The sequence below is a fragment of the Sphingomonas yunnanensis genome, from assembly GCF_019898765.1.
Taxonomy (GTDB): domain Bacteria; phylum Pseudomonadota; class Alphaproteobacteria; order Sphingomonadales; family Sphingomonadaceae; genus Sphingomonas; species Sphingomonas yunnanensis.
Genome location: NZ_JAIOKB010000003.1, coordinates 115,344 through 169,156, shown reverse-complemented (window position 1 = coordinate 169,156; position 53,813 = coordinate 115,344). Strand labels below are relative to the sequence as shown.

The window sequence follows — 53,813 nt, the reverse complement described above, 5'->3', positions numbered from 1 at the left end:
TGAAGGCGAGCGCAGCCTTCTTGTCGCGGGCCTTGGTGACGTAGCTCTCGAGCACCTCACCTTCGTGATCGACGGCGCGCCACAGGTAGACCATCCCGCCGTTCAGCTTCCCGTACATCTCGTCCAGGTGCCAGTGCCAGTGGCCAAAGCCGCGCATGCGGCTCACCCGCTGGCGCCGTACCTCGCCCGCGAACAGCGGACCGAACCTGTTCCACCACAGCCTCACCGTCTCGTGGCAGATGTCGATCCCGCGCTCGAACAGCAGGTCCTCCACGTTCCGCAGCGACGGAGGGAAGCGCACGTACATCAGCACCACCAGCCGGATCACCTCGGGCGACGAGTTGAAGTAGCGGAACGGACTGGCTGGCTTTCGCGGGCGGAGCATGCCCCTCCCTCCCCGTCGAGCCTCGTAGGTGCATTAGCTTTGACAGCACCAGTGGCCGGGTTCCGGCGCTTGCGGCTCCCATCCCCTTTTGTGCCGAGCACCCAGTACCGGTCATCAGAAGGTCTTCTGCCCCCTCCTGAAAGCGGTCGTTCGTTCAGCTCGGCAGAGCGGTCTCGACCCGCGCGCATCGCACGACTGCTCAGACCGTCGGGTGGCCGGTGGGATAGGGGCGACTGGCACTGACCTGCGGCCACAACGACGCATGCCGTGACATCACGGTGGGCGCAGACCTTCCGGCGAAGATCGGCGTGAGAGGTGCCATCCTGCCGTGGCACCTGAGATCGCGACGATTGCGAGATGGTCGCCGAACCTACCAGCACGACTCGAACCTTGGGGTTCGAGGACCAGAGATGCTGGCGGCGCAGACCGGATGGCCGGTGTTCGGGCCGCTTCGTCAGATGATAAGAAGCATGCTCTTGATAGTCGATCGCAATGTCGAAATCCGCTCTTGCCACCTAGCGGAGATGAGAACGTCTCGCACGTTCCACTTTTTACTTGATTGCCGGAAACCTTTATTGTTTCAGCGCGTCAATCCACCGACAGCCGAGCTAGCGGCTCTATCAGGAGCGAACCCAATGCCTTTCACAACCGAGAACGCCGCCTGCGCCAAGTGCACCTTCTTCGACGCCAATGGCTCGGCTGACCTGGGTCTCTGCCGCTACAATCCTCCGATCAGCCAGCCGTCCGGCGATACGGCCGGTGTGTGGCCGAAGGTCGAGGCCAGCGACTGGTGTGGTCATTTTGAGCCGGCGGTCGCCGCTTGAATTGATCGACGGTTCCCCTCCGAGGGGTAACGAGGCTGGCCGGGCAGAGCGCCCCGCCAGCCTTTTGTCATTCGAGCACGATTGACCACGGCCCGATCGCCAGATACATGCAATTCACTCGCAGTAGAGGGTGGGCGTGTACGACCTCATTGACCAACGCGTTCGCGATCTCCCCGCCTTTGAGCATCGTACACTGATGCGGCTCAGGCGCTGGGTGCATGCGGTCTCGCAGTCTTTGAAGCCGCCTGCCGCCTCATCTGATGATCCGTTTGGCCGTGCGATGCGACTGCTCGACGAAGGGTCGAGCGATGACCTTCTGATCCTACGTCCTTGTCATGATACCGTCGGCGAAAGCGAGGCGATCCTGGTGGCGCTCTGGCGCCTAACCCGCGTCGGCAGCGACGCGCTCGCCCGCGAGCTCGCAGCCAGACTGGTCGGCACAGTCCGAACCGATCGACTTGTGCTGGCCATTTCGGCGAGCCTGACGGAGTAGCCCGTACTTCGAAGCCGGGAGGGCGGCCACAGCAGCTACTCTGTAACGATTTGTATCAGTGCTAGTGACTCGCAAAAGCGATTAATCTACCTCCGGCGCAGTTCCGGGGGACTAAGACGTGAAAATCAGGCACTTCCTTCTGGCCGCGGGCGCATGGTCCGTTGTCGCAGCGACCGCGCAGGCAGCGGAGTACACCGACGAAGGAGCTTCAGCACCGGACGCGCAACGCCCCGAGGAGGTGCTGGTCGTTGGCAAGAGCTACGGCCGTGAGGTCGGCAAGACCGTCACGCCGCTCAAAGATACGCCTAACACTGTCAGCGTGATCGAGCGCGACCAGATCGAGGCGCAGAACCTCTTCACGCTCGAGGATGCGCTCACCGCCACCAACGGCATCACCGTGACGGGCATCGGTAGCGAGGATCCGGCGTTCAACTCGCGCGGCTTCGCGATCAACAACTATCTCATCGACGGCGTGCCGACGCAGTCGTTCGGCTTCCCGGGCGTTGTGCCCGACCTCTTCTTCTACGACCGGCTCGAGGTGCTTCGCGGTCCCGCCGGGCTGTTCACCGGCGCAGGCAATCCCGCCGGCAGCATCAACTTGATCCGCAAGCGCCCACTCGAGTTGACGCGACTGCAAGCGTCCGCGGGTTACGGAAGCTATGACAACCTGCGCCTCGAGGTGGACGCGTCGACCCGCCTGGGATCGTCAGTCGGTTTGCGTGTGGGCGCCATGGCGCAGGATCAGGATCAGTTCTTTGATACCGCGCACCGCAGCCGCTGGGGTGCATTTGCGGTCGGCGACGTCGCCGTCGGCGAGCGCACAACCCTAACCGCCGGCGTCTACTATGACCGCTTCAAGCCCGCGATCCAGTCTGGACTGCCAGGCTATGCTGGCGGTGCCGATGGTAGCGAGGGCCGCCTGCTCGACGTGCGCCGCTCCACCTATCTCGGTGCCGATTGGAACCGCTTCGACTCCGAGACCTGGACCGGCTTCGTCGAGCTCGCACACCGGATCGGCGACCGGTGGACGGTGCGCGCGACTGGGCTGGTGGCCAATGTCGACCGCGTCGACAAATACAGCTACGTCGGCAATGCGGCGATCACGCCCGCCAACGCCGGCTTGACGAACCATATCGCGTTTCTCGGCGACAATCGCCAGCGCACGCGCTCGTTCGACCTCAACGGCGTCGGCACCTTCCCCGCCTTAGGGCGCGAGCAGACGTTGATCCTGGGCGCTGACTATCAGGTGCAGGATTATACGTCCTATTTCGCGCGCATCTCCAACTATGCGCAGATCAACGTGTTCGATCCGGTCTACCCCGTCGAGCCGCCGCTTGACCCGCGCGCTGATCTGCCGCCCTATCCTGTTCAGGGTACACTCGGTCGGTGCGTCGAGGTGCCGCGCGAGTGCGTAGCCCAGTCGCCGGGAGCGACCCGCACCTACGTTGAGCAATATGGCCTCTATGGTCAGCTGCGCCTGTCACCGGTCGAGCGAGTGACGCTGGTAGGTGGCGGCCGCGCGACCTGGTGGTCGAGCGACGTGGACACGCTCAACCGCTTCACGGGCGGGCCGACCGCACGATCGCAATACGGCTACGAGGCCCGGCTGACGCCCTATGCCGCGGTGCTGTTCGACGCCACGTCGAACCTGAACCTCTACGCCAGCTACGCGGACAGCTTCACGCCGCAGGCCCCGCCCGCCAACCGCGCCCGCCCTGACGGCGGCCCAGTCGAGCCGTTGATTGGCGACCAGTATGAGGTGGGTAGCAAGCTGTCCCTGATGAACGATCGGCTGCTGCTATCCGTCGCCGGTTACCAGATCCGTCAGACAAACCGCCTGGTCAATCCGCCCGAGCTGCCGGACGTCGTGCTTCAGGCCGGCCGCGTCCGTGCGCGCGGGATCGAGGCCGAGGCGACCGGCGAGATCCTGCCGGGCTGGCGGATCAACGGCGGCTACAGCTACACCGACACCGAATATCTGGAGGACAACGAGCCGCAGTTCGAGGGCATCGCGCTTCTGCCGATCATTCCCAAGCACATGATCAAGGCGTTCACGAACTATGCGCCCGAGAGTGGCCCGTTGGCGGGCGTCAGCGTCGGCGGCTCGGTCACCTGGTTCTCCTCCACCTACGGCGGCAATCCGGCGCTCTACACCGCCGCCGGCGCCGTGCGGAACGTGTCGACGATCGTCCGGCAGGATGCCTATGCCGTGGTCGACCTTCGTGCCGGTTACAAGCTGAGCGAGCAGCTCTCGCTGTCGGTCAACGCGAGCAATCTGCTCGACAAGACCTATTATGCGCGAATCTCTAGCACCGGCCGGGGCAACTTCTACGGCACGCCCCGCACGGTGTTCGGCACCGTCCGGTACACCTTCGAGTGACCGCCGGCGACGCGCGCGCGCGCGCTGGGCGCGCCGCGGCGACCTGACACTGCGCGTCATCGCCGCGGTCCCGCTCGGCTACGCCGTTGCAAGTCTGTGGGCCACGGCGCTCGCGCGGCTGCTGCCGGGCACGCGGTCCGGGGCAACCGTCGCTGCCGCGCTCATCGCACGCGCGCCGTGGGCCGTCGCCGCCATGTGGGCCTTCGCTGCGCGGTCTGGCTGGCGGGCAATGTGGACCCTGCAGGCGTTCGGGGCTGTGGCAGGCGCGATCGCATGGTCGTCGATCCTGATGGGAGGGCGGGCATGAGCAAGAGCTTCCGTCAGTCGCAATCCTTCCCTCACACCTGGTCGGGTCTGCTGCTCGGCCGGATCCTGTTCCTCGTGTTCGCGGCCGGCACGATCGCCTTCTGGCGGGAGGGGCTTAACCGTTGGGCTCCGCCGGAGCTCGCTCGAGTCGAGGCCCCTGCACGTGTTCTCGCGGGCGCGCAGCGCTTTCTCGAGAAGCGCGCGCCTGATGCAAAGAGCTGGCTCATCACAATCGCGAGCGAGCAGTCGCCGGGAGCTCAGCTGTCTTGGGTTCCCCAGCCGAAGCCAGGAGAAGCCAAGGGCCGTGGCCGCCGCGGTGGACGTGGGCGCCGTGACAACCAAGCGCTGATCGGTGCCGACGGACGCACGAACACCATCGCCGCCACCTGCCCCCTCCTCTGACACCGGCTTCGCGGAGGCGTGCTCGCGTAGTTGGCTGGCTGTTGCTGGGCGCCGCTCTCCCACCAAGCGTGCTCGATCAAGGACTGATCTTCGGGCCGGTATTCTGGGTCGCGACGTGCATGTCAGGAGCCGGACTAGCGTTCGTCCTGCTCAATGTCTCACATGCTCCGAAAAGCAAACCCACGAGGCGCTGACCTGAGGCCTGATCTGTCCAAGAAGCCCGCCTTGTTGCAGCCACTCGAATCCTTTGATCCGCAACCAAGTGCGGCCCCTTGTACGAGGATTGTTTATTTTACAACTAATCGGCCAAAGTTCCAAGTTACGCACTTCTCTTGATGCGAGTTCGCGTCTCGTGCGCTGCCCACAGCTTCATCTAAATCGTAAGATTGTAAGAAAAATTGCTTCGGTAGCGGACACAATGAGGTTAACCGCGGATGAACACGGCCATGCATGAGCTCGGCTGGCGCTGGGGGTATGTCATGAACTGTTCCGCCGTCCTGATTACGGCTGCGGCATTGGCGGCTTTCGGCACCGGCGCGGCGTCCGCCGCCACTATCGTCCAGAACGATAACGAGGTCATCTTGCGCGGCTTCGATGGGTTCGACACCCGCCTGGGGCAGCTCGACAAGGTGACGCTTGATATCAGCGTGACCAAGTACCGGATGTGGGGAGTGCAAACCGCGACCGCGATGACCGCCCCGATCACGTGGAGCGCGACAGGCCAGTGGCAGTTGAGCAGCTACAATCCGGCGATCGCATCGGTGCTGGTGCCGATCTCGGGTTCGGGCACGACCACAGTCACCACCCAATCACTGGGCGGGCCGCTCTACACCGGCTTCATGGACGTGCAACTGTCAGGTACCGCGTCGCTCACATTCGACACTGCGTTGTTCGTCGGAAAACGCAATACCTTCACCGGGTTCGATCTCGGTTATTTTAGCTCGACGCCCGGCGACACGGTCTTCACAGGGATGCCAGACGCCACCTATCGCCAGGTTCCCGGCGGATGCTCGGTACTGTGGAATGCGGGCGCCGAGGATCTATGCGGGTGGCTGAACTTCAAGCTGACCTACGACTATACGTCGCCGGTGCCGGAACCTGCGACGTGGGCGATGATGCTAAGCGGTTTCTCCCTTACCGGCGCGGCGTTGCGGCGGCGCCGGCGCCAAATCGCGGTGGCCTGACGCTGGAGCGGTTCCCGATCAGTTCGGATCATCGCCGTGTAGCAACTTTGGATCGCCGCGCAGAAGTAGTCTGGAGCGCCATGACGATGGTTCAACATGGTCGAAACCTGCTCAACAGCGGCCACTCAGGTGGCTCCTGCCCGCTTCATAACTCCGGCCGCTCGTTCATATCAGCGCCCGGATCCTCAGCGAGCGCGGCAGACCGATTAGGCGGGCGATTTGCGGATCAACAGCTCTGACTACCGACCCTGTCCGCTCGCCGCCGCGGTCAGCCGTTCCCAGTTGGCAAAGGCCAAGCCACGTCGCCCGGCGTCGTCCAGCTCTACGGCGTCAAGGAACCGCCGCGGTTCGCCACCAGGGCGATATTGATAGGGGTAGTCGGTCGAAAAAAGCAGGCGATCAGGTCCGACGATGTCAAGGCAGCGCTGCAGGTAAGGTTGGCTCCACATGCCGCTTCCGGTGACGTAAAGATTGCTGCGCGCGTAATCGTGAAGTGAACGGTCTAGCTCGAGCGCGCGGCCCAAGACGGCCGCAGTGCGCTCGAGGTAGAACAGCATGACCTCGCCCCAGTGGCCGAGGATGATCTGGAGCTCCGGCAGCTCGTCGAAGACACCCGCTGCCGCAAGTCGCACCCACTCCAAGCCTGCCTCGTAATGCCAGCCTAGGCCAAAGGCTGCGAGTGCTAGGTCGGCTCGGTCGCTAATTCCCGAATAGTTGGCCTCGCGCACTGCGGGAGACGGTGTTTGGGGATGGATGAAGAGCGGGACTCCAAGCTCCGCTGCTTTGGCCAGCATGGGCCTTAGCGCAGGATGGTCGAGATGCCGCTCGCGCGTGCGCCCACACAGTAAGGCACCCTGGAGGCCGAGTTCGCGGACCGCGCGCTCCAGCTCGCGGGGGGCAGCGTCGGGGGCGGCGGTGGGAACGGCTGCAAAACCTTGAAAGCGGCTGGGGTGGCGGGCGCACGCATCAGCGATCAAATCGTTGACGCGTCGAGCTGCTTCGACCGCCGGATCGGGTTCCAGGTTGTGGAGGCCTGGCGTGGTCAAGGAGAGCACCTGCACGTCGACGCTCTGCTCGTCCATTAGCGCGAGACGACCCTCGCCTAAGTCGGCCAGACGCTCGCCAGTCTCGCCCCCATCTGCGATCGCTGACACCGGATCATGCGGCGGCGGCGCAGCAGCCCACGCCTCGCGGACGCTGTGAGGCAAAACGTGTTCTTCGATGGCGATCAGGCGCATAGACGTCTCCGTCTGGGTGGGCTCGCAACTGCCGAACAAGGTGCAAGGTTGCCGAACGGCGGCCTCGGAAGCGATCGCTGGCGCGAGTTAGCTTACGAGCCTGACGCTTGATCCGACAATCTGGTCGACCCATAAGCGGTCACTGCAGGCGCCCTTCCCAGTTCCCAACTTCCGTTAGTCGTCAATCTCGGCAGTTGATGCTCATGGCGCTCCTGGCAGCCATCTGTTCGACTGACTGGAGTCACCAGCCCATGTGACCGGCGGCGATTTCTCGATCGCGAACGGCGAGCTCCGCCTCGTCGGCCGGACACATCGTTGACATGCCTTCATCCGCCGCCCGCTGCTGGATCTGCTCGACGAAAGGCCTTAACTCGTCCTCGTAATGACGGAACGCTGAAGCATGATCGTCGGGATATCGCTCCAAAGCGGCTGCCAGGCGACCCGCGCCAATGATCGCCATCGAGCCGCCTAGACCAGCGAGCGGAGAGACGCAGTAGCCCGCGTCGCCTACCAGAACGACCCGCCCACGAGACCAACACGGCATCCGGATCTGATTGATCCGGTCGAAGTAGAAATCATCGTCGTCCGCAACGGAGGCCAGCATGGCTGGCACCTTCCAACCCAGATCGCCGCACCGCCGCTGGATCAGCCGCCGCTGCTGCGAGCGGTCGCGATAGTCATAGGCGATCTCGGCGTCGGTGCGGAAACCGAAGCCGATGTCGGTCCGGTCGTCGTAGCCGTTGAGCATCGCCATTCGCCCCGGCGCGCGATAGACCTCGGTCGTGTCGGCGGCCAGCAACCCGGTCTCTGGCACGACCTTCAGGAAGAAATACCCGCCCATGAAATGGGTGAATTGATCGCCGTCCCCGAACACAAGTCGCCGCGTGTTCGACCGGTTGCCATCGCATCCCACGACCAACGCGACGTCACGGCGCGCGCCGTCGCTCAAGGACACGGACACATCGTCGGCACGTTCGTCGAGGCTCGAGATCGATCGTCCAAACAGTACGTCGGCGTCGTTCGCCACCGCGCCGAACAGGATGTCGAGCAGGTCGTCGCGATGGATCTCGTACCGCGCCTCGGAGGCTTGGTCGCCGCTGACGCCGATCGACCCCAGCGTCGTATTATCCGCGTTCTTGAACTCGAAGCGGCGCGACGGCAGTGCCTTCGCACGAACGAGATCCGCGAGGCCCATCCGTTCGAGGATCGCGATTGTCTCACCCTCGATATCGACAGGCGTTCCACCGCGCCGCAATCCCGCGGCCGCCTCCACGACGGTGACCCGATAGCCGAGCCGATTAAGACCGTAGGCGCTCGCTAGGCCGGCGAAGCTGGCACCGCTGATGAGGACCTCCGGGCGACCTTCGTCTGCCCCACGCTCTTTATTGGTTGACGGCATCATCGGAACATCCTCAATCTATACGAAGTTTGAAAATATACCGGGTACATATTCATGTGCAATATGGATAGCGATCTGCGGTCGGACAGGCGTACCCGCAAGCGCTGGGCCACTCGCCAGGCGATCTCTGACGTCGCAACGCGCCTGTTCATGGAGCGCGGATTCGATCAGGTGACCATCGACGAGATCGCGAACGCCGCTGACGTTGGCCGTATGACAGTGTTCAACCATTTTCCCCGCAAGGAAGACATGTTCTTCGATCGTGAGGAGGAGGCACGCGCGCTGGCATTTGAGACTGTTCGTTCACGCCCCCCGGGCACCTCGTCGATCGAAGCGTTGGGTGCGCTCGCGCATCAGATGGTCGAACAGCCGTCAGAAGCCTTTCCCTTGTTCGAAGATACGCGGGTGTTCGTCGAGACGGCACAGGCCAGTGAGACGCTGAAGGCGCGTGCGCGGCAGATGCGCGACCACTTCGTCCGGGATCTGGCGGCACTCCTGCGGCAGGAGTCGACCGGAGGAGACGACGAAGACACTGCCTTTCTGGCCGCGGCGCTGATCACCTCAGCGTGGAGCACGGCGTTCCTGCGGGCGCACGCTGAACTAGGCCGGACGGGCGACACGCAGGCGGCCAAGCGCGTCTTTCTCAAGGTGGTTGATCAAGGGGTTGTAGGTACATTAGCCGCTCTTGAAGCAACCGCTCTGGGAGCCACCGGCTGAGACCCGAAAGCAACCGTTTCTCGTTGCTCAATCCCGTCTAGGAAGCGGCCATCGATCCATCTGAACGCTTGACCGGGTCTGAGCACCTAACATGTGAGCTGAGTGCCTGTGGCATAGGGTATGCGGCGTCAGCTTAGGTGACGCGTTGTGGCGTGCAGCGCTCCCGATCCGCTGACGGTGCTGCTCGCGAAGGAATACTCGAGGGGGTGCTGTCAGTCTAACGCGAACTCGTCTCTGCACGATGCACTCCGGCCTTCTTTCGCACCGACTCAGCTGGCGAGCGCCTGCCACTCCGCAAGCGCGGCGGAGCGGCGCTGCTTGTAGGTCTGGCGATCGACGAGATGACGTAAGTGGTTGTGGACGTTGGCGTGGACCGAGGCGAACTTCTGTAACGTGCGCATCTGCCGGAACCTCAGCATCGCCCGCTCTCTTCGCCTGAAGGGCAGGTGCGAGACAGCCTCACCGTCTCGTGGCAGATGTCGATGCCACGCTCGAACAGCAGGTCCTCCACGTTCCGCAGCGGCAGAGGCAAGCGCACGCACATCAGCACCACGAGCCGGATCACCTCGGGCGACGAGTTGAAGTAGCGGAACGGACTGGTTGGCTTGCGAGGAAGGGGCATGCCCCTCCCCTACCCCGGCGAGCGCCGCCGGTGCATCAGCTTTGACAGAGCCGCTCGATGCCCCAGAGGGGCAGTGCTTCCAAGAGCATGATGCGCATCAGCTCGGTCGTATGCCCATCGACATAGCCTGTTCGGTTTCCTTAGCTGTGATCTTCAGCTCATAGAGTGTTTGTTCGTCTTCATCGTTCAGCTCGACGTACCAGACTTTGTCGATCCATAGCTCCGCAGCATGGCCCTTGATGAATGCGCTCGCTGCTGCCGCAATCTCGAGCCGAGCCTCTGCCACGCTCGTCGACTCAATGGGTCTCTTCTCAAAAAGGCGGTTCTCGCCACACCATCTCATGCTGAAGCGTGCCATGAATTCCTCGCGAGATCGCACGCGGCTACGCCGCACGTCCGAGCCATACACGCTTTTTGTTGATCCTGATAATTATACTGCGACTATAAGAAGGGGACGTCGGATCACCTCCAGCGATCGATACCAACGATCAGGATCGCGCGCACATCGAGCAGACCGGCGCCGCCTCCGCGCAGCTGTCGTCAGCGCCATGGCACTGACGATGATCGCGAGAAGCATCGCCGCGTGCGCGCCGGCCGCCGCACACCAGACTGTGTCATATCGTCCACTTCCGTGGTTATCTGCGCGTACCGCCCTTCATTCCAGACGCTTGATGCCTGTTCCGAGCGGTGACAGATCTGATGGCCGCGGTTTGGAACCTCGTAAGTCGATCGATCTGGGAGAACGGGCGACCGCCTTTTCAGCGGTTCGAGGTTATTCAGTCATCTGAGGCGCGTTGGCGTGGGCCCGCTCGCGCCAAGCCGCCGCCTTGCGCAACACGCGCGACAGTTCATCCATCGAGTACGGCTTTTGCAGCAGTTCGAACCCGTGCGTACCGTTCTGGGCGAGCACGGTGCTGTAACCGCTGGTGAGAACCACGGGCAGGTCCGGGTAGAGGCGGCGGACCTCCTGACCAAGCTCGATCCCGGACATGCCGGGCATCACCACGTCAGAGAATACCACGTCGAAGCCGCTGCCATCGCCGCTGCCGCTGTCTCTGAGCGCCGCGAGAGCCTTCTGAGCGTCGCTGGCAAGGCGCGTGTCATAACCCAGCTCCTGCAACGCCTGGGTAGCGAAGTTGCCGACCTCCGGATTATCCTCGACGATGAGGACGAAGGCGCCGTTGCCTCGCGCGTTCGCCTCGGCGTCGCTCTCCGGCTCAGCCTGCTCTGTCGCCTGCATCGAACGAGGCAGGTAGAGCGTGAACGTCGCCCCCTCGCCGGGCCGACTCTCCACATCGATCTCGCCGCCCGACTGTTTGGCGAACCCGAACACCTGGCTAAGGCCGAGGCCCGTGCCCTGCCCCACGTCCTTGGTGGTAAAGAACGGCTCGAAAATCTGGTCGATCTTTTCGGGCAGAATGCCGGCGCCCGTGTCCGTCAACGATACCGCCACAAACTCGCCCTCGACAGCCGGATGGGCGCGCATCGCGGGCAGCGCAGTTGCCCTGCGCACCTCGATCGTAAGCCGGCCGCTGCCGCCCATCGCATCACGGGCGTTCACCGCCATGTTGACTAGCGCCGTGTCGAACTGGCTGGGATCGGCGTTCACCATGCACGGCTCGTCGGGCCGTATCACCTCGACCTCAATCCGCGAGCCGGTCAGCGTGCGTATCATGTCCTCGATCACCGCAACGCTCTTGCGGGTATCGAACACAGTGGGCCTTAGCGTCTGGCGTCGCGCGAAGGCGAGGAGCTGGCCGGTCAGCTTGGCGGCGCGATCGGCAGTGTCCGAGATCGCGTCGATATAGCGCTTGCGGCGCTCTTCCGGCACGTCGGGCCGGCGCAGCAGATCAATCGAGCCGCGGATCACGGTGAGCAGGTTATTGAAGTCGTGGGCGACCCCTCCGGTGAGCTGGCCGACCGCCTCGACCTTCTGGCTCTGGCGTAACTGCTCTTCGGCATGACGTAGCGCTCGACCAGCTTCCTTGTCGCGGGTCACATCACGGCCGGTGGCGTAGATCACGTCCTCACCGGGAACGGACACCCACGAGATCCAGCGATAGGAGCCATCTTTGGCCGTATAGCGATTCTCGACCGAGATCAGCGGTCTGCCAGCGGCATCGTGCACGAGCTTTTCCGTCAGCGCATGATCTTCGGGATGGACGAAATTGCTGATCGACTGGTCCAGCAATTCGCTCGGCTCATACCCGAGCATAGTCGTCCAGGCGGGGTTGACCGCCTGGACGATACCATCGAAATCTACGATCAGCAGCAGGTCGGGTGACGTATCCCACAGCCGATCGCGTTCGGCGGTGCGCTCGTTCACGTCGGTGGTGAGCTGGGCGTTGAGCCGGCGCAACTCGTCCTCCAGCCGCTGCCGGGCCTGCAGGTCAAGGCGGCGAGCGGTGCGGTCCCGCAGCACCTTGACGAAGCCAATCGCCCGATCGGCCTCATCCTTGAGCACCGTCATCTCGCCATCGGCCCAGAAACGGTCGCCGCCCTTGCGCTGGTGCCAGCGTTCGTCCTTGCCCTTCCCGGTCTCGAGCGCGCTGTGCATCTCTTTCGCGACCTGTCCAGCCGCCACGTCCTCGGGCGTGAAGAAGCGGTCCGCGGGCTGACCCAGCATTTCCTCCTCAGTCCAGCCGAGCGTGCGGCGTGCACCCTCGTTCCAGCAGGTAATGTGGCCTTCCGGATCGGTGGCGATGATCGCATAATCGAGGGCACTGTCGATGATCTGGCGAGCGCGGCCCTCGCTAGCCCGCAACCGCGCTTCGCCGGCGACGCGTGCGGTCTGCTCGTTGGCAATGCAGAGCATGCCGCCGACCGCGCCGGATTCATCGAACAAGGGCGAATAGGAGAAGGTCCACCAGGTTTGCTCGGGGCGGCCAAAGCGTGCCATCGTCAACGGCAGGTCGTCATACCGGCTCGCGACACCACCAAGCGCCTTGTGGACGATCGGCTCGACCTGCTGCCAGACATCGGCCCACAGTTCCGCGAAGCGCGCCCCCATGGCCCCATCCACACGAGGGCCAAGGATCGGCAGATAGGCGTCGTTGAAGAAGAACGTGAGCTCCGGTCCCCAAGCCATGCACATGGACTCAGGCGAATGGAGCACGGTGCCGAGCGAGAGTTGAAGGGCGACCGGCCAGCTATCTGGGAGGCCCAACGGATGGGAGGACCAGTCCCGCATGCGGATTAGCTCCGCTGCCTGGCTGTCCTTTGTCATTGTCCGACCCGCGCCTGGACAAGCGTCTGGTCGACAGCCCTGTCCCGCTGCTGCTCCTGCAACGCGCGTAGCGCGTTACGTACAACCTCGCTGGCGCTGCGATAGCGGCCGGAGGCAACCTGCGCGGAGATCCATTCGCATAGCTCAGGGGTGAGCGAGACGTTGAGACTAGATGGCGAAGGCATCGGCGCCAGATACTGGTCCGGCTTGCGGGTGTCAAAGACTGTTACCTTATGCGTTCGCCAACGTGCTTGATGGAAGCGTGGGGGTCGCGGGCGGCCGCTGGCCTCAATAACGCTCAGGCATAACTCCGTGAGAAACGGAACGAGCGGTTGGGCCGCTGCTGTCAGTCTAATGCGAACTCGTCTCTATACGATGCATTCCGACCATCGTAGGCGGCGGGTCAGCTGGCGAGCGCCTGCCACTCTGCGAGCGCCGCGGAGCGGCGCTGCTTGTAGGTCTGCCTGTCAACGAGGTGACGTTCGTGGTTGAAGTGGTTGTGGACGTTGGCGTGGACCGAGGCGAACTTCTGTAGCGTGCGCATCTGCCGGAACCGCAGCATCGCCCGCTCTCGTCGCCTGAACGGCAGGTGAGAGTTCTCGACCCGATTGTTGGCCCAGCGACCCACCTCCTGCTTCTCGCGGCTGCCTAGCTCCGTCAGTGCAGCACCGTAGGAGCGCAGACCGTCGGTGGTGATCGCCTCAGGCGAGCCGTGGCGCTTGAGCGCTCTCTTCATGAAGGCGAGCGCCGCCTTCTTGTCGCGTGCCTTGGTGACGTAACTCTCGAGGATCTCGCCCTCGTGATCGACGGCGCGCCACAGGTAGACCATCTCGCCGTTCAGCTTCACGTACATTCCGTCCAGGTGACAGCGCCAATGGCGGAAGCCGCGCATCCGGCTCACCCGCTGGCGCCGCACCTCGCCCGCGAACAGCGGACCCAACCTGTTCCACCACAGCCTCACCGTCTCGTGGCAGATGTCGATCCCGCGCTCGAACAGCAGGTCCTCGACCGGATCACCTCGGGCGACGAGTTGAAGTAGCGGAATGGCGAGGCGGGCTTGCGCGGGCGGGGCATGTGCCCTTCCTACCCCGCCGCCCATGGCCGGTGCATTAGCTTTGACAAAGCCGCCCGACAACCTCGGATAAATGTGTGCCTCACTGAGCGAGGGCGCAAGAGAAATTTTGACGCTTCACCGGCCTTTTAACTGAAGCCGGTTCTTGCCTAAATACGACGTAATTAGCCGCCTGTTACGCCTCGTCTCTCGCAGTCATACGCACCTACTCGCACCATCAGAAAAGCGCAGATAACTGCGACATTCGCCGACGCGAGCGGCTCTCGCCAACTGGCCGAGTGAGCGAAACTAGATAAATTGCCGAACTGAAAGCTGGTGTCCCGAGCCGAGGGAGAACCGTACCGGCCAGCCTCGCTCCGGAGAATGTCGGCGTGAATCACCACGACATGCCCCTGCCTAACCTTCTCCGCGCTACCGAGAAGCGCACGTCGCCCCGCGGAAACGCGCCATTTCAGCGAGGAGGGTCGAAAAAGTCGAGGAAGTCTCAGACTGGGTGGCGGAGCGGGAGGGATTCGAACCCTCGATACGCTTTTGGCGTATACTCACTTTCCAGGCGAGCGCCTTCGACCACTCGGCCACCGCTCCGCATACCCGGGAGCCCGCCCGCCTAGAGGCTCGCGCGCCGGCGCGCAAGCCGCCTCGCACGCGGGCGGGTGGATCAGCGCTGCCCCGCCGCCCAGTCGGCGACCTGCTGCGCCACCTGGTTGGCCGCCTGGCTCAGCGCCGGGCCGGCCGACGACGCGTCGATCGCCGCGACCGGGACGCGCGCCTCGAAGCGCCGCTTCTCGACATTGGTCGCGCCCGCGGGGGTCAGCGCGGCGTCATACACCACCACCGCCTGCCGCTGCGTCGCGTCGAGACCGAACCAGCGAAGCTCGCCCGCCAGGCTGGCACTGGGATCGCTGAACGACTGCGCCGGCGACAGCACCACCATATTCGCGCGCGCGGTTACCGTGTCGGCGAGCAGCCGCGCGAAGAGGCGCGCGGGCGGCTCCGCCCATTGCGCGTCCTTGACATAGGCGATCGTCGTGTCGGTCTCCTGCACCGGCACGCGCGTGGTCGCGATCGCGGTCGGCGCCGAGGGCACTTGCACCACGATCGAGCGCGCCGAGGCGGAGTTCTGCGCCGTGCCGGGCTGCGGCTGCGACTGGGCCGCGATCGTCAGCAGCGAGGGCGGCGGCTCGGCACCGAACCGCACGCAACCCGCCAGCAGCATCGGCACCGCCGCCACGAGGAAAGTCCTGGCCACCGATCGCACGATCATTTCCCCTTGTAGTCCGGCAGCTTCTGTTGCCCGATCAGGGAGCCGGCGCCGCCCTGTTCGACTCGTTCGGAGATCGCCGACAGCGACGCGGTGGTGACGCGCAGGTCGCGCACCAGCTGGTTGATCTGCGGGATCGTCTGCTTGCTGAAGGTGGTCAGCCCCGGCCGCGCGTCACCGATCGCGGAGTTGAGCGTGTCCGCGCTAGCCTGTGCCGAGGTGATCGCCTTGTTCAGATTCGCCATCGCGGGCTGCACGTCATTGGCGAGCACGCCGTTGGTGGTCTGCGCGAGCGCACCGATCTGCTGCGCCGCGTTGCCGGCCTGCGCGATCGCGACGCGGGTCTGCGCCAAGGTCGCGGCGATCTCCGGGCCGCGGTCGGCGAGCGCGTCGGTCAGCCGGTTGGTATTGTCGAGGATACCGGCGATCGACGCCTGGTTGCGATCGCTCAGCATGCCGGTGAGGCGCTCGGTCAGCGTCGAGAGGCGTTCCAGCAGCTGCGGCGCGGAATTGAGGATCGCGCCGATGCCGCCGGTCTTGGTCGGGATCACCGGCTTGCCGAGGGGGCAGACGTTGCCCGCGTTGTTCTCCGGGCAGGCGATCGGCGGGGCACCCTTGACCGCGCCGTCCAGGCTGACCGTGCTGGTGCCGGTGAAGCTGCCCTGGATCGTCGCGGTGGTACCGCGCAGGATCGGCGTATCACCGTTGACGCTGATGCGGACGCGGACGAACTGCGGATCGGGCTGCCACAACGAGATCGACTTCACCTGCCCCGACGGCACGCCCGAGAAGGTGACCGACGAGCCCTTGGCGAGGCCGTCGACCGCCTGGCGGAAGAAGATGTCATATTCGCGCTCCTCGGTGCCGCCGATCCGCGCGATCCACACCGTGAAGATGGCGACCATCGCCAGCAGGATCAGCACGACGGCGCCGACGAGGACGTGATTCGATCGCGTTTCCATCACTCTGCCCCTGCGGCCCCGCGGGCCCTGTTGTCGGCGAGGCCGCCCTGGCTGTGCTGCCCGGTGACTCGCTCGCTCACGTCGGTCGGGTGCGCGCGCGCGTCGGCGTCGGCGGAGTCGACCCGCTCCGCCGCCGCGCTCTGGGCGGCGACCGCGGCGCGCCCGCGCGGCCCGTTGAAATATTCCTGGATCCAGGGGTGATCGAGCGCGAGCAGCTCGTCGATCGTGCCCACCGCGATCACCCTTTTGTCGGCGAGCACCGCGACGCGGTCGCAGATCGCGTACAGGGTGTCGAGGTCATGCGTGATCAGGAAGACGGTGAGGCCCAGCGTCTTCTGCAGCGCGCGGGTGAGCTCATCGAAGGCCGCCGCACCGATCGGGTCGAGCCCGGCGGTGGGCTCGTCGAGGAACAGCAGCTCGGGATCGAGCGCCAGCGCGCGCGCGAGGCCCGCGCGCTTCTTCATGCCGCCCGACAGCTCGGCCGGATATTTCGGTCCGGCGTCGGCTGGCAGGCCCGTCATGACCACCTTGTACGAGGCGATCTCGTCGAGCAGCGCGAGATCGAGCTCGGGGTAGAATTCGCGCAGCGGCACCTGCACGTTCTCGGCCACGGTCAGCGTCGAGAACAGAGCGCCACCCTGGAACAGCACGCCCCAGCGCTTGCGGATCTCCACCGTCTCATGCTCGGAGCGGCCGAGCGTGGGCTCGCCGAATACCTCGACCTCGCCGCGGTCGGGCGACTGCAGCCCGATGATCGAGCGCATCAGCACCGACTTACCCGTGCCCGATCCACCCACCACGCCGAGGATCTCGCCGCGGCGCACGTCGAGGTCGAGGTTGTCGTGGATCACCGCGTCGCCGAAGCTGTTGCGCAGCCCCTGCACGCGGATGATCGGCTCGTCGCGCCGGTGGATGTCGCGCCGCGCCATCAGATCCAGCCGATCTGTTCGAAGAAGACCGCGAAGAAGGCGTCGACCACGATCACCATGAAGATCGCCTGCACGACCGCCGAGGTGGTCTTGAGGCCGACCTGCTCGGCGTCGCCCTTGACCTGCATACCCTGGAAACAGCCCGCGATCGCGATGATCGCGCCGAACACCGGCGCCTTGATCAGCCCGACGAACAGGTCGGTGATCGGCACCACCTCGCGGATCCGCGCGACATAAGCGACGGGCGGTATGTCGAGCGCGAACCAGCAGAGCAGTCCGCCGCCGATGATCGACAGCACGGAAGCGTAGAAGCCCAGCAACGGCATCAGCACGATCGCGGCGACCGTGCGCGGCAGTACCAGCGCCTCCATCGGCGAGACGCCGATCGTGCGCATGGCGTCGATCTCCTCGGTCAGCTGCATCGTGCCGAGCTGCGCCGCGAAGGCCGAGCCGGAGCGCCCCGCCACCATGATCGCGGTCATCAACACGCCGAGTTCGCGCAGCGTGATGCGGCCGACGAGATTGATCGTGAACGCCTCCGCACCGAACTGGCGCAGCTGCACCGCGCCCTGCTGCGCGATGACGATGCCGATCAGAAAGCTCATCAGCCCGATGATGCCGAGCGCCGAGACGCCGACCACCTCGAAACGCTGGACGGTCGCATTGAAGCGGAAACGACTGGGATGCCGGATCACGCCGCCGAAGGCGATCAGCGTCGCCCCCATGAAGCCGAGCAGCCCGAGCGAGGTGCGCGCGGCGTTGGTCGACGCCTCGCCGATCTCGCCGAGCACGCGACGGAATGACGAGCCCGACTGCGGCCGCATCTGCACCGGCTGGTCGGCCGCCTCGACCTGCTCGAACAGGTGACGCGCGTCGTCGTCGAGCCCTTCGATCGTCGCGTCGTGCTGGCGCGCGAAGCGGTGGATCACCCAGGCGCCAATCGTGTCGATCCGGTCGACCTCGGAGAGATCGACGGTCGTGACGTTACCCTGCACCTGGCCGAGCCGGTCGGGCAGGTTGCCCAGCCGCGCCAGCGACAGGTCGCCGGTGAAGCGCAGCACGGGCGCCTGCCCGTCTCTTTCCTCGCTGAAATCAGCTGCCGCGGTCATCTTTTATCCCATGCGGCAAAGCTCATGTCGCCACAAGCGTTCCGGAGCAATGTTCGTTCCGCGGGCGTATCTCTCGGAGGTGGGAAGTGAGTGACGCCCAACACCTTTCGTCGCCGTTCCCCGGCGTAGGCCGGGGCCAGGCGGGCAGGCGGTGGTGAGATCCAGGAACGTCACCCGACGGGGCCCGGCTTTCGCCGGAGAACCGCGCCGCTCCCTCGCCCTCACAACAATATGTCGACCGCGTGGATCAGCACGCCGACCAGGCCACCTACCAGGGTCCCATTGACCCGGATGAATTGCAGGTCCTTGCCCACCGCATGCTCCAGCCGCGCGGTGATCGTCCGCGAATCCCAGCCGCGCACCGTCTCGGACACCAGCCGAACGATCGAGTCGCCATAGTCCGCCGCGGCCCCCACCGCGGCGCGACGCACGAAGCGGTTGATCGTGCGCCCCAGCCGCGGCTCGTCGCGCAGCGTCGCGCCGAGCTGGCGCAGCGCGTCGCCCAGCCCGCCGCGCAGGATCGCCTCGGGGTCGCGCGCGGCGCGCAGCATCGCCGCGCGCGCCTGCTCCCACAGGCCGTTGATCCAGTCCTGCATCGCCGGGTTCTCGAGCAGCTCGAGCTTGAGCGTCTCGACTCGCGCGTGCATCGCGGGATCGTGCTGGAGCCGCTCGGCGAGCTGCGCGAGTCCGTCCTCGGCCTTGAGGCGAAGCGGGTGCTCGCGGTTCTCCGCCATCTCCGCGACCATCTTGTCGAGCCCGTCGATGATCTTGTTCGCGAGCGTCTCGTCGAGACCGGTCCAGCGCAGGATCGAGCCGGCGCGGTCGTGCACCATCGCGCGGACGAGATGCTCGTTGCTGGCGAGCGCGTCGCGCGCCCAGAAGATCAGACTGTCGATCACTGCCAGGTGGCGCCCCTCGGCCAGTGCGGCGGCGAGCGCGCGGCCCAGCATCGGCGCGAGCCGCGCCTCGCGCACGCGCGCCACCAGCATCGCGCGCACCATGCCGCCGAGCCGCTCCTGGTCGAGCGACTGGAGCACCTCGACGGAGAGTCGCGACACGCCGCGCGTCAGCCGGCTGCCCGCGCCCGGCGGGTTGGCGAGCCAGCGCCCGGCCGCCCCGGCGACGTCGACCCGACCCATCCGTCGCGCCACCACCGCGGGCACGAGGAAATATTCGCGCAGGAACTGGGCGAGCTGGTCGCCGATCCGGTCCTTGTTGCGCGGTATGATCGCGGTGTGGGGGATCGGCAGCCCGAGCGGGTGGCGGAACAGCGCGGTCACCGCGAACCAGTCGGCCAGACCGCCCACCATCGCCGCCTCGGCGAAAGCGCGGACGAAGCCCCAGGCGCCGTGCCGCGGCTCGAGCGCGCGCGAGGCGAGGAAGATACCCGCCATCAGGACGAGCAGCCCGGTCGCGACCAGCCGCATCCGCACCAGGGCGGGCGGCGGCGCGGTAGATCGGGCAAGCGCTGGCATCAGCGGGACAATCCGTGAGCGACGCGAATGTTCAAGCGATGAGTGGCTTGGTCGAGGCCGGACCGCTCACGCAGCGCGCAGGCGTTCACGGTTAGGCCACGCCGACCTTCCTCGCCGAGCGAGCGTCATTCTGCCTGCTCCCCGCTCTCCCGTCCCCCGGCGGTGGCCGGGGCCCAGGTGGGAAGGCCCGTGCAGCCGCCACTCGCGTCGCCCAACTGGACCCCGGCCTTCGCCGGGGAACGGAGCGGCCAGAATGGCGATCGACCTCCCCCCTCACTCCGCCGGGCTGGTGCCGTCCTCGTGGAAGCCGATCCGTCCCGACGGCGCGGGGATGGCGGGATGCGGCGCGTGCTCGATCAGCGTGCCCTCGTCGCCCGGGCGATAGGTGAGCAGGCGGCGGCCGAGCCACGGCCCGACGCGGCGCTCCACCCCGATCGCCAGCGAGAAGGCCGCGGGCACGATCAGCAGCGTCAGCATGGTCGAGACCGTCAGCCCGCCGATCACGACGATCCCCATCGGCGCGCGCCACGCGCCGTCGCCCGACAGCGACAGCGCGGTCGGCACCATGCCCGCGACCATCGCGACGGTCGTCATCACGATCGGCTGCGCGCGCTTGCGTCCGGCGTCGACGATCGCCGCGTAGGGCGCCACGCCCGCCGCCATCTCCTCGAGCGCGAAGTCGATCAGCAGGATCGAGTTCTTGGCGACGATGCCGAGCAGCATCAGCAGCCCGATGAACACCGGCATCGACAGCGCATCGCCCGAGATCAGCAGCGCCAGCAGCCCGCCCAGCGGCGCGAGCAGCAGCGAGCCCATGTTGACCAACGGCGGCAGCAGCCGGCGATACAGCAGCACCAGCACCGAGAAGACCAGGAACACGCCCGACACCACCGCGGTGATGAAGTTCATCAGCATCTCGAGCTGCCACTTGGCCTGGCCGACGTTGAGCTCCTGCACGCCCACCGGCAGCGACTTCATCGCGGGCAGCTGCTTGATCTTGGGCAGTGCGACGCTGGTCGCCACGCCGGGCTGGAGATCGGCGCCGATGGTGAGCTGGCGCTGCTGGTTGATCCGCTGGATGCGGGTCGGGCCCGAGCCGAAGCCGATCTCGGCGACCAGGCTGAGTGGCACCGAGCCGCCGCTCTGCGTCTGCACCGGCAGGTTCTGGATCGTCGCCAGTCGCGAGCGCGAGCTCTGCTCGAGCGCGACACGAATCGGGATCTGCCGGTCGCTCAGCGAGAAGCGCGCGCTGTTCTGGTCGATGTCGCCGATCGTGGCGATGCGGATCGCGTTGGACAGAGCCGCGGTGGTCACGCCCAGGTTGGCGGCGAGGTCGGAGCGCGGCTTGATGATGATCTCGGGCCGGTTGAGGTCGCCCGCGATGCGCGGCGCGATCAGCCCCGGCATTCTCGCCATGTCCTGGACGACCCGGTCGGCGGCCTGGCGCAATACGACCGGATCGTCGCCGCCGAGCGTCACCGATATGTCGCGGTTGTTGTCGCCGAAGCCGAACTGCGACTGGAAGTTGACGCGCGCGTCGGCGATCTTGGCGAGCTGGGGCGCCAGACCGCGCTCGAACTCGGTCGAGGTCTTGTCGCGCTTCTCGCGCAGCTGCGCGGTGACGCGGCCCGAGCCCACCAAGGTGCGGGTGTAGACGCTCTCCACCTCGGGCTGCTTGCGGATCAGCTCATAGACCTGGTCGACCACGCCCTGGGTGGTCTCCAGCGTGCTGCCCGGCGGCATGGTGATCGTCACCGTGCTGCGCGGCTGGTCCGACGCGGGCTGGAACGACATCGGGATCTGCGTGAACAGGAAGAGCGTGAAGAGGAACGCGCCCACCCCCATCATCACGACCCACAGACGATGGTCGCGCCAGTAGCCAAAAGCGCGATGCACCCCGCCCTTGGCACGCGCCACGGGCGCGCCGCCCTCGTCGAGCGTCCAGGCGAGCACGCGCTGGTAGAAGCTCATCACCGGCCCGCCGCCATGCTCGACATGGCCGCCGGCGCGCAGGAAATAGGCCGCGATCATCGGCGTGATCAGTCGCGCGACGGCGAGGCTCATGAGCACCGCCACCACCACGGTGAGCCCGAAATTCTTGAAGAACTGCCCCGAGATGCCCGGCATCAACCCGACCGGCAGGAACACCCCGACGATCGCCATCGTCGTCGCCAGCACCGCGAGGCCGATCTCGTCGGCGGCGTCGATCGCCGCCTGATAGGCCGTCTTGCCCATGCGCATGTGCCGGACGATGTTCTCGATCTCGACGATCGCATCGTCGACCAGCACGCCCGCGACGAGGCTCAGCGCCAGCATCGTCATCTCGTTGAGCGTGAAGTTCATCAGCTCCATGAACCAGAAGGTCGGGATGGCCGATAGCGGGATCGCCAGCGCCGAGATCACCGTGGCGCGCCAGTCGCGCAGGAACAGGAACACGACCACCACTGCGAGGATGGCGCCCTCCAGCATCGCGTGGATCGCCGACTTGTACTGCTCCAGCGGATATTTGGAGCCGTCGACGCGGAGCCGGAACTTGACCCTCGGATTGCGCTTCTCGAGCTCCTCGAGCTTCTTCTTGCCCTCGCGGAAAACGGTGACGTCCGACGAGCCCTTGGCGCGCTTGAAGTCGAAGCTCAGCACCGGCTTGCCGTCGACCGCCGCGGCGGAGCGCTGCTCGGCGTAGAGGTCGCGCACCGTGGCGACGTCGGCGAGGCGGATGGTGCGGCCGTCGCCGACGTTGATCTGCGTCTGACCGAGGTCATAGGCGGTGCGCGCGTTGCCCAGCACGCGGACCGACTGTTCGGCGCCCGCGATCTCGGCGCGGCCGCCCGGCGCGTCGAGGTTCACCTGGCGCAGCTGGTTGTTGATCTGGCTCGCGGTGAGCCCCTGCGCCGCCAGCCGGGCGGGATCGAGGATCACGCGGATCTCGCGGCTGACGCCGCCGTTGCGCTCCACCCCGCCCATGCCCGGAACCGAGAGCAGCTCCTTGGTCACGGTGTTGTCGATGTACCAGCTGAGCTGCTCGATCGTCATGTCGGTGGCGATCGCGCTGTAGCTGCCGAGATCATTGTCGTTGATCTTCACGCGGCTAACCTGGGGCTCCAGGATCCCCTCCGGCAGGTTGCCGCGGATCTGCGTGACCGCGTCGCGCGCCTCGTTGACGGCGCGGTCGACCGACTGGCCGATCGCCATCTGCACGATCGTCGTAGAATTGCCCTCGGACACGAACGACTGGATCTCGTCGACGCCCTCCAGCGTGCGCACCGCGGCCTCGATCCGCTGCGTCACCTGGGTCTCGAGCTCGCTCGGCGCGGCGCCCGGCTGGGTGATGGTGATCGACACCGCCGGGAAGTCGATGTCCGGCGAGTCGTTGATGTCCATGCGGATGAAGCTGACGATGCCCGCGACCGTCAGCATCACGAACAGGACGATCGCCGGCACCGGGTTGCGGATCGACCAGGCGGAGATGTTGCGAAAGCCCATGGATCTTGATCCCGCTCTACTGGCCCGCGACTCGCGCCCGCACCGGTTTGACCTTCTGGCCAGGGTTGAGGAACGCGCCCGCCGACTGCACCACGCGCTCGTCGCCCTTGAGCCCGCTGGCGATCGCAACCCGATCCTCGGTCACCGTGCCGAGCTTCACGTCGCGACGCTGCGCGCGATCCTCGGCGTCGACGATGTACACGTAATTGCCGCGGTCGTCGCTCAGCAAAGCGGACTGCGGCAACGACGGCTCGCTCTCCGCGCCCGCGGTGATCGTCGCCGAGGCGAAGCCGCCCGGGCGCAGCGCCGGGTCATAGCTGAGCTGGATGCGCGCGATGCCCTGACGCGTCTGCGTGTCGATCACCGGCGCGATCTGCCATACCCGCCCGGCGAAGGAGCGCGTGTCGCCGACCGGCGTCACCTGCGCCGCGGAGCCGACACGGACGCCCTGCAGGTCGTTCTCGGCGAGCTGCGCGCGCATCTCCATCTCGCCGTCGCGCGCCATGCGGAACAGCGTGCCCGACGCCGAGCTGACGATCTGCCCCGGCTCGACGCCGCGGGTGAGGATCAGCCCTGCCGCGGGCGCGCGGATGTCGAGCCGGGCGTTGCGCGCGCGCTGCTCCGAATAGGTCGCGCCCGCCACCTTCAGCCGCGCCGCGGCGGCGTCGCGCGTGGCGATGCGGCGCTGCACGTCGGCCTTGGAGATGAAGCCGCGGTCGACCAGGCTCTGCGCGCGCTCCAGCTCGGCCTGCGCCAGCACCAGGTCGGAGCGCGCCACCGCGATCTGCGAGGAGAGCGACTCGGCGGTCTGCACCTGGACCGAGCGATCGATCGTGGCGAGCACCTGGCCGGCCCGGACCCATTGACCGGGCTCGACCGACACGCGACTGACCATCCCGCCCTCGCCCGCGACGCCGACCGGCATCTCACGTTTGGCGGCGAGCGAGCCGGTCGCGCTGACCTGACGCGCCACCGCCGCCGCGCCCGGCACCAGCACGGTCACGGTGGGCGCCTGATCGCCCGGCGCGGCGTGCGGCGCGTCCTTGTGGCGGGTGAGGAAATAGCCGGCGAGCGCGGCGGCGAGCAAAGCGATGCCAGCGATCAGGATCCAGCGCCGCCGACGTCGCGGCGTGCCGTCCTCGATCATCAGCTGCTCGCCCTGCAGAGTACCAGCCTCGTACGTCATCCATTCCCCTCCGGCCAGCGTGTATTACCCGCATACATCACCGCCTACAAGTCCGGCGCTGCCCGAGCGCGACATTTTGTGCAAGCGACAACGTAAGTTATCACGTTCAGCTTGCGTTCTATCGCGCTCCAACACAGCGAAGTTGCTGTACAACGGGAGATCGAAGCGATGAATCGGGCATTGGTGAGCGCGGCCTTGGCGCTCGTCGCGTTACCCGGATCGGCGATGGCGCAGGCGCCGCTGCCGATGGCGACGGTGGTACCCGAGGGCACGATCCTCGACGTCACCGCGGTCGGCAAGGTCTCGCGCGTGCCCGATCTCGCCACGGTGCGCGCGGGCGTGGTGACGCAGGACGCGGTCGCGGCGACCGCGATGCAGCAGAACGCCGACCGCATGGCGGCCGTGGTCGCCGCGCTGACCAAGGCGGGGATCGCGCCGCGCGATATCGCCACCAGCCGCGTCGCGCTCTCGCCGCAATACCGCTACGCCGAGAACCAGCCGCCCGCGGTCACCGGCTATCAGGCGAGCAACGCGGTGACGGTGCGCTTCCGCGACGTCGCCAAGGCGGGGCCGGTGCTCGACGCGCTGGTGCGCGCCGGCGCCAACCAGATCGACGGGCCGACGCTGTCGCTCGCCGACGCGGCGGGGGCACTCGACGAGGCGCGCGCTGACGCGGTCGCGCGCGCGCGGGCGCGGGCGGCGCTCTACGCCAAGGCGGCCGGCCTGACCGTCGCGCGGATCGTCTCGATCGGGGAGGCCGGCGAGAGCGACGGAGAGCCGCCGCGCCCATTCGCGCAGATGCGCATGGCGGCGGCACCCGCGGCCGCGGACAGCGCGGTCCTGCCCGGCGAGAGCGAGCTGAGCGCGACGCTCAACGTGCGCTTTCTGCTGAAGTGAGGACCCGGGTCCGGTCGACGTCGTGAAGATCCTCCCCGCCAAGCGGGGGGGGATCCAGGCCGCCGTAACGAAAAAGGCGGCCGCCCCGCTTAGGGCGACCGCCTTGATCAGCTCAGCGCGCGCCGCAGGTGCGGCGCCGGCTCAGCGCTCCGGCGCTCAGCGCACCCGGCCGCGACGAACCAGGTTGACGATCGCGAGCAGCACGACCGCGCCGACCAACGAGACCAGGAAAGAATAGATCGTCAGCGGCGCATTGTTGATCGAGCCGCCGGTGAACAGCAGGCCGCCGAGGAACGCACCGACCACGCCGACTACGATGTTCAGGAAGATGCCCTGCTGCGCATCGGTGCGCATGATGATGCTGGCGAGCCAGCCGATGACACCGCCGATGACGAGCCAGATGATGATACCCATGATGTTACTCCCCTGCGATGCGCCCACACGGTGACGGGCTCTGCCGGGGAATACTCACGAGGCCGGCGCATTGTTCCGGCCCCGTAATTCTGAAAATGGGACGCCTGCGTTAGAAGTTCTGCTGACGCTCGTAAAGCGTCTTATAGTGCTGGATCCGCGTCACGCGGAGCCCCGGCATGCCCGATCGATCGATCGCGCGCTGCCAGCCGGCGAACTCCTCCACGGTCAGGCCGTAGCGTTGGCACACCTCATCGACGGACAGCAGCCCCCCGTTTACCGCGGCGACCACCTCCGCTTTGCGCCGCACTACCCAGCGGGTGGTGTCCGCCGGCGGCAGCGAATCAAGCGTGAGCGGCTCGCCGAGCGGGCCGATCACCTTGGCCGGACGGATTTTCTGGTTCTCGATCATTCCTTACCTCGGTTCCGGGGTTTTCCCCCTCGCCACGTTGGACCCTTGTTGTGTCTCATCCGTAACGGACGCTGGTTGAACACGCTCTAAAGTGGTCCGGTAAACGAGCTATTCACGCCTGCTCCAATCACTCAGAACGGCGGCCGCGGTGGCGTTGAACGTGCCGCTGGCGCCGCGCTCGCCCTGTGTCGTGTCGAGTGCGCGCGCGACCTGGGCGGTGCGCGACGCGAGCTGGCGCTGGCGCAGAGCGGTGAGCAGCGGCGGATCGTTGTGAGTGGGTTCGAGTGACATGCTGGCTGCTGTAACGGCGATGGTCTGAAGGTCGCGTAAAGTGCGCCGCAACGCTTCGTTCATTTCGGTTTACGCGGCGCGTCCGGAAGGAGTATCGATCCCATCATCATGGACAGCGTGGATTTCCAGCTCGCGCCCGGCGCGCGGCGCATCGTCGTGGCGATGTCGGGCGGGGTCGATAGCTCGGTCGTCGCCGCACTCGCCGCGCGCAGCGGTGCCGAGGTGATCGGCGTGACGCTCCAGCTCTACGACCACGGCGAAGCGACGAAGCGCGCGGGGGCCTGCTGCGCCGGGCGCGACATCCGCGACGCGCGCGCGGTCGCCGATCGGCTCGGCATCGCGCATTACGTCTTCGACCATGAGAGCAGCTTCCGCACCGACGTGATCGACCAGTTCGCCGACGATTACCTCGCCGGCCGCACCCCGATCCCGTGCGTCCGATGCAACATGGGGCCGAAGTTCACCGACCTGCTCGCGCTCGCCCGCGATCTCGGCGCCGACTGCCTCGCCACCGGCCATTATGTCCGCCGCTTCCTCGGTGCGGGCGGGGCCGAGCTGCACCGGGCGGCCGATCCGGCGCGCGACCAGAGCTACTTCCTCTTCGCCACGACGCAGGCACAGCTCGATTACCTGCGCTTCCCGCTCGGGGCCCTGCCCAAGCCGCGGGTGCGCGCGATCGCCGCCGAGCTGGGACTGCTCGTCGCCGACAAGCCCGACAGCCAGGACATCTGCTTCGTCCCCGACGGCGACTATGCCGGCCTCGTCAAGGCGCTGCGCCCCGCGGCGGCGACCGTCGGCGACATCGTCGACCTCGCCGGTCGCAAGCTGGGGGAGCATCGCGGGCTGGTGCATTACACCGTGGGCCAACGCCGCGGCCTCGAGATCGGCGGCAGCGCGGAGCCGCTCTACGTCGTGCGGCTGGAGCCGGCGGCGCAGCGGGTCGTGGTCGGCCCCCGCTCGGCGCTCGCGGTCGCGGCGGCGCGGCTAGAGCGGATGAACGTGCTGGGTCCGCTGGAAGGCGCACTCACCGCCAAGGTGCGCTCGATGGCCAAACCGGTGCCGGCGCGGCTCGACCGCGGTCGGCTGGTATTCGACTCGCCCGAGTACGGCGTCGCGCCGGGCCAGGCGGCGGTGCTGTACGACGGCGATCGCGTGCTGGGCGGCGGGTGGATCGCCGAGACCGAGGCCGTGCTCGTCGCGGCGTGAGATCCGCCGGCCATCCCAGCGCCTAGCGTCATCCCGGCCGTGTTCCGGGATCCGCCTTCCCGTGCGCCCACCGGCCGCATCCTCCACGCGAGGGCGCCGAGGTGATCACACGCGGACCGGCATCCGCGCCATCCTCCCGGAACTTGTTGGACAATTAACTTGCCGCACGTCCGTGACGGCCTAGACTGTCGGTCCGGGAGGGAGACGAGCAGTGGCGAACGGAGAGCGTCGAGGTCCGGCACATGTCACGCTCGCGCGGACGCTCGGGGTCGCGATCGTCACTGGCGACCATCCCAGCGGTACCGTGCTGCCGGGCGAGCTGGAGCTGGCGAGCCAGTTCGGCGTGTCGCGCAGCGTCATCCGCGAGTCGCTCCGCATGCTGAGTGCCAAGGGGCTGGTCGAGAGCCGCCCCAAGGCCGGCACGCGCGTGCGCGAACGCGCGCTGTGGAACCTGCTCGACCCCGAGCTGCTCGCCTGGATGTTCGAGGGCGCGCCGTCGCTCGGCTTCGTGCGCAGCCTGTTCCAGCTGCGCATGATCGTCGAACCCGCCGCGGCCGAGCTCGCCGCGGTCCAGCGCAGCGCGGCGCAGCTGGCGCGCATGGGCGATGCCGTGCAGGTGATGGCGCGACAGGGCCTACGCACGCAGGAAGGGCAGGCCGCGGACCAGCGTTTCCATGCCGCCATCCTGGAGTCGACCGGCAACGAGCTGCTGGCGAGCCTGTCGAGCAGCATCGCCGCGGCGGTGCGCTGGACCACCTTCTTCAAATATCGCGTGCCGCTCGAGTATCGCGACCCGATCCCGCTCCACCGCGACCTGTTCGAGGCGATCGCCGCCGGCGACGCGGCCGCCGCGCGCGGGGTGACCGAGCGGCTGATCGCCCAGGCCGGGCTGGATACCGAGCGCGCGCTGGGGGCGTAAGGCATCTCAATCCTCCGCGCGCGCGGGGAGGTGGCAGGGAGTCAGCGCTGACGGGGGGCTGTCCGCGGGCGCGACGCTCGTGGAGCCCCCCCTCCACCACCGCGCTGACGCGCGGCGGTCCCCCTCCCCGCCAGCCGGGAGAATTATTCCAGCACCTCACGCCGCCGCGGCAGCCTCCGCCTCAGCGACCGCGCGATAGCGGCGGCGCAGCGTGATCTTGTCGATCTTCTCCGTCCCCAGCCGCGGCAGTGGCGCGTCCTCGATCCACAGTCGCGCGGGCACCTTGAAGGCGGCGACGTGCTGCGCGAGGAAAGACAGCAGATCCTCGCATGCGACGCCGCCCGGCTCGCTGAGATGCACCACCGCACCCGGCACCTCGCCGTAGCGCGGGTCCGCCAGCCCGAACACCGCCGCCTCGGCGACCAGCGGATGCGCGTAGAAGGCGGCCTCGACCTCCTGGCAGCTGATATTTTCGCCGCCGCGGATGATGATGTCCTTCTTGCGGTCGACGATGAAGAGATAGCCGTCCGCGTCGAGATAGCCGAGGTCGCCGGTGCGGAAGAAGCCGTCGGCGGTGAAGGCCGCCGCAGTGTCGGCGGGGCGTCCCCAATATTCCTGGAAGTTGGCGGCCGAGCGGATGCCGATCTCACCGGTCGCGCCCTGCGCGAGCGCAGTGCCGTCCTCGGCCAGGATCGCCAGCTCGACCAGCGGCGCCGAGGCGCGACCGGCACTGTCGGGCTTGGCGAGATAGTTGCTGCGCCAGTTGCCGGTGCCGATCGCGTTGGTCTCGGTGAGGCCGTAGCCGATCAGCGGCGCGCCGGTCAGCTCGGCGTCGAGCCGGCGGACATGCTCGACCGGGCGCGGTGCGCCGCCTGCGGCGAAGTCAGTGACGGTCGAGAGGTCGTAGCGCGCGCGTTCGGGGTGGTTGACCATCTCATAGCTCATCAGCGGCACGCCGACGAAATAGGTCACCTTCTCGCGCTCGATCAGCCGCATGGCCTCCTCGGCGTCCCATTTGGGCATGAGCACCAGCTTGCGCCCCATCGCGAAGCTCTGGAGCAAAGTCGGCACCATCGCGGTCACGTGGAAGAGCGGCAGGTTGAGCAGCGTCGCTGGTTGCAGGCCCGTCAGCGCGCCGTCCTGCGCCGCGATCCCCATCATCATCAGCGCCGACGCGAGGAAGTTGAATGTCCCCTGCAGCACCTGCGCGTGCGTCGACAGCGCCCCTTTCGAGCGGCCTGTCGAGCCCGAGGTGAACAGGATGGTGGCATGAACGTCGCCGCTCAACGCGGGCAGCACCGCGCCGGCGCCCTCGCCGAGATCGTCCTCGGCGTGCGCCAGGACCTCGGCGAGCGCGCTCTCGATCGGCTGGAGATCGTCGAAGATCTCGACCCGCACCGCCGCGCCACCGGGGATGGCGGCGAGCCGGCGGGCGCGCGGCGCGTCGGCGAACACCAGCGCGACCTCGACCTCGTCGAGCGCGGCGGCCATCTCCTCGGCCTGCCACCAGCCGTTGAGCAGCGTCGCCACCCCGCCCGCCATGATGATCGCCATGTAGAGCACGATCCACGACGGCGAATTGCGCGCCGCGATCGCCACCCGGTCGCCGCGGCGCACGCCATAGCCCGCGACCAGCGCGCGCGCGGCGCGACTCGCAAGATCGTGGACGGTGCCGAAGCTCAGCCGCTCGTCACCCGCGACCAGGAACTCGACGTCGCGGTGCTGCTGGCAGAAATGCGCGAAATAGGCGGGCAGCGTCGGGGGCGCCGCCGCGATGAACGGCAGCGTCCGGCCGAAACGCTCGACCTGTCCGAGCGGTAGCTGGCCTCCGTCGCCGGTCAGCGCCGCCATCACCGCGTCCATCCGCCGGTCGAGCTCGGAAGCCATCACTCTCTCCGCTTGGGTTTGTGCTTTCCTCCCCTTATGCAGGCGCCATTGAGAAGGGGAAAGCCTTGTTCCTGTCCGCCCTCGCCGCCGCTGCTCCGGGTGCCGGCGCCGCCACCGGCCACGTCCGTTTCGCCGATCTCGGGCTGCACCCCGACGTCTTCTCGATCGGCGTCTTCACGCTGCGCTGGTATAGTCTGGCTTATATCGCGGGCATCGTCGTCGGCTGGTGGTATCTGCTGAAATTGCTGGCCCAGCCCGGCGCGCCGATGGCGCGGCGCCACGCCGACGATCTCGTCTTCTACGCCACGCTCGGGATCATCCTCGGCGGGCGGATCGGCTATGTCCTGTTCTACGCGCCGGAAATGCTGACGCGGCCGCTGTCGATTCTGCGGCTGTGGGACGGCGGCATGTCGTTCCACGGCGGCGTGATCGGCACCTCGCTCGGGCTCATCTGGTTCGCCCGGAAGAACGGGCTCAACTGGCTGCGCGTCCACGACTATGTCGCCTGCGCGGTGCCCTTCGGCCTGTTCTTCGGGCGGCTCGCCAACTTCGTCAACGGCGAGCTGTGGGGCAAGCCCGCGAGCGTGCCCTGGGCGATCGTGTTCGAGCGCACCGTCCCCTACGGCGTGCCCGAGCCCGCGCGCCACCCGAGCCAGCTCTACGAGGCGGGGCTCGAGGGCATCGCCCTGTTCCTGCTGCTCTGGTTCTTCTTCTGGCGCACCGACGCGCGCTACCAGCCGGGCAAGCTGGTCGGTCTGTTCCTCGCGGGCTATGGCGTGGCGCGCTTCACCGTGGAGTTCTTCCGCGAGCCCGACGCGCAGCTGCGCACGTTCGCGGAGCAGACCGGACTGCACATGGGCCAGTGGCTGTGCGTGCCGATGATCCTGGCGGGGGTCGCGTTGATCGTCACCGCGCCGCGCCGCCGCCACCGCGTCGAGCCCATCGTCGGGCTGGACAGCGTCGCGTGAGCGAGCCGCTGCTCGCCGAGCGGCTGGCGCGCGCGATCACGCTGGGCGGACCGATCCCGGTCAGCCAGTTCATGGCCGCCGCCAACGCGCATTATTACGCGACGCGCGACCCGCTCGGCGTCGCGGGCGACTTCACCACCGCGCCCGAGATCAGCCAGATGTTCGGCGAGCTGATCGGCGCCTGGGCGGCCGACCTGTGGGACCGCGCCGGCCGTCCCGCGGTCGCCTGGGTCGAGCTCGGCCCCGGGCGCGGCACGCTCAGTGCCGACGCGCTGCGCGTGATGGCGCGCGCCGGGCTGACGCCCTCGGTGCATCTCGTCGAGACCAGCGCGACGCTGCGCGCCGCACAGGCCGAGCGGCTGCCGGGCGCGACGTGGCACGACTCGCTCAACACGCTGCCCGAGGACGTGGCGCTGATCGTCGTGGCGAACGAGTTCTTCGACGCGCTGCCGATCCGCCAGCTCGTGCGCCGCCCCGACGCGTGGCACGAGCGGCTGGTGGCGTGCCAGGACACGCTCTTCGTGCCGGTCGCGGGCGCCGTCGTCCCCGATACGATCGTGCCGCCGGCATTGCGCGACGCCGCGCCGGGCGCGGTGATCGAGACGTCGCCCGCCAGCGTCGCGGTGATGGCCGACCTTGCCGCGCGCATCGTCGCGCAGGGCGGCGCGGCGCTGGTGATCGACTATGGCTATCAAGGCCCGGCGATCGGCGACACGCTCCAGGCGGTGCGCGCGCACGCCTTCGCCAACCCGTTCGAGGCGCCGGGCGAGCAGGACCTCACCGCGCACGTCGACCTGGCCACCTTGGGGCTGGTCGCCAGCGCCTCGGGCGCGCGGTGCGACGGGCCGGTCGGCCAGGGCGCCTTCCTGCGCGCGCTCGGCATCGACCAGCGCGCCACGGTGCTCGGCGGGAGGGTAACAGAGGATCGCGACCGGTTGGTCGAGCAGATGGGGGAGTTGTTCAAGGTGATCGCCGTGACTCACGACCAATGGCCGCGCCCGGCAGGCTTCGCATGATGCCGCGCCCGACGCTCCGTCCCGCCACCGTCGACGATGCCGCCAGCCTCGCCGGCGTGGCGCGTGCGACCTTCACCGAGACATTCGGCACGCTCTACTCGGCCGCCGACCTCGCCACCTTCCTCGAGCAGCACACCCCCGAGGACTGGGCGCGCGAGGTCGCCGACCCGGCCTATGCGGTGCAGATCGTCGAGATGGGGCATGTCGCGGTTGGCTACATCAAACTGGGCCCTCCCAAATTGCCCTTTACCCCGCCCGAGGGCGCGATCGAGCTGCGGCAATTCTATCTGCTCAAGCCGTGGCAGGGCTCTGGGCTCGGGCCCGAGATGATGGAGTGGGCGCTGGCGGAGGCGCGCGCGCGCGGCCACCAGGCGATGTACCTCTCGGTGTTCACCGACAATCTGCGGGCGCGACGCTTCTATGCCAAATACGGCTTCGAGGACGTCGGCCCTTACGAGTTCATGGTCGGCGGCCACGCCGACGAGGACATCGTGATGCGCCGCACGCTGTGACCGCGCCCCAGCCCTTCCGTGCGCGGCTGCTCGGCGCCGTGCCGCACGGTTTCCTCGGCCGCGCGGGCGGCATCTCGGAAGGGCTGTACGCCGGGCTCAACTGCGGGGTCGGCTCGGAGGACGATCCCGCGGCCGTCACCGCCAACCGTGACGCGGCGCTGACGGCGGTGGCGCCGGGTTCGAGCCTGCTGACGCCCTTCCAGGTCCACTCCGCCGACTGCGTCACGGTCGACGCCCCCTTCGCCGAGCGGCCCCGCGCCGACGCGCTCGCCACCGCGACGCCGGGGCTGGCCCTGGGGGTGGTCACCGCCGACTGCGCCCCGGTGCTGCTCGCTGACCCGGTCGCGGGCGTGGTCGGCGCGGCGCACGCGGGGTGGAAGGGGGCGCTCGCGGGGGTGACCGACTCCACCGTCGCGGCGATGGTGGCGCTGGGCGCGTCGCGCGAGCGGATCGTCGCGTCGGTCGGGCCGTGCATCGCGCGCGCCAGCTACGAGGTGGACGCGGGCTTCTGCACGCGCTTCCTCGACGACGATGCGGCCAACGAGCGCTTCTTCGCCGACGGCCGCGCCGGGCACGCGCGCTTCGACCTCGAAGGCTATGTCGCGCATCGGCTCGCCGCGGCGGGGGTGGTGCGGGTCGAGACACTCGGGCTCGACACCTATGCCGACGAGCGCCGCTTCTTCAGCTATCGCCGCGCGACGCATCGCGGCGAGCCGGGCTACGGCCGCCAGATCGCGATCATCGCGGCCGGTTAGGCGCTGGCGCGACCGCTCGCTCTCTCGCGAGACAATCCCCAGCCACCACTCCGGCGGACGCCGGGGTCCAGATGGGGGACGTCAATGATTTTCATTCCGGCCTTCCCAACTGGACCCCGGCGTTCGCCGGGGTAATACTCCGGGAGGGCACCCTCCACGCGCGCCGCGCCCCGCCTCACCGACCTTACAGCACGAAGCGGCTGAGGTCCGAGTTGCGCGCCACGCTCGCCAGCTGCTGGTCGACATAGGCCGCATCCACCACCAGCGCCTCGCCGGCGCGGTCCTCGGCGTCGAAGCTCACCTCCTCGAGCAACTTCTCCATCACGGTCTGGAGCCGGCGCGCGCCGATGTTCTCGATCTCGCCGTTCACCTCGGCCGCGATCCGCGCCACCGCGCGGATGCCGTCCTCGGTGAAGCTCACGTCGACTCCCTCGGTCGCGATCAGTGCGCGATACTGCGCCGGCAGCGACGCCTTGGTGTCCGACAGGATCGCGACGAAATCGTCCTCGGTCAGCCCCTTGAGCTCGACGCGGATCGGCAGCCGCCCCTGCAGCTCGGGCAGCAGGTCGCTCGGCTTGGCGACGTGGAAGGCGCCCGACGCGATGAAGAGGATATGGTCGGTCTTCATCGGCCCGTATTTGGTCGAGACGGTGGTGCCCTCGATCAGCGGCAGCAGGTCGCGCTGCACGCCCTCGCGGCTGACCGAGCCGCCGCGCACGTCGCTCACCGCGATCTTGTCGATCTCGTCGAGGAAGACGATGCCGTTGGCCTCGGCGTCGGCGAGCGCGACGCGGCTGACCTCGTCCTGGTCGAGGCGCTTGTCGGCCTCCTCCTCGACCAATTTCTCCCACGCCGCGGGCACCAGCAGCTTGCGCCGCTGTTTCGGCCCGCCGCCGAACGCCTTGCCCATCATCTCGGACAGGTTGATCATGCCGACCGACCCCTGCCCGCCGGGCAGCTCGAACGGCATCGCCGGCGCCTGCTGGAGCTCCAGCTCGATCTCGGTCTCGGACAGATGGCCGTCGCGGAAGCGCTGCTTGAAGCTCTCGCGCGTCGCCTGGCTCGAGTCCTTGCCCACCAGCGCGTCGAGCAGCCGGTCCATCGCCGCGGCCTCGGCCTTGTCCTTCACCGCCAGGCGACGGCGCTCCTTCTCGAGTCGCACCGCCTCCTCGACCAGGTCGCGCGCGATCTGCTCGACGTCGCGGCCGACATAGCCGACCTCGGTGAACTTGGTCGCCTCCACCTTGACGAACGGCGCGTCGGCCAGCTTGGCGAGGCGGCGGCTGATCTCGGTCTTGCCGCAGCCGGTCGGCCCGATCATCAGGATGTTCTTGGGCGTCACCTCGTCGCGCAGGTCGGGCGCCAGCTTCTGCCGCCGCCAGCGGTTGCGCAGCGCCACCGCGACCGCGCGCTTGGCCTCCTTCTGGCCGATGATGTGCGCGTCGAGCGCGGCGACGATCGCCTTCGGAGTGAGATTATCATTCATGCGGAATCAAAGCCTTCGCCGGCGAATGTTGAGTAAGTTGAGTCGCTGCGCGGTATCGCGCGCGGCTCAGTTGGCGCTGTCGAGCGTCTCGATCGTCAGCCGGTCATTGGTGTAGACGCATACCTCCGCGGCGATCGCCATCGCGCGACGGCAGATCGTCTCGGCGTCCTGCTCATAGTCGACCAAAGCGCGCGCCGCGGCGAGCGCGTAATTGCCGCCAGAACCGATCGCGGCGATCCCCGCCTCGGGTTCGAGCACGTCGCCGTTGCCGGTGAGGATCAGCGTCACCTCCTTGTCGGCGACGATCATCATCGCCTCCAGGTTGCGGAGGTATTTGTCGGTGCGCCAGTCCTTCGCCAGCTCGACCGCGGCGCGCATCAGATGACCGCCGTGGCGCTCCAGCTTCGACTCGAGCCGTTCGAACAAGGTGAAGGCGTCGGCGGTCGCGCCGGCGAAGCCGCCGATCACCTTGCCGTCGCCCAAGGTTCGCACCTTGCGCGCGTTGGGCTTCATCACGGTCTGGCCCATCGAGACCTGGCCGTCGCCGATCACGACGACCTTGCCGCCGCGTCGAACCGATAGGATGGTGGTGCCGTGCCAGACCGGCGCGGCGTGTGGATCGTTCCCGCTCATGCCGCGCGATATGGGGACCGTGGCGGGGTCTCGGCAAGTGTGCCCGGAAAGGACGAAATCGGTGACTCACGCTGTGGCAGGACGACGCGAACCGCGGCATAGCGGGCGCCGGAGAGTGAGTAGCGATGATCACCGACAGGGACCGGCTGTATTTCCAGAGCCGCGCCGAGGCCGAACTCAAGCTGGCCGCCGAGGCACAGAGCCAAGCGGTCTGCCAGGCGCACTACCAGATGGCGACCCATTATCTCGAGGCGGCGCACGGCGCGCACATGCGCCTGCCCCCCGATCCGCAGCGCATGGCGCGACACGGGTGAAGTCGAGCCTATCCTCCCCGCTTGGCGGGTAGGGGGACTGCCGCGAAGCGGTCGTGGAGGGGGATCTCCACGCAGCACAACGCCTGAGGAAGCCCCCCTCCACCAGCCTGCGGCTGGTCCCCCTCCCCGCCATGCGGGGAGGATCTAGCGGATCCACTCCTCGCTTTGCGGGAAGGAGCTACTCCGTCACCGCCCCTTCGCCTTGCCCCACTCTCGCGCCACGGTGTAGCCGAGATAACCCGTGGCGAAGAGCGTGTAGAGCGGCTCGGGCAAGCCCGCGAGATAGGCGTTCATGCCGCGCGCGATGGCGCTCGCCATGTCGGGCCGGGTCGCCGCGATCAGCCCCATGGGGATGCTCCACAACAGCAGTGCGTACATGACGTAGAGGAAGCTCGGGCGTGCCCGGCTGGTCCAGGGATCCGCCGACTGCGCCTCCGCCACCACGGCGGCGAGCTGCGCCTTGACCTGCTCCAGCTCCTGCGTGCCCTCGAGCCGCAGCAGCTCCAGCTTGGCCGCCTCGCGCGCGCGGGGGTCGGGGATCAGTTTGTCGAGCAGGCCAGCGACCGGCGCGACGAGTCCGTCGAGAAGTGCCATGTGCGCCTCCCCTCAGCCGACGCGCTGGGCGAGCCAGCCGTACAGGAACGCCTCGTCGGCGGGGCGCTTCTCGGCGAGCGACAGGTAGCGCTCGCCCTGGAGCGAGTCGATCGCCTTGACCAGCACCGCCTGCGCCGCCGCGCCGCGCGTGGCGAGGAAGCGGTCGAGCGCGGCGAGCGTCGCCGGGCCGACGCGACCGTCGAGCGGCACGTCGGGATAGTCGCTCGCGCCGCGGTTGAGCGCGTTGAGCGCGCGCTGGAGGAAGGTCACCGCGGTCGCCGGCCCCATGTTGACGCCGGTGTCGAACAGCTCGGCGGCGAGCTGGGGCGCGCGCGTCGCGACGCGGTCGAGGCCGGGCTGCTGCCAGTACGCGCGACGGTAGATCGCCACCGCGGCGGGGCGAGCGAACTGGCGCATGTCGCCGACATAGCCGTTGGCGCGCGCGACCGCCTCGGTGATGCCGTAGCGGGTCGCGCCGCCGCGGTCGGCGGGGTGGCGGACATAGCCGCCCTCGCGGTCGATCACCGCGTCGATGAGCTCGTCGATCATGGGTCCTCCTGACAGGGTGGAGGAGGGAACATAGCGGGAACGAAGGCGTGTAGGACAGGGCCTCTCACATCCTCCCCGCTCGCGGGGAGGGGGACCAGTCGCGGAGCGAATGGTGGCTGGGGCCGGCCGCGCAATATCCGCTCGTGGCCCCCCCCCTTCACCATGCCGCTGCGCGGCGCAATCTCCCTCCCCGCGCCGGGAAGGATTTCCAGCTCAACTTACTGACCCTAAACCCAAATCAGCCACTTTGCGGGGTATCTCACCGCAACGCCTCCCCCGCCCCGCCGTTGATGGCCCACCCACCCGCAGCAGCGAGCGAGACGATGGCGTCACCACTTACCACCACGCGCTGGAGCGCCGCCGCCGTGCTGGCGCTGGCCGGCGGCGCGTTGCTGACCGCACGCGCCTGGCGGATCGCGCGGCCCGCGATCGACGAGCGCACCCGCCGCCGCCTCGCGCCGCACGCGCGCGCCGTCGCGCACCCGAGCGCGGCCGAGATCGAGGTCGCCTGATGCGAGTCCATCATCTCAACTGCGGCACCTGCTGCCCCGCCGGCGGCGCGCTGTTCGACGGCACCAGCGCCGGCGCGCGCGCACATCTCGTCTGCCACTGCCTGCTGATCGAGAGCGAGGCGGGGCTGGTGCTGGTCGACACCGGCTATGGCACGCGCGACGTGGCGCGGCCGCGCCAGCGCCTCGCCGAGTTCTTCATCCAATTGTGCCATCCGCAGCTACGCGGCGAGGAGACCGCGCGCGCCCAGGTGATCGCGCGCGGCTTCGATCCCGCCGACGTGCGGCACATCGTGTTGACCCACCTCGACTTCGACCATGCCGGCGGGATCGAGGACTTTCCCAACGCCGCGGTCCACCTGCTGTCGCGCGAGCGCGAGGTGGCGGACGCGCGCGCCGGCGGCGCCTTCGTCGGGCGGCGGCGCTATCGCCCGCAGCAATGGGATGAGGCGGAGAATTGGCGGCTCTACGCCGCGGGCGGGGGTGAGCCCTGGTTCGGCTTCGACGCGGTGCGCCAGCTCGAGGGGCTGCCGCCCGAGCTCCTGCTGGTGCCACTGGCGGGCCATACCTGGGGCCATGCCGGGGTCGCGATCCAGGAGGACGGCGGCGAGTGGCTGCTCCACGCCGGCGACGCTTATTTCTACCGCGGCGAGGTCGGCAGCGAGGAGTATCACTGCCCGCCGGGGCTGCGCGGATACCAGAAACTGATGGAGGTCGATCGAAGCGCGCGCCTCGCCAACCAGCGCCGGCTGCGGCGGTTATCCCTGGATCATGCCGGCGAGGTGCGCATGTTCTGCGCGCACGACCCGGTTGAGTTCGAGTTGCTTGCGGCGCGGGAGGGTCCGGTGTTTTGAGCCGGGCGCTTTGCTGTGAATGCTCGTCATCCCGCCTTGGGCCGGGATGACGGGATAGTGCACGCGTGTCTCGGCTGCGACGAGGGTCGATCCTCAGCGCCGGCGCACGATCTCGCAGCCGACCCGCGCGTCCGGGTACACGTCGGCCTTGACCGAGCGGACGCGCACCTGCCGCACGCGCGCATCCGCGAGGCACAGCGCGGCGACCCGCTCGACCAGCGTCTCCTGCAGCGCGAAGCCCTCGTCGGCCAGCGCGCGGATCCCGTCATGCACGCGGTCATAGTCGAGCACCGCCTCGATCGTGTCGGCGAGTACGCCGGGGTAATCGACGGTCAGCCACACCGACAGCAGCACACGCTGCGGCGCGGCCTCGTGCGGGTGGATGCCGAGCCGCATCGCCACCGCCATGTCCTCGATCAGCGTGGTGAACTCAGCCATGCCGGCGCCCGCTCCCCAGGTCGCCTTTCGTGAACATGACGTCGCGGTCGCTGCGGCAGAAACGCTGGCCCGCGTCGACGTAGAGCGTCTGCCCGGTGACGCTCTCCGCCTCCAGCAGGTAGACCACCGCGGCGGCGACGTTCTCGGCGCCGACCGGGCGGCGCAGCAGGTTGGCGCGCGCGACCGCGTCGAACGCGGCGTCGCTCTGGTCGCCGCTCGGCAGCGTCAGCCCCGGCGCCACCGCGTTAACCCGGACGCGCGGCGCGAACGCCTGCGCCATCAGCTCGGTCGCGCTCGCCAGCGCCGCCTTGGAGAGCGTGTAGCTGAAGAAATCGGGGTTGGGGTTGGCGAGCTTCTGGTCGAGCAGGTTGACCACCGCGCGCGCGCCGTCTCGCTCGGCGAGAGCGGCGGCGAGCACCGCCGGCGCCACCGCGTTGACCGCGTGGAGCCGCGCCGCCAGCACCGGATCGATCGCGGCGGGCGAGTCATAGTCGAACTGCGACGCGCTGTTGACGAGCGAATCGACGTCGCCCGCGCGATCGAGCAGGCCGCGCAGCCCGGCGGTATCGGCGAGGTCGCCCTGCACCGCGGCGCCGCCCAGCTCGGCGGCGAGCGCCTCGGCCTCGTCGCGCGAGCGGCCGTAGTGGATCACCGGCACGTGCCCCGCCGCGGCGACGGCGCGCGCGATCGCGGCGCCCAGCCGCCTGGCGCCGCCGGTCACCAGCACGCGCCGCGCGGTCACGACAGGCCCATCAGCGCCAGCACTTCCTTGCGGCTGCGATCATCGTCGCGGAACACGCCCATCATCCGGCTCGTCACCATCCCGACGCCGGGGGTGCGCACGCCGCGCGCGGTCATGCAGGCGTGGCTCGCCTCGATCACCACCGCGACCCCCTGCGGGCGCAGGTTGTGCCAGATACAATCCGCCACCTCGGCGGTGAGCCGCTCCTGCACCTGCAGCCGCCGCGCGAAGCCGTGGAGCACGCGCGCCAGCTTGGAGATGCCGACGACATGGTCGCGCGGCAGATAGGCGATGTGCGCCTTGCCGATGATCGGCGCCATGTGATGCTCGCAGTGCGACTGGAACGGGATGTCCTTGAGCAGCACGATCTCGTCGTAACCGCCGACCTCCTCGAACACGCGCGCGAGATGCACCTCGGGATGCTCGGCGTAGCCGGCGCAATATTCCTTCCAGGCGCGCGCGACGCGCTGCGGCGTGTCGCGCAGCCCCTCACGCGTCGGGTCGTCGCCGGCCCAGCGCAGCAGCGTGCGCACCGCCTCGGCCACCTCCTCGGGGACGGGGATCTTGCCCGTGGCGGCCACCAGGTCGCCGTCGTCCGGCGTGTGTCGCGTGTCGTCGCTCATGCTTTTTCCCCTAGACGCCGCGGCGACGGCGATCCAGTGCGCGGCGCGCCGTTACGCTCGCGCATCGTCGCGGCGGCGGCATCTTTGCAGGACCGGCCGATCAGGCCGGCACGAACAGGAAGGAAGACCATGGCGACCACCACCACCACCGGCAGCAAGACCGGCGGGATCCACGCGCCCGTCCAGCCCTCGCCCGAGCTCGGCGCGATCGTCGGCAACGAGAAGCTGCCGCGCAGCCAGGTCATCAGCAAGGTATGGGAGTATATCAAGTCGAACAACCTGCAGAACCCGGAGAACAAGCGCGAGATCGTCGCCGACGAGAAGCTGAAGAAGGTGTTCGGCCGCGACAAGGTGACCATGTTCGAGATGAACAAGTACATCTCGCAGCACGTCAAGGCCTGAGCCAAGCCCGCCGCCGGCCCAAGGCGGCCGGCGCACCCGCGGCGCGACCCGATCAGGCGAGCGCGCGCCGCCGATGACCCGCGACGCGGCTAGGATGGAGGATGATGCTCCGCCGCACCGCGCCGCTCCCCGACCACGAACTGGTGCCATTGGTGTCGAGCCGGCGCGTCGACGAGTCCCCGCGCTGGTGCCGCGTCGCCGCCGCGGTCGCCGCCGGCACGGCGCTGCTGGCGCTGGGGAGCGGCCTCCCGCGCGCCGCGGCGTTGGCGGTCGCACTCGCCGGCGCGCTGCTCTGCCTGCTGCGTCGCGTCGAACGGCGTCACGCCGCCGCACTCGCGGCGAGGCTCGCCGCGACCGGTGACGCCGCGATCACGCATCGCTGGTGCCGCGCCGGGCCCGGTGCGATCGCGCTCGCCGAGGGAAACCTGGTGTGGCTGATCGATCGCTCCACCGCCTACCAGGTCGTGCGGCTTGCCCCCGAGCAGATTACCGCGGCGATGCTCCAGCGCGACTGGCGCGGGTGGCGCGTAGCGCTGCTCTACCGGCTCGAGCCGCACGAGGTGGCGCGGCGGTCGCTGATCTGCTTCGGCCGCCACCGCGCCGCCGCCGACGCCCTCGTCGCGCATCTCACCCGCCGGTAACGGCCGCGGCAGCAACTTCCCCGGCGCGGCGCGGCGCGGTACAGCGCGGCGATGGCGCAGCGACGCTCCCGTTCTCCCGCGCGGCGGCGGCCGGCGCGTCGGCGCGGCCGGCGCAGCGCGCGCGCGTGGCTGAGCTGGCCGCTGATCGTCGGTGCCTTCGCGCTCGCGGCGGTGACGCTCGGCTGGCTCGACAGCTGGCATCCCCGCGCGCCGCGCCCCGCGGCGGCGCGGATGAGCGCCGAGGCCGCGCGCGCCTCCAACCAGGCCTACCCGCTCCACGCCGAGCGCCGCCGCACCGCGTCGCGCTACCGCTTCCGCGGCGGCGAGGCGGAGCGCGCGCAGGCGGTCGAGTGTCTCGCCACCGCGGCGCTGTACGAGGCGGGCGACGACCGCCGCGGCCAGCGCGCGGTGATGCAGGTGGTGCTCAACCGCGTGCGCGCGCCGGGCTATCCCAAAACGGTGTGCGGCGTCGTGTTCCAGGGCTCGACGCGCGACACCGGCTGCCAATTCTCCTTCACGTGCGACGGGTCGGTCGGGCGCCGTCCCGTCCGCGCCGGCTGGACCGGCGCGCGGCGGATGGCACGGCGCGCGCTCGCGGGCGAGGTCGACGCCGAGATCGGCCGCGCCACACATTACCACACCGATTGGATGGTACCCTATTGGCGCAACTCCCTGGTCAAGGTGGCGCGCGTGGGGACACATCTGTTCTACGTGCGAGCGTGAGTGCCGCAGCGCCCACGATGTCGCTGTCCCACGCCCATCGCCGCGCGACTGTCATTCCCGCGCGCGCCGTGCGAAGGCGCGTGCTCCGATCCGCCCCCGAACGAGTGACGCGACATGACCGCCATCGGCATCTACGGCAGCAACGGTCGCATGGGCCGCGCGATCGCGACGATCGCCGAGGGCGAGGGCTGTACCGTCGCTGGCGGAGTCGACGCCGGCGGTGATCCGGTGCCGCTCGCCCAGGCCGCCGACGTGCTGGTCGATTTCTCCACCCCCGCCGCGCTCGAGCCGCACCTCGCCGCCGCGGTCGCGGCGCGCACGCCGATCGTGATCGGCACCACCGGGCTGAGCGCGACGCACCACGCGCTGATCGAGCAGGCCGCGGCGCTCATCCCCGTGCTGCAGACCGGCAACACGTCGCTCGGCGTGACGCTGCTGCAGACGTTGGTGCGCGAGGCGGCGGCTCGGCTCGGCGCCGAGTGGGACATCGAGATCGTCGAGATGCACCACCGCCACAAAGTCGACGCGCCCTCGGGCACCGCGCTGCTGCTCGGCGAGGCCGCCGCGGCGGGGCGCGCGACGCGGCTCGCCGAGGTGCGAGTCGACAGCCGCGCCGGGCTGGTCGGCGCGCGCACCGAGGGCACGATCGGCTTCGCCTCGCTGCGCGGCGGCTCGGTGGTGGGCGACCATTCGGTCGTGTTCGCCGGCGAGGGCGAGCGGGTCGAGCTCGGCCACCGCGGCGAGGACCGCAGCATCTTCGCGCGCGGCGCGGTCAAGGCGGCGCTGTGGCTCGCCGGCCGCGCGCCGGGGCGCTACGCCATGGCAGAGGTGCTCGGGCTGTGACCCGGCGCGAGGTCGCCGAATTCTACCGGCGCCTCGCCGAGGCCAACCCGCATCCCGAGACCGAGCTCGAGTCGGTCAACGTCTACACGCTGCTGGTCGCGGTGGTGTTGTCGGCGCAGGCGACCGACGCCGGGGTCAATCGCGCCACGCGCGCACTGTTCGCCGAGATCGACACGCCCGCGCAGATGGTCGCGCTCGGCCTCGACGGGCTCAAACAGCACATCCGCACGATCGGTCTGTTCAACACCAAGGCCAAGAACGTCATCGCGCTGAGCCAGTCGCTGCTCGACCAGCACGGTGGCGAGGTCCCCCGCGACCGCGCCGCGTTGGAAGCGCTGCCCGGCGTCGGGCGCAAGACCGCCAATGTCGTGCTCAACGTGGCATTCGGCGAGGAGACCTTCGCGGTCGACACGCACATCTTCCGCGTCGGCAACCGCACCGGGCTGGCGCGCGGTAAGACCGTGCTGGCGGTGGAGAAGAAGCTCGACGCGGTGACTCCGGCGCCGTTCCGCGTCCACGCGCACCACTGGCTGATCCTGCACGGCCGCTACGTCTGCAAGGCGCGGCGGCCCGAGTGCTGGCGCTGCATCGAGCAGGACCTCTGCGCGTTCAAGCCCAAGACGCCGCCACGGCCCGAGCGGACCGCGGCGCGCGCGACGTGAGGAGGCGAGGATGCGCGGCTGGGTAGCGGTGACGCTGGTGCTGGTGTCGGGCGCAGCGGTGGCGCGCGATCGCGGGCCGACGGTGCCGGAGGCGCTCCCCGCGGGCGAGGCGCGCAACTGCGTGCCGATCACCGCGCTGCGCGAGAGCCTCGTGCGCAGCGACCGCGTGATCGACTTCCACACCACCGGCGACCGTTATTACCGAGTGACCCTGCCCCGGGCCTGCCCGGGGCTCGGCTTCGAGCGGCGCTTCGGCTACGCCACCTCGATCGGGCAATTGTGCGCGCAGGACATCATCACCGTGCTGTACGCCAGCGGCGGGACGCGCGGGGCGAGCTGCGGGCTGGCGCCGTTCCAGCCGGTGACGATCGCGCGTCGCGCTGCGAAAAGCGGGTAGCGCGGCGCTGCACACCCTGCTAGTCGCAGCCGACCGGCACCCGTAGCTCAGCTGGATAGAGCGCTGCCCTCCGAAGGCAGAGGCCACAGGTTCGAATCCTGTCGGGTGCGCCAGCTTCTCACTTTGTAAGCAGCTCATTCTGCTGGACTTTTTCCCTGATTGAGCGCTAGCGCTACCCCATCTACTCCCACGCCAAGATGCGGCTGGACGAACGCGTTCGCGAACATCAGCGGACGGTGTAGCGCCTGCGGGAGCCGCGGTGAGCTGCTCCGATCAACCGGATAGTGCCCCGTGCTTGCGCTCGCTTGCTTAGCGGGGAGGTCGTTGGGAAGGGCGAGACTCCGACCGATCCTATCGCCAAAGTCGGTTGATGGCCATCCGCGCTCAATTCTCCGTTTACATCGACGAGGCGGGGGACCCCGCGGGTCAAGGCAAAGGCGACCTCCGGTGCCTCGGAGGGGTTCTGAATAGGGGATAGGTCGCCATCCATGAGCAACCGTCTAATCACTGCCGTCACGCAGATGCGATTGAGCAGAAGGGTGTTCCGGCGCATTCCGCCAAAGCCTTGTTAGGCGGCAGCGACTCCGGCTTCAACCTCGCCGGGAGAAGAACGGCGCCGTTCGACCTAAACGCGACTCGTTCTGACGCCTCAGCGGGCATTTTGCTCAGCTGACGAACATAGCTTCGCCGATGGCCTGCATGAGCACGCCGCGAGGCACGGGCACGCTGACCGATGTCCACCCCGCGGTCTGAGCGCGACGCAGGCCATAGAGCCCGATCCATGATCGCCCATGCTGGCGCCAGGCGCGCTGCAGCGCCGGCACCGGCATCAGTACGCACGTCGCGGCGGGCGCGTGCGCATAGGCGATGAAGTCGGCCGCCAACGGCTTCTGCACCCAGCCAGGCGACTTGCGCACCTCATCAGACCAGCGCTCGAGCGGGACGTCAGGCCAGTCCTCGGTGCGGATCTTCTCGTCGACGGTGTAGGTCCGCCCGCATGCGAGCGTCAGCAGCCGATCGATGCCGCCACGCTGCGCCCAGCCGTCGTGCTCCACGGCGACCGCGGACATGATCGTCGGAAAGGCGCGTCGGTAGATCGGCAGCCACCAGTCAGGCCCGTAGCTCGCTGCCAGCGCGTGGCTGTTCTCGAACCGGTGGACGCGCGAGAAGCCTGTTGTCCGGACGTGGCGGGCGACGGGCTTATGAGTGAGCGGGCGCGGCGATGCCGGCTCCCAGGTGGCAGTGCTAAGCGTCGTAGGTCTCCTCAAGGTCGTGGGTGCCCTCCTCGTCCTCGCGCAGGTCCTCGAGGTCAGGGTCGCCGTCCAGCTCGTCCCATGCGGTCGATCATCCGCTCGGTGAGGCGCGCCAGCTCAGCGCGGGGTAGAGAGGGGCTCACCGCGAGCAACAAGACCGAGCCGGGTAACTGGCTGCTGCGCCTCCAAGCCCGGCGGGGACGTCGAGGCCAGGATCGCGGCGGAGAGGCGGCGACCCGCAATGGTGTGGGCTGCGTCACCGTTTCCGCTCCATCCATCGCACCACGACATGGTCCCACCAGGCCCAGAGCGTCAGCAGGCCGGTTGCTCCACCTCGTCCGAGGTGGCGCGAACGCGATCCTATTCGCGTACACATAGCCGCTCACGCTCGCTCGCAGAGGATGACAGGCGACGAACGGAGCTAGTGCGCGAACGCTCCGCTCATTTATGGTTGAGGCGGAGGATCTGACTGCGTGCTATCGCACGTCACGTGCTTCGCCTGAACCTCAAGCGGCGTGCCAGCCAGAACGCACTCGCGGCGCAGCGTCTCACCGGTATCCAAGCTTCGATCATAGCGCTGGACGACGAGGATCTCCTCGACATGGCTGACATCTTCCGGAACCGTCGCGACACGCCGCTGGCGGAATACGCCTTTGCAGAAGTCGAGCGCAGGAAGACTAGTCTCTGAACACCGCTACTGGCCGTGCCGACGGCTCCACGAGTGGGCGACACGCTTGGCGATTGCTGGCGCCTCCACGCCTTCGACCTCAAGGTCATAGACGCAGTAATCATGAGTGCCGAAGTGCTCACGTGCTTCACCGATCGAGCGATCTCCTCGAAACTGTTCTCGTTGCTCCAGCACGGTGAGAGGCACGTGTACCCCGACCCAGAACGTGTCGAAGGGGCTTAGCAGGTCTCTAAGCTGATTCCCCCACGTAGACCGCTCGACGATGTGCTCGACGAGCAGATCAAGCCCAGCCTCCGCGAATGCCGCGATTGAACGATGGAACCCCGCGAAGAAGGCCTCACGACCTTCCCAGCGGGCGGCTCCGGCAGACGGTCGAAAGTCGGCGTCAGCAAGCTGATCTGAGGAGTAGAAGCAGAACGTCTCCGGTAGCATCGGGCGAAGGGTCACAGCCAACGTGGACTTCCCCGCGCTGGAAGTGCCGTTAAGGAGGATCACGCGCGCTACCATTCCGAGTGACCTTCTCCTGATTGCCAACCCCGCTCAGGCTGGACACGCGCGTGCCATACGCGCCCGATCAACTTGCTATTTGTTGCGCAGTGACGCCTGAGAACTTGATCATCCTCTATCAGGCCTCGGATCGGGAGGCGAACCTTCTCCCACCCGGCTAACGACGACGGTGACCTCAACGTCGCCGGCGCTAGGAGGGCCCAATACTTCGACCGACTCGCCACCATCCATCTTGACGTCAAGCGATCCCGCTAAGCTCACTTCTGCGAGCGCCGAAGCGATGACGGCCGTCACGTCCTTGATGTCGGCCATGCCAAATTCCTAACTTTCGTCCAGCCGCTTGTTCGGCAGTCGCTTAATTGTAGCGCCTCTGACGCAAAATTGCTCCAACACAATCGACAGTTTTGATGCAAGCGCTCAGGCGCAAATCTTCTTGGGTAAAGCCATGCCGGCGACGATGTCGCGCCTTGTATTCCGGAGTGCCATACCCACATGCCAGTCACCATGCGCTCTATCCGAGCTTCGCACGGCTGAGAGACCCTGCGCTCCCGCTCTGGTGGGAGACGACCGTGGATCTCAACTACATTCTCGCCCGTGAGCAGGTCTCCATTTACAACGCCAGTATGGCCTCCAGTGGTCCGGCACGAATTGCACATGAGGGGCTAGCGGCGGCCTATGGTCGGCTTCTTGCGGGCCGATCCTTCCCGAACCGCAAGCTGATGACTGAACCCGACCACCTGCCGATTGTCGTTAGGATCGAGCCTATCTCCAGCGACGGCGTATCTGGTGAAGTCAAGTGAGTCGCGCCGTCAACGTCAACCTGAATGAAGCTGCGGTGCGAGAGCTGGCAACCGGTCAGTCGGCACAAATAAGCTCCATAGAGGCCCTTCCGGGGGGCGGCACTCGGGTGGTATTCACTCGAGCCGGCGACGCCGACCAGATGCGGGACATCCTCTCAGGCCTACTTATACAAGGCGAGATCTCACGAACAAAGTGGGCGAGTCATGGTCGTTGAAGCTGATCGATCTCCTCATCACCAGCGATGGACCCAGACAGACGTCACTGCGCTGAGAGAGCTAGTGCGGCAAGGAGCGTCGCCTCTGGAGATAAGCGCTCGTCTCAACCGGCAGTTAGCGGATGTGGATCGCATGGCAGAACGCCTGCGGCTAGTTCGGGTCCATTCAGATTCTTCGTAGTTGAAGCAGCCCCTTAGGAAGCTGGCCTTGCTCGCGGACCCGGATGCATCTGCGGACAGCTAAGCGGGGCGAGCGGGCGTCCCACGCGCGTCACGCGCCATTTGTCAAATTGTTGCGGCGCCGCGTCGGGACCGATCAGCGAACCGTTCACTACCGGGTCATGCTTCGACGCTTGATAATTTCGACGGGCTACGTCGAGGTGCTCTCGCCCACGTCGGCGTAAATTGGCTTGCGGATGCGGGGCTGGTTGCACCCGCATCCGCTCGCTCCCTTGCGCAAGGAATTAGGCGAAGTCGCCCAGAAACTTCGTTTCCGCGTCAGGCAGATCAGAAGTTTTATCCTCGGTGCGCCCGTCGCCCTCCAGATCCTCCGCGGTGAGGTCCTCCTGCTCTTTGCCCAGGATGTCGCGGTCCTCGCCATTCTCGCCTGGGTTGTTGATGCCGCCCTGATCGGGGTGGTCGTGCTCGGTCTGCTGCGTCATGCGGGCATCCTTCTGTTGCAGAGGAGAGAACGGCCAGCTCGCTCGATCGGACCCACATAGTCGAACGAGCAACGTCTAATCGCACGTTACCAGGCGCGAGGCACACTGCCGACCCGCTTCGCTGCGTCCTCCTCGACCTCGTTCAACTCAGCCTGCGTCAGCACCGCGGCTGCGAGCACCTTCCGCATCAGCTCGTCCCGCAGGGCGGTCAGAAGGTGAACCTCGACCCGCTCTGGCTCGGTGTCCTCACCCTCAGCGTTGACCTGCATGCCGCGGCTCCTCAATCGCGAGATGCGATGCAGCCATGATCACGATAGGATGGCGGGCGCGCCAGTCGGGCTATCCAGGCTCGACCGAGCTAGTGGTTGCGGGCGCGTAGCGGAGGCTCGACAATCATATGTCCCCATGGGCGGTCATCGCTGGGCACAGGACGCCCATCCGTAAGGGTCGCTCCATCAAGGGATGATACGGCTTCTACGAAGCAATCCGCTGCGGAGGTTCGTTGCCGAGCAGCGGCTACTCTTGATGGCCATCACTTTGGACGCTTGGCTAGCTTTTCACCTACCAGCTCAGTGAGCGCTGCAGCGGAGTACGGCTTGGAAAGGAAGTGGCCGTGGTCAGGTATCTGATCGTCGGAAAGTCGCCTTGCACCTGACGTAACGATGATCTCGATCTCAGGCCAACGCCTTGCGACTTCGGCAGCAAGGTCGAGACCGTCCTTATCGCCTGGCATGTTTATATCGGTGAAAATTAGCGCGATGCCGGGTGCCCGCTCGATCAAAGCGACCGCTTCAGCCGCGCCCCCGGCCTCCAACATGGTGTACCCGCGCTCCTCAAGGGTATCGACCGCGACCATCCGGATATAGATCTCGTCCTCAACAACGAGCACGGGAGGTTTACGTTCGGTCATAGCTATGTACAACTCCAGCTCGACCCCTAACCGTCACCGATGTCTCTTCGTACGCAACTGCAGATAATCTGTCGGCCACCTGGCTTGAACTATGCGGAGCCGCTTCAGACGGCACAACCTGCGCGGGGCTCCGCCACCGCGTGGTGCCGCAGATCCACTTGCGATGACCCAAGCTTTTATACACAGACAATTGCCTCGTCGATCCGACGAGCAGCCTGCCTTTCGGCATGCTTTTCACCACGTTGCGCCATGCGCTCCCAGTCTTCGGCGGGGTGTGCCGTCGGCGTACCATAGGTAGGGTCGTCTCATCCGCTGCAGCCCGTTCGGCCGCAGCGCGCGTGCGGCAAAAGTCCCGCGTCTCAAGCATTTAGACCCTCCTGCCTTTTACTTTTTCTTTCCGTGGCGTCGACGGGAAGCTGCACGCCCTGCGGCGCCTACGAGGCCGAGGAAGAGCAAAATCGCGACCAAGCCCGTCATGATCCAGAATGGCGTCAGCATGCTGCTCTAACGGCGCGGCGAGCCTGCGCGGCCCGTGCTTTCGTGATGATGCGCATCAACCTGGCGCTTCGAGGCAGGTTCTTCGGTCGGAATGATGGAGCAAGCGTCAGGGATCAAGGCTATGGGTAGGGATCGCGCGCCAAGTCGTGGACGCCTGTGGCTGAGAGGCACTGGAGTGCTCCCGCTCATAGAAGCCGGGGGCCACCATGCCATTGTTTCGTTTATATCGCCTGCGAGACGACGACAGCATCCTTGATCGCGTCGACGTAGACGCCCTTAACGATGATGCCGCGATCGAGGATGCCATTCGTATCGATCACACCGCTATCATCGAGATATGGTGTAAGGCTCGTAGGATGTCCCGAGTTGAGCCCGCAAAAGACAGTATGGGTGACGGTGAAGGCGGAACAGGGAGTGGGTCGATCGGGTGAATCAAAGTCGCGGCGCGCTAACCTTGTTTAACGTTGCCGGCCCGCTTAGCCGATCCGCGCGCCGCACGCGTCTATAACGTGCTGCCAACGCTCCCGAACGATGCCATCTGCCTTGTCGCACTGACTTTCCGCCACCTCGATTGCGCGGCTCTCGAACGCGTCGGCAAAGGCGACGACAAACGCTTCCACTATGTCCCGCCGGTCGGTCACGTCAGAGCCTTTCATCGTCAGAGCGCCAGCTAAGGCTAGCACGCTGCGACGAACGAAGCCTCTACTCCCGGTGACCAGAATCGACGCAGCGACTTAGCCCAACGTCGAAGGAAGTAGCGCTCGTACCTGGGCGGCTAGACCGACCGGATCGAACGGCTTGGCGATCGTACCGACCGCGCCGGCCGCCTCATAGCGCTCGATGTCAGACGATCGTACCGCGGCCGTAAAGAATGCGATCGGCGGAGCTTCACTCACGAAAGCCTTGATCGCCTTCACCAGCGCGACCCCATCCATGTCGGGAAGGTTGTTATCGACCAATATAAGATCCGGCTTCGGGGAGCTCCCGAGATGCTGCAGCGCATCATCACCGGTGCGCATAGGCGTTACCGTGAGCGCGGGATCAAGGTGCAAGGCCATGACCGCAATGGCGCTTATGTCAGGGTCATCCTCAACTAAGAGGATGAACGCAGCTTTCTTAGCCACGACTCGCTCTCCTCGTACTTATTGCTCGATCAAGGCTCACCCACGCCCTGTCCGTCAAAGCAATTTGCATCCATCCCTGTTGGACTAGCTGGAGCGATCGTGGACCACGCAGGGAGCGGCTCACGGCAGTTTGCCGCCAAGCGCGTCTCCCTCACTCGCATCCATCGCAGCCGAGAGCAGCTTCATTGCGAGGTTGATAGCCTCGGCAGGCTCAAGCGTTGCAGCGCACGGAGTAGGCGTGTTGATGTCGACCAGGACCTTACCTTGGGTCAGAATTACCTCGATCGTCATGCGCCACCTCTCACCCGATGTGATCCGACGCTGGAGCCGGGGGGACGTAGCGCGGGATCACGGGGGAGCCACCGGGGGTTGGCGGCCAACCCGGTTGTAGCAGCGCTGCTTCGCTATTTCTCGGATTGAGTCAGCGACTTAGATCAAGGTCGCCTTTCATGCGTCGAAGCGCTTTCCGCTCGCTGGTGACTCGAACCAGACGTCATTAAGGTTGCCACGACGAGATCGCTCTCGTCGGTGACATCAATCTGCAGGTGTCCGTCTGGCCAAAAAGACCCGTCGATGATTGCCAGCGCACGGCTCGCTTCCTCAACGGCCTGCGTCTTTGCAGCCGAGAGGTTGGGCAGATCGACAACCTTATTGCCGATCTCACCTTTGTCGTCGCTGATGGTAAATCGATAGCGGGGCATGAAGCCGTGATGCGGCTTGGCGCAGATCGATGCCGCAGCCCACCCAAGTCACGGCGATTGCCGCTCAGGTCCTCAGCAGCGTCGGCAAGAGCAGCCTTCGCTACCGGGTCGGGTACATGGGGCATCTTCTCGGCAACCCAGTCGCGAAATGAGCTTCGAAAGCCGTGAGCGTCGTATGGCAGCTGCGCGTCACGAAGAACCTTGTTGAGGGTCATGTCAGAGAGCATGCCCCCTCGCCGGCCGACGAAGATCAGCTCGTACGCCTTGCGCTTGCGCTGGTCTCGCAACTCATTGAGCAGCGAGATAGCCGCCTCGCTCAGCGTAACCGTGTGGGCCTCGCCACCTTTCATCATATCTGCTGGTCGGATCCACTCCTGTTTTTCGAGGTCTATCTGCCCTCACTGCGCCGCCCGCGCCTCACCGGGCCGCGCAGCGGTAAGCACCTGGAACATCAGTGCGGCGCGGCCGGCCGTCAGCGGCTTGCTGCGGAGGTCGGCCATAAATGCGGGCACGTCGGCATATGGCATGGCCTTGAAGTTCTTGCCGGAAGGCTGGTTAGGAAGACCCGCGGTGATCGAGCGGCCAGGTGCCTCGGTCGCGCGCCAACCCTTAGAGTGACTGAAGTTCAGCACCTGCCCGACCCGCATCCGCACCTTGCGCGCAAGCTCGGGCTTCGTCGTCCAGATCGGCGCCAGCATATCGCGGATATGTCCCGCCTCAATTGTGTCCACCCGAAGGTTGCCGATTGCGGGATAGGTGTGCGTCGCAAGAGAGGTGAGAAAGGCGGCGGCATTCTTCTCCACCCAGCCCGACCGGAGCGCCTCGCGCGCCGCCTTCGTAGCTTCCCGGACGGTGGGAGTAGGCCGCCTGTCTCGATCACGCTCGGCAATCGGATCCCTGCCGTTCAGCGCGTGCTTACGAAGGTCGACTGCTCGCTGACGCGCCTCAGACAGGCTGAGTGCAGCGATCGAGCCCAAGCCTATGTCGCGCCGCTTGCCGTTCTGCTGAATGCGGATCATCCACGACTTTGCGCCAGTCGGACCGACGAGCAGGTACGAGCCATCGCCGTCGCCATGTCGGCCAGGCTTTGCGTTCTTAACGGCCAAGGCGGTCAGCTTAGCCATTCTGCTCCCACGTCCACTCCCACACTCTCGCGCGGAGCGAGACGAACGTCGACGAACAGATGCGAGACGAGGAACGAGAATTTATCAGGAACGCACAGGGCTAAGCGGTCGATAGCGGACAGCGGCGAACGACCGGTTATGATCCTGTCGGGTGCGCCAGCTTCCCTCACCTCACCCGTAACGCTGCGCCTTCCACGGGTCGCCGCGCAGGTGATAGCCGTTGACCTCCCAGAAGCCCGGTGCGTCGCACGCGATCAGCTCGATCCGGCGGATCCACTTGGCGCTCTTCCAGAAGTACAGGTGCGGGATGATCAGCCGCGCCGGCCCGCCATGCTCGCGCGACAAAGGCCTGCCCTGCCAGCCGTGCGCGACCAGCGACTCCGCCGCGGCGAAGTCGGCGAGCAGCAGGTTGGTGGTATAGCCGTCATAGCCGTGGAGCATCACCGCCTGCGCTTCGGCGCGCGGCTGCACCAGGTCGAGCAGGTCGCGCGTGCTCACTCCGCTCCAGTCATTGTCGTAGCGCGACCAGCTGGTGACGCAGTGGATGTCCGAACGCGAGCGGGTCTCGGGCAGCGCAGTGAAGGCGGTCCAGTCGAGCGTGACCGGCCGCTCGACCAGCCCGCCGAGCTCGAGCCGCCAGCGCGCGGTCGCGATGTCGGGCGTCTGGCCGAGGTCGAGCACCGGCCAGTTGGTGACGAGATGCTGACCCGGCGGCAACCGCGCGCGATCCGCCGGCGGCGCGGCGTCGGCGAACTTGCGCTCCTCGGCCCAGCGCCGCTTCGACCGGGTGAGCTTGCTGTCGGGGGGTAGGTCATCCATCGCGCGCGCCTCCGCCGCGCAAGATGGCGCGTGCGGCGGGTGCGGCCAAGCCCCCTCTCTTGCGCGGCGGGCCGGGCGGCTTACCTCCGCCGCGGTGGAAACGTTCGACCAGCTCGTGGCGCGGGTGCGCGCCTGTGCCGCCTGCGCCGCGGACCTGCCGCTCGGTGCGCGGCCG

At 67.4% G+C, this 53,813-nt stretch carries 62 protein-coding genes, 2 tRNA genes and 3 pseudogenes (2 of these 67 cut by a window edge); 27 read left to right on the top strand and 40 right to left on the bottom strand.

Features of this window, described 5'->3' with window-relative positions; genetic code table 11:
- On the bottom strand, positions 1-385 hold the 5' portion of the coding sequence (locus tag K7957_RS10540) for an IS6 family transposase (protein ID WP_223011949.1). The gene continues 332 nt to the left of window position 1, outside the view; the window shows 385 of its 717 coding nt (coding positions 1-385); it begins with the start codon at positions 383-385; its stop codon lies beyond the left edge, outside the window.
- Positions 386-795: 410 nt separating this feature from the next.
- Between K7957_RS10540 and K7957_RS20395 the strand changes: the two genes are divergently transcribed.
- The 6 genes from K7957_RS20395 (at position 796) to K7957_RS10510 (ending at position 5,974) form a co-directional block, all read left to right on the top strand.
- Positions 796-1,209 (top strand): hypothetical protein, encoded by a 414-nt coding sequence (locus K7957_RS20395; RefSeq protein ID WP_246616965.1) that lies wholly within the window; start codon positions 796-798, stop codon positions 1,207-1,209.
- A gap of 136 nt (positions 1,210-1,345) precedes the next feature.
- Positions 1,346-1,702, top strand: coding sequence for a hypothetical protein (locus K7957_RS10530; RefSeq protein WP_223011948.1), 357 nt, complete (start codon positions 1,346-1,348; stop codon positions 1,700-1,702).
- A gap of 118 nt (positions 1,703-1,820) precedes the next feature.
- Positions 1,821-4,082, top strand: a complete 2,262-nt coding sequence (locus K7957_RS10525; RefSeq protein ID WP_223011947.1) for a TonB-dependent siderophore receptor — start codon at positions 1,821-1,823, stop codon at positions 4,080-4,082.
- Positions 4,083-4,385: 303 nt separating this feature from the next.
- On the top strand, positions 4,386-4,790 hold the full coding sequence (locus tag K7957_RS10520) for a PepSY-associated TM helix domain-containing protein (RefSeq protein WP_223011946.1): 405 nt from the start codon (positions 4,386-4,388) through the stop codon (positions 4,788-4,790).
- Positions 4,775-4,984 (top strand): DUF3325 domain-containing protein, encoded by a 210-nt coding sequence (locus K7957_RS20780; RefSeq protein WP_223012247.1) that lies wholly within the window; start codon positions 4,775-4,777, stop codon positions 4,982-4,984. Before K7957_RS10520 ends, K7957_RS20780 begins: the two co-directional genes overlap by 16 nt.
- Positions 4,985-5,236: 252 nt before the next feature.
- Complete coding sequence (locus K7957_RS10510; RefSeq protein ID WP_246616964.1) at positions 5,237-5,974, top strand: PEPxxWA-CTERM sorting domain-containing protein; 738 nt, start codon at positions 5,237-5,239, stop codon at positions 5,972-5,974.
- 239 nt (positions 5,975-6,213) lie between these two features.
- Here the strand turns inward: K7957_RS10510 and K7957_RS10505 are convergent, their stop codons facing one another.
- Together K7957_RS10505 and K7957_RS10500 are read right to left on the bottom strand one after the other, a co-directional pair.
- On the bottom strand, positions 6,214-7,212 hold the full coding sequence (locus K7957_RS10505; protein ID WP_223011945.1) for an amidohydrolase family protein: 999 nt from the start codon (positions 7,210-7,212) through the stop codon (positions 6,214-6,216).
- Positions 7,213-7,453: 241 nt separating this feature from the next.
- Positions 7,454-8,614, bottom strand: a complete 1,161-nt coding sequence (locus K7957_RS10500) for an FAD-dependent monooxygenase (protein ID WP_223011944.1) — start codon at positions 8,612-8,614, stop codon at positions 7,454-7,456.
- Positions 8,615-8,674: 60 nt separating this feature from the next.
- Between K7957_RS10500 and K7957_RS10495 the strand changes: the two genes are divergently transcribed.
- On the top strand, positions 8,675-9,328 hold the full coding sequence (locus tag K7957_RS10495; RefSeq protein WP_223011943.1) for a TetR/AcrR family transcriptional regulator: 654 nt from the start codon (positions 8,675-8,677) through the stop codon (positions 9,326-9,328).
- Between the two features lie 269 nt (positions 9,329-9,597).
- Here K7957_RS10495 and K7957_RS20775 read toward each other — a convergent pair.
- From K7957_RS20775 to K7957_RS10430, 13 genes and pseudogenes are all read right to left on the bottom strand, one after another.
- Positions 9,598-9,950: pseudogene (locus K7957_RS20775) on the bottom strand (hypothetical protein).
- Between the two features lie 97 nt (positions 9,951-10,047).
- Positions 10,048-10,308, bottom strand: coding sequence for a hypothetical protein (locus tag K7957_RS10485; RefSeq protein WP_223011942.1), 261 nt, complete (start codon positions 10,306-10,308; stop codon positions 10,048-10,050).
- Positions 10,309-10,722: 414 nt separating this feature from the next.
- Positions 10,723-13,140 (bottom strand): PAS domain S-box protein, encoded by a 2,418-nt coding sequence (locus K7957_RS10480; RefSeq protein WP_223011941.1) that lies wholly within the window; start codon positions 13,138-13,140, stop codon positions 10,723-10,725.
- Positions 13,141-13,172: 32 nt separating this feature from the next.
- The gene (locus tag K7957_RS10475; protein WP_223011940.1) at positions 13,173-13,361 is read right to left on the bottom strand and encodes a type II toxin-antitoxin system ParD family antitoxin; all 189 of its coding nucleotides are present in this window, start codon (positions 13,359-13,361) and stop codon (positions 13,173-13,175) included.
- A 218-nt stretch (positions 13,362-13,579) separates the two neighbouring features.
- Positions 13,580-14,250: pseudogene (locus K7957_RS10470) on the bottom strand (IS6 family transposase).
- Between the two features lie 492 nt (positions 14,251-14,742).
- Positions 14,743-14,833, bottom strand: a tRNA-Ser gene (locus K7957_RS10465).
- Positions 14,834-14,906: 73 nt separating this feature from the next.
- On the bottom strand, positions 14,907-15,497 hold the full coding sequence (locus K7957_RS10460; protein ID WP_425517199.1) for an ABC-type transport auxiliary lipoprotein family protein: 591 nt from the start codon (positions 15,495-15,497) through the stop codon (positions 14,907-14,909).
- Positions 15,498-15,508: 11 nt separating this feature from the next.
- Positions 15,509-16,471 (bottom strand): MlaD family protein, encoded by a 963-nt coding sequence (locus K7957_RS10455; RefSeq protein ID WP_223011938.1) that lies wholly within the window; start codon positions 16,469-16,471, stop codon positions 15,509-15,511.
- Positions 16,471-17,400: an ABC transporter ATP-binding protein gene (locus tag K7957_RS10450; protein ID WP_223011937.1), complete on the bottom strand. Its 930-nt coding sequence runs from the start codon at positions 17,398-17,400 to the stop codon at positions 16,471-16,473. Before K7957_RS10450 ends, K7957_RS10455 begins: the two co-directional genes overlap by 1 nt.
- A complete protein-coding gene (locus K7957_RS10445) occupies positions 17,400-18,509 on the bottom strand; it encodes an ABC transporter permease (protein ID WP_223011936.1) in 1,110 nt (369 codons plus the stop codon). The genes K7957_RS10450 and K7957_RS10445 overlap by 1 nt, the downstream gene beginning before the upstream one ends.
- 221 nt (positions 18,510-18,730) lie before the next feature.
- The gene (locus K7957_RS10440; protein ID WP_223012245.1) at positions 18,731-19,936 is read right to left on the bottom strand and encodes a DUF445 domain-containing protein; all 1,206 of its coding nucleotides are present in this window, start codon (positions 19,934-19,936) and stop codon (positions 18,731-18,733) included.
- 321 nt (positions 19,937-20,257) lie between these two features.
- Positions 20,258-23,467, bottom strand: a complete 3,210-nt coding sequence (locus tag K7957_RS10435; protein WP_223011935.1) for an efflux RND transporter permease subunit — start codon at positions 23,465-23,467, stop codon at positions 20,258-20,260.
- A 16-nt stretch (positions 23,468-23,483) separates the two neighbouring features.
- A complete protein-coding gene (locus K7957_RS10430; protein ID WP_223011934.1) occupies positions 23,484-24,653 on the bottom strand; it encodes an efflux RND transporter periplasmic adaptor subunit in 1,170 nt (389 codons plus the stop codon).
- 168 nt (positions 24,654-24,821) lie between these two features.
- On the opposite strand from K7957_RS10430, the gene K7957_RS10425 reads away from it, so the two are divergent.
- The gene (locus tag K7957_RS10425; protein WP_223011933.1) at positions 24,822-25,550 is read left to right on the top strand and encodes an SIMPL domain-containing protein; all 729 of its coding nucleotides are present in this window, start codon (positions 24,822-24,824) and stop codon (positions 25,548-25,550) included.
- A 156-nt stretch (positions 25,551-25,706) separates the two neighbouring features.
- Here the strand turns inward: K7957_RS10425 and K7957_RS10420 are convergent, their stop codons facing one another.
- From K7957_RS10420 to K7957_RS10410, 3 genes are all read right to left on the bottom strand, one after another.
- Positions 25,707-25,964 (bottom strand): GlsB/YeaQ/YmgE family stress response membrane protein, encoded by a 258-nt coding sequence (locus tag K7957_RS10420; protein WP_223011932.1) that lies wholly within the window; start codon positions 25,962-25,964, stop codon positions 25,707-25,709.
- Between the two features lie 109 nt (positions 25,965-26,073).
- Entirely contained in the window at positions 26,074-26,373 is a 300-nt protein-coding gene (gene sciP, locus K7957_RS10415; RefSeq protein ID WP_183921615.1) for a CtrA inhibitor SciP, read from the bottom strand.
- A gap of 108 nt (positions 26,374-26,481) precedes the next feature.
- On the bottom strand, positions 26,482-26,664 hold the full coding sequence (locus tag K7957_RS10410; RefSeq protein ID WP_223011931.1) for a hypothetical protein: 183 nt from the start codon (positions 26,662-26,664) through the stop codon (positions 26,482-26,484).
- Positions 26,665-26,772: 108 nt separating this feature from the next.
- On the opposite strand from K7957_RS10410, the gene mnmA reads away from it, so the two are divergent.
- Both mnmA and K7957_RS10400 read left to right on the top strand, forming a co-directional pair.
- A complete protein-coding gene (mnmA, locus tag K7957_RS10405) occupies positions 26,773-27,870 on the top strand; it encodes a tRNA 2-thiouridine(34) synthase MnmA (protein WP_223011930.1) in 1,098 nt (365 codons plus the stop codon).
- A 211-nt stretch (positions 27,871-28,081) separates the two neighbouring features.
- On the top strand, positions 28,082-28,789 hold the full coding sequence (locus tag K7957_RS10400) for a FadR/GntR family transcriptional regulator (protein ID WP_223011929.1): 708 nt from the start codon (positions 28,082-28,084) through the stop codon (positions 28,787-28,789).
- A gap of 156 nt (positions 28,790-28,945) precedes the next feature.
- Here K7957_RS10400 and K7957_RS10395 read toward each other — a convergent pair whose 3' ends face one another.
- Positions 28,946-30,676, bottom strand: coding sequence for a class I adenylate-forming enzyme family protein (locus K7957_RS10395; RefSeq protein ID WP_223011928.1), 1,731 nt, complete (start codon positions 30,674-30,676; stop codon positions 28,946-28,948).
- A 65-nt stretch (positions 30,677-30,741) separates the two neighbouring features.
- On the opposite strand from K7957_RS10395, the gene lgt reads away from it, so the two are divergent.
- From lgt to pgeF, 4 genes are read left to right on the top strand one after another with little or no spacing between them, the layout of a single operon-like run.
- The gene (gene lgt, locus K7957_RS10390) at positions 30,742-31,644 is read left to right on the top strand and encodes a prolipoprotein diacylglyceryl transferase (RefSeq protein WP_223011927.1); all 903 of its coding nucleotides are present in this window, start codon (positions 30,742-30,744) and stop codon (positions 31,642-31,644) included.
- Positions 31,641-32,660 carry a class I SAM-dependent methyltransferase gene (locus K7957_RS10385; protein ID WP_425517197.1) on the top strand — a complete coding sequence of 340 codons (1,020 nt, stop codon included), beginning with the start codon at positions 31,641-31,643 and terminating at the stop codon, positions 32,658-32,660. The genes lgt and K7957_RS10385 overlap by 4 nt, the downstream gene beginning before the upstream one ends.
- Positions 32,660-33,172, top strand: a complete 513-nt coding sequence (locus K7957_RS10380) for a GNAT family N-acetyltransferase (RefSeq protein WP_223011926.1) — start codon at positions 32,660-32,662, stop codon at positions 33,170-33,172. Before K7957_RS10385 ends, K7957_RS10380 begins: the two co-directional genes overlap by 1 nt.
- Positions 33,169-33,927: a peptidoglycan editing factor PgeF gene (gene pgeF / locus K7957_RS10375; RefSeq protein ID WP_223011925.1), complete on the top strand. Its 759-nt coding sequence runs from the start codon at positions 33,169-33,171 to the stop codon at positions 33,925-33,927. Before K7957_RS10380 ends, pgeF begins: the two co-directional genes overlap by 4 nt.
- A 184-nt stretch (positions 33,928-34,111) precedes the next feature.
- Here the strand turns inward: pgeF and hslU are convergent, their stop codons facing one another.
- Together hslU and hslV are read right to left on the bottom strand one after the other, a co-directional pair.
- On the bottom strand, positions 34,112-35,413 hold the full coding sequence (gene hslU, locus K7957_RS10370; protein ID WP_223011924.1) for an ATP-dependent protease ATPase subunit HslU: 1,302 nt from the start codon (positions 35,411-35,413) through the stop codon (positions 34,112-34,114).
- 66 nt (positions 35,414-35,479) lie between these two features.
- Positions 35,480-36,046 (bottom strand): ATP-dependent protease subunit HslV, encoded by a 567-nt coding sequence (gene hslV / locus K7957_RS10365; protein ID WP_223011923.1) that lies wholly within the window; start codon positions 36,044-36,046, stop codon positions 35,480-35,482.
- 125 nt (positions 36,047-36,171) lie between these two features.
- Between hslV and K7957_RS10360 the strand changes: the two genes are divergently transcribed.
- A complete protein-coding gene (locus tag K7957_RS10360; protein WP_223011922.1) occupies positions 36,172-36,360 on the top strand; it encodes a hypothetical protein in 189 nt (62 codons plus the stop codon).
- Between the two features lie 186 nt (positions 36,361-36,546).
- Here the strand turns inward: K7957_RS10360 and K7957_RS10355 are convergent, their stop codons facing one another.
- A complete protein-coding gene (locus K7957_RS10355; protein WP_223011921.1) occupies positions 36,547-36,954 on the bottom strand; it encodes a holin family protein in 408 nt (135 codons plus the stop codon).
- Positions 36,955-36,966: 12 nt separating this feature from the next.
- Positions 36,967-37,503, bottom strand: coding sequence for a glycoside hydrolase family 108 protein (locus K7957_RS10350; RefSeq protein ID WP_223011920.1), 537 nt, complete (start codon positions 37,501-37,503; stop codon positions 36,967-36,969).
- Between the two features lie 323 nt (positions 37,504-37,826).
- Here K7957_RS10350 and K7957_RS10345 point away from each other — a divergent pair, with 323 nt between their 5' ends.
- Positions 37,827-38,015: a hypothetical protein gene (locus tag K7957_RS10345; RefSeq protein ID WP_223011919.1), complete on the top strand. Its 189-nt coding sequence runs from the start codon at positions 37,827-37,829 to the stop codon at positions 38,013-38,015.
- Entirely contained in the window at positions 38,015-38,866 is an 852-nt protein-coding gene (locus tag K7957_RS10340) for an MBL fold metallo-hydrolase (protein ID WP_223011918.1), read from the top strand. Before K7957_RS10345 ends, K7957_RS10340 begins: the two co-directional genes overlap by 1 nt.
- Positions 38,867-38,959: 93 nt before the next feature.
- Here the strand turns inward: K7957_RS10340 and K7957_RS10335 are convergent, their stop codons facing one another.
- Genes K7957_RS10335 through folE form a run of 3 tightly spaced genes read right to left on the bottom strand, consistent with a single transcriptional unit; the run spans position 38,960 to position 40,669 of the window.
- Complete coding sequence (locus tag K7957_RS10335) at positions 38,960-39,304, bottom strand: dihydroneopterin aldolase (RefSeq protein WP_223011917.1); 345 nt, start codon at positions 39,302-39,304, stop codon at positions 38,960-38,962.
- Complete coding sequence (locus tag K7957_RS10330; protein WP_223011916.1) at positions 39,297-40,046, bottom strand: SDR family oxidoreductase; 750 nt, start codon at positions 40,044-40,046, stop codon at positions 39,297-39,299. The genes K7957_RS10335 and K7957_RS10330 overlap by 8 nt, the downstream gene beginning before the upstream one ends.
- Complete coding sequence (folE, locus tag K7957_RS10325; RefSeq protein WP_223011915.1) at positions 40,043-40,669, bottom strand: GTP cyclohydrolase I FolE; 627 nt, start codon at positions 40,667-40,669, stop codon at positions 40,043-40,045. Before folE ends, K7957_RS10330 begins: the two co-directional genes overlap by 4 nt.
- A gap of 129 nt (positions 40,670-40,798) precedes the next feature.
- On the opposite strand from folE, the gene K7957_RS10320 reads away from it, so the two are divergent.
- The 7 genes from K7957_RS10320 (at position 40,799) to K7957_RS10290 (ending at position 44,450) form a co-directional block, all read left to right on the top strand.
- The gene (locus K7957_RS10320; protein WP_223011914.1) at positions 40,799-41,071 is read left to right on the top strand and encodes an SWIB/MDM2 domain-containing protein; all 273 of its coding nucleotides are present in this window, start codon (positions 40,799-40,801) and stop codon (positions 41,069-41,071) included.
- 104 nt (positions 41,072-41,175) lie between these two features.
- On the top strand, positions 41,176-41,712 hold the full coding sequence (locus K7957_RS10315; protein WP_223011913.1) for a hypothetical protein: 537 nt from the start codon (positions 41,176-41,178) through the stop codon (positions 41,710-41,712).
- A 51-nt stretch (positions 41,713-41,763) separates the two neighbouring features.
- Positions 41,764-42,435, top strand: a complete 672-nt coding sequence (locus K7957_RS10310) for a cell wall hydrolase (protein WP_223011912.1) — start codon at positions 41,764-41,766, stop codon at positions 42,433-42,435.
- A 114-nt stretch (positions 42,436-42,549) separates the two neighbouring features.
- Positions 42,550-43,278: a 4-hydroxy-tetrahydrodipicolinate reductase gene (gene dapB, locus K7957_RS10305; protein WP_223011911.1), complete on the top strand. Its 729-nt coding sequence runs from the start codon at positions 42,550-42,552 to the stop codon at positions 43,276-43,278.
- A complete protein-coding gene (gene nth, locus K7957_RS10300; protein WP_223011910.1) occupies positions 43,275-43,940 on the top strand; it encodes an endonuclease III in 666 nt (221 codons plus the stop codon). Before dapB ends, nth begins: the two co-directional genes overlap by 4 nt.
- Before the next feature lie 10 nt (positions 43,941-43,950).
- On the top strand, positions 43,951-44,337 hold the full coding sequence (locus K7957_RS10295; protein WP_223011909.1) for a hypothetical protein: 387 nt from the start codon (positions 43,951-43,953) through the stop codon (positions 44,335-44,337).
- Positions 44,338-44,373: 36 nt separating this feature from the next.
- Positions 44,374-44,450, top strand: a tRNA-Arg gene (locus K7957_RS10290).
- 552 nt (positions 44,451-45,002) lie between these two features.
- Here K7957_RS10290 and K7957_RS10285 read toward each other — a convergent pair.
- Positions 45,003-45,407 carry a hypothetical protein gene (locus K7957_RS10285; protein WP_246616959.1) on the bottom strand — a complete coding sequence of 135 codons (405 nt, stop codon included), beginning with the start codon at positions 45,405-45,407 and terminating at the stop codon, positions 45,003-45,005.
- A 673-nt stretch (positions 45,408-46,080) separates the two neighbouring features.
- Here K7957_RS10285 and K7957_RS10280 point away from each other — a divergent pair.
- On the top strand, positions 46,081-46,278 hold the full coding sequence (locus tag K7957_RS10280; protein WP_223011908.1) for a hypothetical protein: 198 nt from the start codon (positions 46,081-46,083) through the stop codon (positions 46,276-46,278).
- 6 nt (positions 46,279-46,284) lie between these two features.
- On the opposite strand, the gene K7957_RS10275 is transcribed toward K7957_RS10280, so the two are convergent.
- Both K7957_RS10275 and K7957_RS10270 read right to left on the bottom strand, forming a co-directional pair.
- Complete coding sequence (locus K7957_RS10275; RefSeq protein ID WP_223011907.1) at positions 46,285-46,773, bottom strand: chloramphenicol phosphotransferase CPT family protein; 489 nt, start codon at positions 46,771-46,773, stop codon at positions 46,285-46,287.
- A gap of 120 nt (positions 46,774-46,893) precedes the next feature.
- Entirely contained in the window at positions 46,894-47,097 is a 204-nt protein-coding gene (locus K7957_RS10270) for a hypothetical protein (RefSeq protein ID WP_223011906.1), read from the bottom strand.
- Between the two features lie 257 nt (positions 47,098-47,354).
- Between K7957_RS10270 and K7957_RS10265 the strand changes: the two genes are divergently transcribed.
- On the top strand, positions 47,355-47,585 hold the full coding sequence (locus tag K7957_RS10265; protein WP_223011905.1) for a hypothetical protein: 231 nt from the start codon (positions 47,355-47,357) through the stop codon (positions 47,583-47,585).
- Between the two features lie 679 nt (positions 47,586-48,264).
- On the opposite strand, the gene K7957_RS10260 is transcribed toward K7957_RS10265, so the two are convergent.
- The 10 genes and pseudogenes from K7957_RS10260 to K7957_RS10220 form a co-directional block, all read right to left on the bottom strand.
- A complete protein-coding gene (locus K7957_RS10260; RefSeq protein WP_223011904.1) occupies positions 48,265-48,462 on the bottom strand; it encodes a hypothetical protein in 198 nt (65 codons plus the stop codon).
- An 86-nt stretch (positions 48,463-48,548) separates the two neighbouring features.
- Positions 48,549-48,731, bottom strand: a complete 183-nt coding sequence (locus K7957_RS10255) for a hypothetical protein (protein WP_223011903.1) — start codon at positions 48,729-48,731, stop codon at positions 48,549-48,551.
- Between the two features lie 263 nt (positions 48,732-48,994).
- Positions 48,995-49,372, bottom strand: coding sequence for a response regulator (locus K7957_RS10250; protein ID WP_223011902.1), 378 nt, complete (start codon positions 49,370-49,372; stop codon positions 48,995-48,997).
- Positions 49,373-50,346: 974 nt separating this feature from the next.
- Positions 50,347-50,511 carry a hypothetical protein gene (locus K7957_RS10245; protein ID WP_223011901.1) on the bottom strand — a complete coding sequence of 55 codons (165 nt, stop codon included), beginning with the start codon at positions 50,509-50,511 and terminating at the stop codon, positions 50,347-50,349.
- A gap of 93 nt (positions 50,512-50,604) precedes the next feature.
- Positions 50,605-50,994, bottom strand: coding sequence for a response regulator transcription factor (locus K7957_RS10240; RefSeq protein ID WP_223011900.1), 390 nt, complete (start codon positions 50,992-50,994; stop codon positions 50,605-50,607).
- 120 nt (positions 50,995-51,114) lie between these two features.
- Positions 51,115-51,285, bottom strand: a complete 171-nt coding sequence (locus tag K7957_RS10235; RefSeq protein WP_223011899.1) for a hypothetical protein — start codon at positions 51,283-51,285, stop codon at positions 51,115-51,117.
- 143 nt (positions 51,286-51,428) lie between these two features.
- Entirely contained in the window at positions 51,429-51,695 is a 267-nt protein-coding gene (locus K7957_RS20380; protein WP_246616957.1) for a DUF6894 family protein, read from the bottom strand.
- Positions 51,696-51,835: 140 nt separating this feature from the next.
- Positions 51,836-52,087, bottom strand: a pseudogene (locus tag K7957_RS20770) (tyrosine-type recombinase/integrase); the annotation flags it as partial.
- Between the two features lie 6 nt (positions 52,088-52,093).
- On the bottom strand, positions 52,094-52,819 hold the full coding sequence (locus K7957_RS10225) for a tyrosine-type recombinase/integrase (protein WP_223011897.1): 726 nt from the start codon (positions 52,817-52,819) through the stop codon (positions 52,094-52,096).
- Between the two features lie 171 nt (positions 52,820-52,990).
- Positions 52,991-53,638 (bottom strand): sulfite oxidase-like oxidoreductase, encoded by a 648-nt coding sequence (locus K7957_RS10220; protein WP_223011896.1) that lies wholly within the window; start codon positions 53,636-53,638, stop codon positions 52,991-52,993.
- 94 nt (positions 53,639-53,732) lie between these two features.
- Here K7957_RS10220 and K7957_RS10215 point away from each other — a divergent pair, with 94 nt between their 5' ends.
- On the top strand, positions 53,733-53,813 hold the start of the coding sequence (locus tag K7957_RS10215; protein ID WP_223011895.1) for a uracil-DNA glycosylase family protein. 492 nt of this gene lie beyond the right edge of the window; 81 of the gene's 573 nt are visible here — the first part of the coding sequence; its start codon is at positions 53,733-53,735; its stop codon lies beyond the right edge, outside the window.

Excerpts from the sequence above, each read along its gene's own strand:
- K7957_RS10270 (WP_223011906.1), bottom strand. The coding sequence starts at position 47,097 with ATGGCCGACATCAAGGACGTGACGGCCGTCATCGCTTCGGCGCTCGCA.
- K7957_RS10450 (WP_223011937.1), bottom strand. The coding sequence starts at position 17,400 with ATGGCGCGGCGCGACATCCACCGGCGCGACGAGCCGATCATCCGCGTG.
- K7957_RS10440 (WP_223012245.1), bottom strand. The coding sequence starts at position 19,936 with ATGCGGCTGGTCGCGACCGGGCTGCTCGTCCTGATGGCGGGTATCTTC.
- K7957_RS10485 (WP_223011942.1), bottom strand. The coding sequence starts at position 10,308 with ATGGCACGCTTCAGCATGAGATGGTGTGGCGAGAACCGCCTTTTTGAG.
- K7957_RS10250 (WP_223011902.1), bottom strand. The coding sequence starts at position 49,372 with ATGACCGAACGTAAACCTCCCGTGCTCGTTGTTGAGGACGAGATCTAT.
- K7957_RS10380 (WP_223011926.1), top strand. The coding sequence starts at position 32,660 with ATGCCGCGCCCGACGCTCCGTCCCGCCACCGTCGACGATGCCGCCAGC.
- K7957_RS10285 (WP_246616959.1), bottom strand. The coding sequence starts at position 45,407 with ATGTCCGCGGTCGCCGTGGAGCACGACGGCTGGGCGCAGCGTGGCGGC.
- K7957_RS10350 (WP_223011920.1), bottom strand. The coding sequence starts at position 37,503 with ATGATCGACGAGCTCATCGACGCGGTGATCGACCGCGAGGGCGGCTAT.
- K7957_RS10235 (WP_223011899.1), bottom strand. The coding sequence starts at position 51,285 with ATGACGATCGAGGTAATTCTGACCCAAGGTAAGGTCCTGGTCGACATC.
- K7957_RS10360 (WP_223011922.1), top strand. The coding sequence starts at position 36,172 with ATGATCACCGACAGGGACCGGCTGTATTTCCAGAGCCGCGCCGAGGCC.
- K7957_RS10315 (WP_223011913.1), top strand. The coding sequence starts at position 41,176 with ATGCTCCGCCGCACCGCGCCGCTCCCCGACCACGAACTGGTGCCATTG.
- K7957_RS10225 (WP_223011897.1), bottom strand. The coding sequence starts at position 52,819 with ATGGCTAAGCTGACCGCCTTGGCCGTTAAGAACGCAAAGCCTGGCCGA.
- K7957_RS10340 (WP_223011918.1), top strand. The coding sequence starts at position 38,015 with ATGCGAGTCCATCATCTCAACTGCGGCACCTGCTGCCCCGCCGGCGGC.
- K7957_RS10345 (WP_223011919.1), top strand. The coding sequence starts at position 37,827 with ATGGCGTCACCACTTACCACCACGCGCTGGAGCGCCGCCGCCGTGCTG.
- dapB (WP_223011911.1), top strand. The coding sequence starts at position 42,550 with ATGACCGCCATCGGCATCTACGGCAGCAACGGTCGCATGGGCCGCGCG.
- K7957_RS10500 (WP_223011944.1), bottom strand. The coding sequence starts at position 8,614 with ATGATGCCGTCAACCAATAAAGAGCGTGGGGCAGACGAAGGTCGCCCG.
- folE (WP_223011915.1), bottom strand. The coding sequence starts at position 40,669 with ATGAGCGACGACACGCGACACACGCCGGACGACGGCGACCTGGTGGCC.
- K7957_RS20380 (WP_246616957.1), bottom strand. The coding sequence starts at position 51,695 with ATGCCCCGCTATCGATTTACCATCAGCGACGACAAAGGTGAGATCGGC.
- K7957_RS10420 (WP_223011932.1), bottom strand. The coding sequence starts at position 25,964 with ATGGGTATCATCATCTGGCTCGTCATCGGCGGTGTCATCGGCTGGCTC.
- K7957_RS10510 (WP_246616964.1), top strand. The coding sequence starts at position 5,237 with ATGCATGAGCTCGGCTGGCGCTGGGGGTATGTCATGAACTGTTCCGCC.
- K7957_RS10260 (WP_223011904.1), bottom strand. The coding sequence starts at position 48,462 with ATGACGCAGCAGACCGAGCACGACCACCCCGATCAGGGCGGCATCAAC.
- K7957_RS10355 (WP_223011921.1), bottom strand. The coding sequence starts at position 36,954 with ATGGCACTTCTCGACGGACTCGTCGCGCCGGTCGCTGGCCTGCTCGAC.
- K7957_RS10435 (WP_223011935.1), bottom strand. The coding sequence starts at position 23,467 with ATGGGCTTTCGCAACATCTCCGCCTGGTCGATCCGCAACCCGGTGCCG.
- K7957_RS10445 (WP_223011936.1), bottom strand. The coding sequence starts at position 18,509 with ATGACCGCGGCAGCTGATTTCAGCGAGGAAAGAGACGGGCAGGCGCCC.
- K7957_RS10410 (WP_223011931.1), bottom strand. The coding sequence starts at position 26,664 with ATGTCACTCGAACCCACTCACAACGATCCGCCGCTGCTCACCGCTCTG.
- K7957_RS10455 (WP_223011938.1), bottom strand. The coding sequence starts at position 16,471 with ATGGAAACGCGATCGAATCACGTCCTCGTCGGCGCCGTCGTGCTGATC.
- K7957_RS10495 (WP_223011943.1), top strand. The coding sequence starts at position 8,675 with ATGGATAGCGATCTGCGGTCGGACAGGCGTACCCGCAAGCGCTGGGCC.
- K7957_RS10295 (WP_223011909.1), top strand. The coding sequence starts at position 43,951 with ATGCGCGGCTGGGTAGCGGTGACGCTGGTGCTGGTGTCGGGCGCAGCG.
- K7957_RS10430 (WP_223011934.1), bottom strand. The coding sequence starts at position 24,653 with ATGACGTACGAGGCTGGTACTCTGCAGGGCGAGCAGCTGATGATCGAG.
- K7957_RS10475 (WP_223011940.1), bottom strand. The coding sequence starts at position 13,361 with ATGCCTTCGCCATCTAGTCTCAACGTCTCGCTCACCCCTGAGCTATGC.
- K7957_RS10220 (WP_223011896.1), bottom strand. The coding sequence starts at position 53,638 with ATGGATGACCTACCCCCCGACAGCAAGCTCACCCGGTCGAAGCGGCGC.
- K7957_RS10310 (WP_223011912.1), top strand. The coding sequence starts at position 41,764 with ATGGCGCAGCGACGCTCCCGTTCTCCCGCGCGGCGGCGGCCGGCGCGT.
- hslV (WP_223011923.1), bottom strand. The coding sequence starts at position 36,046 with ATGAGCGGGAACGATCCACACGCCGCGCCGGTCTGGCACGGCACCACC.
- K7957_RS10320 (WP_223011914.1), top strand. The coding sequence starts at position 40,799 with ATGGCGACCACCACCACCACCGGCAGCAAGACCGGCGGGATCCACGCG.
- K7957_RS10505 (WP_223011945.1), bottom strand. The coding sequence starts at position 7,212 with ATGCGCCTGATCGCCATCGAAGAACACGTTTTGCCTCACAGCGTCCGC.
- K7957_RS10255 (WP_223011903.1), bottom strand. The coding sequence starts at position 48,731 with ATGCAGGTCAACGCTGAGGGTGAGGACACCGAGCCAGAGCGGGTCGAG.
- K7957_RS10480 (WP_223011941.1), bottom strand. The coding sequence starts at position 13,140 with ATGCGGGACTGGTCCTCCCATCCGTTGGGCCTCCCAGATAGCTGGCCG.
- K7957_RS10335 (WP_223011917.1), bottom strand. The coding sequence starts at position 39,304 with ATGGCTGAGTTCACCACGCTGATCGAGGACATGGCGGTGGCGATGCGG.
- K7957_RS10520 (WP_223011946.1), top strand. The coding sequence starts at position 4,386 with ATGAGCAAGAGCTTCCGTCAGTCGCAATCCTTCCCTCACACCTGGTCG.
- K7957_RS10395 (WP_223011928.1), bottom strand. The coding sequence starts at position 30,676 with ATGGCTTCCGAGCTCGACCGGCGGATGGACGCGGTGATGGCGGCGCTG.
- hslU (WP_223011924.1), bottom strand. The coding sequence starts at position 35,413 with ATGAATGATAATCTCACTCCGAAGGCGATCGTCGCCGCGCTCGACGCG.
- K7957_RS10425 (WP_223011933.1), top strand. The coding sequence starts at position 24,822 with ATGAATCGGGCATTGGTGAGCGCGGCCTTGGCGCTCGTCGCGTTACCC.
- sciP (WP_183921615.1), bottom strand. The coding sequence starts at position 26,373 with ATGATCGAGAACCAGAAAATCCGTCCGGCCAAGGTGATCGGCCCGCTC.
- K7957_RS20395 (WP_246616965.1), top strand. The coding sequence starts at position 796 with ATGCTGGCGGCGCAGACCGGATGGCCGGTGTTCGGGCCGCTTCGTCAG.
- mnmA (WP_223011930.1), top strand. The coding sequence starts at position 26,773 with ATGGACAGCGTGGATTTCCAGCTCGCGCCCGGCGCGCGGCGCATCGTC.